The following is a 57,671-nucleotide window of genomic DNA, read 5'->3' on the forward strand; positions in this document are numbered from 1 at the left end:
AAAAACTGTAAATAAATGTCAAAACAATGAGTAAAGCGCTTAACTTAACAATCTATTTTATAATTTTTTCAGCCATAACATATCACTGGCTCTCATCACCTTTGGATACTAGGCAATCTATGTTTTATGCCATTGTTACTGTCTTTCCCCTTTTAGCATTTAACATTATTTTTAAAATTTACAGAAAAATTAAATAGATTAGTATTTATATCAATCCATATTAAGGAAGTAACTAAGCACTAAAACCAAAAAAGCCACGATGAACGTGGCTTTGTTGGATAAAGCTTAAACTTTTACTGATCTATCATAAGAACCTAATCTTATAAGAACTGACCTAGCGCTTTAACTTGGTCTAACATGCGGTTTGAGAAACCCCATTCGTTATCGTACCAAGCCATAACTTTAACAAGCTTACCATCTACTTTAGTTTGTGTAGAATCAAAGATTGAAGACGCTGGGTTGTGGTTAAAGTCGATAGAAACAAGCGGTAGCTCGTTATACTCAAGAATACCTTGCATTGCACCTTCTGATGCTGCTTTAACTACTTCGTTGATTTCTGCTGCAGTTGTTTCACGCTTAGCAATGAACGTTAAGTCTACTAAAGAAACGTTGATTGTTGGCACACGTACTGCCATGCCGTCAAGTTTACCCGCAAGTTCAGGAAGCACTAGGCCAACTGCTTTAGCAGCACCTGTTTTCGTTGGGATCATTGACTGAGTTGCGCTACGTGCACGGTATAAGTCTGGGTGATAAACGTCAGATAAGTTTTGATCGTTTGTGTAAGCATGAATTGTCGTCATGCTACCTTGCTCAATACCTACTGTGTCGTTGATTGCTTTTGCAATCGGCGCTAAACAGTTTGTTGTACACGATGCGTTCGAAATGATGTTGCTGTCAGCGTTTAATACGTCGCTGTTAACACCATGAACAACGGTTGCATCCATGTCAGTACCAGGCGCAGAAACGATTACTTTTTTAGCACCTGCTTCAATGTGTTTAGCCGCTGCGTCACGTGAAGTGAATAAACCTGTACATTCTAAAACGATATCTACGTTTAATGCTTTCCAAGGCAGGTTTGCAGGATCACGCTCTTGCGTAAGGGTAATTTCATCATTACCAATTAGCATGGTGTTTTCAGCAAGTGTTACTTTTTGAGAAAATTGACCGTGTACTGAGTCAAATTGAGTTAAATGCGCGTTAACATTTGCTGGTGCTAAATCGTTGATTGCAACGATTTTGATTTCGTTGTTTTGAGCTGACTCGTAAAGAGCACGTAATACGTTACGACCGATACGTCCATAGCCATTAATTGCAACATTAATCATTCTAATATCTCCCGTTAATTATTTTACTTCACTTGCTTGGCGAGCAAGCGCTTCAATGGCTTGCCAGTCTTTGTTTTCAATAAGTTGTTTATCTAACATCCAAGTACCACCTACGCAGATAACGTTTTTAAGTGCGAGGTAGTTAGGCGCTGTTTCAAGGCTAATGCCACCCGTAGGGCAAAAAGTTACTTGTGGTAAAGGACCACCAATTGATTTAAGCATTGCAGTGCCACCCGCCGCTTCTGCAGGGAAGAACTTTAAGAACTTAAAGCCATGGCTTGCTAATTTCATTACTTCACTTGGTGTTGCTGCACCTGGTAAAAATGGAATATCAGTCTCTTTAGCCAGTGCTAATAATTCGTCGTTTACACCTGGGCTAACCATGAAATCAGCACCGGCTTCAACAGATGCATTAAATGTCGCTTTATCAACCACGGTACCTGTGCCAACGTATGCTTCTGGTACGGCTTCTTTCATTAGCTTTACAGCTTCTGCCGCAATCGGCGTACGTAAAGTAATTTCTAGTGCTTTTAAGCCACCGTTATAAAGCGCACGTGCAAGGGGTGCTGCATCTTCAAGTTTTTCGATAACAACAACCGGTACCACAGGTGCCGATGATAAAATTTTCTCAATGCTCATTGTATGTTCCTCATAGCCCAGTAACGGCGTATTATTATTCTAAACCAAAGGCACTTGCGCCAAGGTCTGCACTACTTACTATATTTCTGAAACCTGCAAATAACTCTCGGCCTGTACCGTATGTTTGGCATGGCTGGCTAAGTTGTAATTCACGTTTTGCTAATTCTTCATCGCTTACATGTACTTTCAATACACCCGCTGGTGCATCAAGGGTCACTAAATCACCTTCATGAATTTTTGCGATTACCCCACCTTCAACCGCTTCTGGTGCTAAGTGGATAGCAGCAGGCACTTTACCTGATGCACCCGACATACGACCGTCTGTGACAATCGCCACTTTGTAGCCTTGGTCTTGCAGTGTTGCCATTACTGGCGTTAATTTGTGAAGCTCAGGCATACCTTTCGCTTTTGGACCTTGCTCTTTAATTACAGCAATAAAGTCTGTGTTTAATTCACCGCGGCTATACGCTTCTTGTAACTCACCTTGTGAGCTAAATACTTTAGCCGGTGCAGATACAATTTGATGTGACTCAGCCACCGCAGAAACCTTAATAACGGCTTTGCCAAGGTTACCTGTTAGAAGCTGTAAACCACCCTGCTTGCTAAACGGGTTATCAATCGGACGTAACACTTCTTCGTCATGTGATTTTTCAGGGCACGCCACCCATTTAACTTTGCTTGGGCCTGTGCTGTTTGTCATGATCACTGATGAGTCTTTATCTAACATTGGCTCTGTGGTGTATGCTTCTAGGCCATCACCCACAATGGTTTTCACATCGTTATGTAAATAACCTTTGCTAAGCAGTTGCTTCATTAAGAAGCCCATACCGCCGGCAGCTTGGAAATGGTTCACATCTGCTGAGCCATTCGGGTAGATACGCGTAAGAAGTGGCACAACTTCTGATAAGTCAGCCATGTCTTTCCAAGTAAGAATTACACCCGCTGCTTTCGCAATTGCTACTAAGTGGATTGCGTGGTTCGTTGAGCCGCCTGTTGATAACAAGCCAACTAAACCATTAATAATCGTTTTTTCACTCACTACATCAGCAAGACAGTTAGCGTCTTTTGTATCGATTAACTGCTTTAACATGGTTTCGACAGCATGACCTGTTAAACCATCACGTAGTTCTGTGTAAGGGTTAATGAATGAGCTACCTGGTAAATGTAGACCCATGATTTCCATTAACATTTGATTCGAGTTTGCAGTGCCGTAGAAAGTACATGTACCAGCACTGTGGTAAGACGCGCTTTCAGCTTCTAATAACTCTTCACGACTTACTAAGCCTTGTGCAAATTTTTGACGAACACGGGCTTTTTCTTTATTTGGAATACCCGATTGCATTGGACCTGCAGGTAAGAAATACGTTGGTAAATGACCAAATGATAAGGCACCAATTAACAGTCCTGGGACAATCTTGTCGCATACGCCTAAACAGAAAACACCGTCGAACACGTCGTGTGATAAAGAAACCGCAGTAGACATTGCAATCACATCACGTGAGAACAATGAAAGCTCCATACCGTCACGGCCTTGAGTAACACCGTCACACATTGCAGGCACGCCACCAGCAACTTGTGCTGTTGCATCGTACTTGGTAGCAATAGTTTTTATTAAATCAGGATATTCTTTGTAAGGCACATGCGCAGAAAGCATATCGTTGTAAGCATTAATAATCGCTAAATTTGGTTGCTCATCTGCTTTTAAACGAGCTTTGTCATCGCTGCTACAAGCAGCCATAACGTGTGCAATATTACCGCAACCTAAGCCGGCACGTACTCTTGTTTGTTTTTTTGCGTGCGCGATACGATCTAAATAAGCTTGGCGGGTCTCTTTACTACGTTCAATAACGCGTTCGGTGACTTCTTGGATACGAGGATGCAACATATAAATTCGACTCATCTCTATAGTTAGAGGATAAAGGCTCAGTGACAATTACAGACTCCACGAAAATAATTGCACTGAGCATCTTTGATTTACCCGTTCAAAGGTACGCTGACAGGCTGTCTCTCACAACCAACCTGACACCGGTGTCACTGTATTAACTCATGACTGTGACACCGGTGTCAACCTTATCTGTTAAATTTAGTTTAATTTTTTTAAATGACCAAATAATGAACAACGCTATTTTAGCTAACTATGAGTAAAATTCATGCTCAAGTTATGTTTAAAGTTCCACTTTAACTTTGAGAAACAGCAATATAGCTCTTTAAATTCAGCTGGTTATATAAAAACAACCAAGGAGGGAATTTACATAAAAAAAGCCCGAGAAAGCGTCACTCAATCTCGGGCTACTGTGAAAAAAACAAATTGAATTTTATTTAATTGCAGCTGTTGACTCGCGAGTAATTAGTTTTGCTTCAAGCGTTACCTGATAAGGTGTTTCTTGTGGCTCACTAATATGACTAATTAGTTGTGTAACCGCTTGGTGGGTCATTTCTTCAACTGGTTGCGCAATAGTTGTTAGTCCAGGCCAAATATGACGTGCAATGGGTGCGTTATCAAAACCGGCAATTGAGATATCATCAGGCACTTTTAATTGCATTTGTGTTGCTAGTTTAAGTACTGCAGCCGCCATATAATCGTTTGATGCAAAGACTGCCGTTGGGCGCGGCTCTAAATCAAGAATTGTACGAGCACTATCAACACCAGAGTGATAACTAAAGTTACCCTCTTCTACTAAACGTTCATTAAATTCAATACCATTAGAAGCAAGCGCACGGCGATAACCTTTGAAGCGCTGCTCTGTCGCACTGTGATCTGGGTGACCTTTAATGAAAGCGATTTCTTTATGACCTAATTTAATTAAATGCTCTGTTATTTCAAACGCACCTTGCTCATCATTGCTGCGCACAGAAATAGAATCATCTTCAAGAACTGCAGATGCAACGCGCGCATAAGGGATTTTTTTCGATTTTAAAAAAGTGACAAGCTCTGGAAAATCAGAAAATGGCGGTGTTAATACAATACCATCTAAACGCGATGTTTGAAGAAGTTGTTCAATATTGTTAATTAGGTCTTGCCCACGAAGTTCACATGGGTGGATCAATAAATTGTAATTATGGTCATGGCATGCTGCCAGCGCACCAGTTTGTACGCGAGTGATATAGCTTTTACTTGGGTTATCATACAAGCAACCAATAATAAAACTGCGGTTTTGCGCTAAGCCACGGGCGATTGGGTTTGGTGTGTAATCTAGCTCTTTAAATACTTTTAGTACTTTTTCTCGGGTAGCATCACTCACGTTAGGCTCATTGTTAAGCACGCGAGACACTGTTTTTTTAGATACACCGGCGTAGCTTGCGACGCTATTAATGGTTACTTTTTTCATACGATAATCATCCAGTCCGCTCCAATTAAGCTCGACTACTAACGTGTAAACACGCAGCAGCACCAACTAGCGGAATATTATCTTGTGTTACCAAGGTTACAGGTATCTGTGAAGTATATTGCGACATAATGCCTTTGTCTGCAAAGCGCTCAACAAATCGGCTAGATAGTAAACGTTGTTGCATACGAGGTAAAATACCACCGCCAATAAATACACCACCTAGAGCACCAAATGTAAGGGATAAATCACCTGCAACACTGCCAATCCAATCACAAAATTGATTAAGGGTTGCATCGCAGATATCGCATTGTCCTGTTGTTGCAAGCTCACTGATCTGTGCTGCATCAAGGTTTTTTACTGCAACGCCTTTAACGGCTGCCATCGCTTTATATAAATGCGCTATACCAGGGCCCGAAAAAACAGTTTCTACAGACACATGATTTAATTGCTTTTTAAGCTCGGTGATTAACTGGCGATCTAACTCTGTAACCGCTGCAAGGGTAATATGCCCCGCTTCACAACTAAGTACTGCGCTGCCTTGCGAAGTACGCACCAAGCATGCAGCACCAAAGCCTGTGCCAGGCCCCATCACAGCAATATTGGCATTGTTGTCTGCTTGCCCTGCTTTAACAGCTACGTTTTGTGAATCATCCAAATAAGGCGCTGCATAGGCAAATGCAGCAAAATCATTGATAACTTCTAGCTGAGTGAATGCAAATTTAGTTTTTAGGTTTTCAACGCTAAAATGCCAACCTAAATTAGTTAAATGGACTTGGCCCGCTTTAATTGGGCCTGCAACAGCTAAACACGCTCGGTTTGGCTTTGCATATGATATTTGACTGAAATAGTGCTCAATGGCACTTTCTAGGGAACCAAAATCTGCACTTGGAAATTTAAGGTTATGCTCAATGACAAATTGATTTGTATGTTCATTAAAATCAGTGATTAAAGCAAAGCGCGCATTTGTGCCGCCAATATCGGCAACAAGGATAGGATCAAAATCGGTGTTAGACTGTGTGTTCATTATGTTTTCTCTATGTGTCTAAGCTGTTTGCCGCTTATTTTTATAGTTTTCAATGGCAAAGCCACTGTTCAAGATAACCTTTGAGTTATTAACTCAAAGCAACTATCTTTAGTATTAAAAAAATGCTGCCCAAATGAATGGGCAGCCAAATACGTTTTGACAACAAAATGATAAAACATCGACATTATGACACCGGTGTCAGCATTGAATCAATAAAAATTTTAAATATTTGCCTTTGCATACGTATTTTACAATGAAGTACTTGCTTATTGAGCCCGTTTAACGTTGTGATGCTACGTCAAAAAATGACTCTGTAACTTGATCATTTACAGATAAAAACGACTTATCACAAATAGCTTGAAAAAAATATTAAATAGCCGAAAATGGCCGTTACAAATCATCACTATTGCTTTGGAATTAATACCCTATGAAAGGTAAAGCGACATCTTTTGACATCGCACATTATGCAGGTGTTTCTCAGTCAACTGTGTCACGAGCACTTCGAAATAGCCCTTTGGTTAATGAAGAAACGCGCCGACGTGTTCATGAAGTCGCCAAACAACTTAATTACAAAGTAGATAAAAACGCTAGTAACCTCAGAACACAGCAAAGTAGTACCCTCGCGCTTTTGTTATTTGAAGACCCTACATCAGACGAATCACAAATAAACCCATTCTTTTTAGCTATGCTTGGTAGTATCACTCGAGCCTGTGCAAAAGAAGGCTATGATCTGCTTGTGTCTTTTCAATCAAGTAGCTCAGATTGGCAAGCTGACTACGAAGATAGCCACCGTGCAGATGGTCTGATCTTATTAGGCTATGGTGACTACTTAGATTACCAGCCTAAGTTCAGAACCCTTATTGAACAAAATACTAAGTTCGTATGTTGGGGGGCCAGTGTTGATAACCGCCCAGACTTAACTGTGAGCTGTGATAATTATGGTGGCGGTAAACTTGCCGCAGAGCATCTGCTTGCAACAGGCAGAACCGATTGTGCGTTTATCGGTGATGCCTCTGATCACAGCCCTGAATTTTTTGCTCGCTACCAAGGTTTCAAAGATGCTTTTATGAATAAAGGTATCAAGCTAAACGAACGAAAAATGGCTAATGCTATTTCTACAGAAGAGTCAGGCTATCATGCTACCCGCTCACTTATAGCAAATAATATTCGCTTTAACTCACTATTTGCTGCCAGTGACCTGATTGCCATTGGTGCTATTCGCGCTTTAAAAGAAGCAAAAATTAAAGTGCCTGATGATGTTCACGTGGTTGGTTTTGACAACATTTCAATCGCTAATTTCGTCAATCCTCCGTTGACCACAATTCAGCAAGATACAACCTTAGCAGGGCAAATGCTAGTTGATAACTTGCTTAAATTAATTCGCGGAGAACAAGTGGAGAGCACCCTACTCCCACCAAGATTGATCATTCGTGGCTCGAGTGTATAAGTTATTATGTAGCGATAACTCCTGTGTATTTACCCTAAATTGCAGCTTTTAAAAGCAATAAACTAATAAAATTGCTTTTTTTTCGATTTACCCAAGACTATTACTTCGAAAAAGCAGATAATTGCACCTATTATGATGAAAACGCAGTGCAAAGCCGTTTACGGCTTTTGCATGCAACGCGCACAAAGGTGGAATTTTTTAATGGAAATTAAAGTTAATTTTCTCGACAACCTCAGACTTGAAGCCAAGTTTGATGACTTCTCTGTCATTGCAGACCAACCTATTCGCTACAAAGGCGATGGCTCAGCGCCTAGCCCATTTGATTACTTCTTAGCGTCTTCTGCGTTGTGCGCGGCTTACTTTATTAAAGTGTATTGTAATTCACGTGATATCCCGACTGATGGTATTCGCGTTGCGCAAAATAACATTGTTGACCCTGAAGACCGTTATAACCAAATTTTTCAAATTCAGGTTGAATTACCAGAAAGCCTATCGGAGAAAGATCGCACGGGTATTTTACGCTCTGTTGAACGTTGTACAGTAAAACGCGTTATTCAAACAGGCCCTGAGTTTAAGATCGATACCGTTGAAAGCATTGAAGCTGACGCGCAAGCGATGCTAATGGCAAAACCTGATGATGAAAACAATACCTTTATTTTAGGTAAAGATTTACCGCTTGAAGAAACCATCGCTAATATGACGGCTATCCTTGAAGAGTTAGGGATGAAAATCGAGATCTCTTCTTGGCGTAATATTGTGCCAAATGTATGGTCACTCCATATTCGTGATGCAGCGTCACCAATGTGTTTTACCAATGGTAAAGGTGCAACGAAAGAAAGCGCGCTATGTTCGGCTTTAGGCGAGTTTATTGAGCGCTTAAACTGTAACTTCTTCTATAACGACCAGTTCTTAGGCGAAGACATTGCTAATAGCGAGTTTGTTCATTACCCAAATGAAAAATGGTTTGCACTCACCGACGATGACTCACTCCCTGAGGGCATTTTAGATGACTATACCCGTGAAATTTATAATCCAGATGGTGAGCTTTGTGGCTCACACTTAATCGATACCAACTCTGGTAATAAAGAGCGTGGTATTTGTTCGATTCCTTATGTACGCCAGTCAGACGGTGAAACGGTTTATTTCCCTTCAAACCTTATCGAAAACTTATTCTTAAGTAATGGTATGAGCGCAGGTAACAACTTTGCCGAGGCAAAAGTACAATGTTTATCTGAAATTTTCGAGCGTGCCGTTAAGCGCCAAATTATCGAGCAAGAAATTGTTTTACCTGACGTACCTGAAGCGGTATTAAACAAGTACCCAAGCATCGTAGCCGGTATCAAAGGGCTTGAAGAACAAGGCTTCCCTGTTGTTGTAAAAGATGCCTCGCTAGGTGGTCAGTTCCCTGTGATGTGCGTAACACTCATGAACCCTAAAACAGGCGGTGTGTTTGCCTCTTTTGGTGCGCACCCAAGTTTTGAAGTTGCATTAGAGCGCAGCCTAACTGAACTGTTGCAAGGCAGAAGCTTTGAAGGTTTAAACGATGTACCTAAGCCAACGTTCAATAGCATGGCGGTCTCTGAGCCTGAAAACTTTGTAGAGCACTTTATTGATTCAACAGGTGTTATCTCATGGCGCTTTTTCAGCGCTAAACACGATTATGATTTTGTTGAATGGGATTTCTCTGGCAGCAATGAAGAAGAAACAGCTAGCTTATTCGGTATCTTAGAAAGCTTAGGCAAAGAAGCTTACATTGCTGAGTTCTCAGATCTTGGTACAGCGTGTCGCATTTTAGTGCCTGATTACTCAGAAGTGTACCCTGTAGAAGACTTAATCTGGGACAATACCAATAAAGCGCTAAACTTCCGCGAAGATATCTTAAATCTGCATCGCTTATCAGAAGATCAACTTGCTGATTTAGTTGAGCGTCTAGAACAAAGTGAGCTTGATAACTACATAGATATCATCACTTTAATCGGCATTGAGTTTGATGAAAACACAGTCTGGGGCCAATTAACAATCCTTGAGCTAAAACTACTTATATACCTAGCACTTGGTGATTTAGAAGCAGCGATGGAACTAGTTGAAGCCTTCTTACAATACAACGACAACACCATTGTTGAACGTGGTTTATTCTATCAAGCAATGCACGCCACATTAGAAGTAGCACTAAGTGATGATCTAGAGATTGAAGATTACATTCACAGCTTCACCCGTATGTTTGGTCAAGACACCATGGATGCTGTCGTTGGCTCAATCAACGGCGATGTAATGTTTTATGGTTTAACAGAAACCAGCATGAAGCTTGAGGGCTTAGATAGGCATCAGCGTTTAATTGATAGTTATAAAAAGCTACACGCTGCCCGCGCTAAAAAAGCGGGGCTGTAAGTAAATATCAAAGCCGCACGTTTTCACAACGTGCGGCTTTTTGCTTTTTTGCTTTTTTGCTTTACTTAAACCGTTACTTAACGAAAATGCACACCTGTAATGTCGTATTCAGCGATAAAGCGACCACCATAAGTATCCACAAACATAAACTCCATCTCTATTTTTTCTCGTCGGCCTTTATGTTCAAGCAATTCAATAATAAAGTATTTATTCGAATTAAGATCAAAAGAGCGGCCCTGGGTTTCTCGTATAATGTTAAACTTTGTAGGGTTACCAATACTATCAAAGTACTCAAATAGCACGTTTAAACCGCGCGCATAAATTCCCGAGTCTCGCTGTGAAGAATTAGGTCTTTGTTGAGCCAACAACCAGGTTTTGTCCTTTTGATTTACAGCTTTAATAAACTCAGTCATTAATTGTTGATGTTCAACCAAAGGCGGCATTTTTACTTCTTTGAGTGCTTGTGTGAGTTTATCTCCCGCTATACCTGTTCTTGCTATGTAATTATCAAAACCTGCCTCTATCGACATATAATTGAGATAGTCAGCAAGGCCACCTTTGTACACCTGTTCAAATGTGCCATATTCTTGCGAAAGAATACGTTCAAGACGATTATAAAAAGAAAAAGCATGCGCTGAGTCTAATTTTTTTAGTTTCGACGTTTCTATCAATTGACCAAAAAGTAGTGCATTTAAGTCAATTACATTCGTTTTATCATCAAACGTAACGATTTCCTTAGCCCACTCTCTATCGGCTTTGGCAAGTTGCAAATAGTAACGTTGAAAAGGCGCACCATGCTCATCAGCGACGGTTATTTTATTTGTCGAAAAGTCATAAATTTTAGCGTTTTTTGTAGGGCCAGTTCTGATACTTACCTTAAAGCCTTTTGACAGTTCAGTAAATTTATCAGACTTCTCAATCACAACTCCCTGTGAAGCAAAAACAGTCGTCGTAAAAAGCACTAAAAAGCTGGCAATGAATATACTAACAGTTTTCATATAAATCCCTTTGAAGTTAAAATTAGGCTTACCTATTACAGGCTCAAACAGTTACCTTAAATGTATATTAAAATGGTAAGTAATTGAAGCCCAATGTAAATATTAGGGTTTAAGATTTATAACGGTTAAGGTTTATAACGATAATGGCCTGTTATTTTATAACTAAATAACATATCTTCGAGTACAGGCCCTGCCCCTATGTTATGCACAATGAGTGGCCTTTTTTTATCTCTTGATAGCTCGTCAGTCACTATTCCAATATGAGGTAAGTTGCCAGGCAGCATCCAAGTGACAATATCTCCCCCCCTATAATTGCTCGCGTCTTCACTTATATTTAGACTATGCCCATGTCGTTTAAAGAAATGCTGTAAGTTAGGAACACGCCGGTGATCAATATTTGAATCAGGCTTTGTTAAACCCCATATTCTGTTTGATGGATATAAAGTAAAGTTATCACGCATATCCTCATGAACGAGTACTTGTAAATCGGTTCCGAGTGCCCTATAACTGCGAATTATGACATCAGTACACACACCAATAGTCGCAGGTACATCACCATTTGGATAAGCAATTCTTTTATAGCTTCCGTCATAAATAACGGAGTGATTTGTTCGCTCCTTAGCGGCTTGAACAAGTTGACTATAAAAGTCATCTGCTTTGACGTTAAACACAAGTAATGTAGATAATAATGCCGTTCTAATCATTTATTTAATCCCTTAAATGTTCGAGCATAGTTAATTTTAGGAGTTAATGCGCTAAGTTGGTTATAAGTAGAATACCCATAAGTTAAGCTAGCACATAAACATCTAAATTTAGTTGTTTTATAATAAAATTAAACACTCTAAATTTAATCTTTTTCTAAATAAAAATAAAAGATGAATGCACTAGACATAAATGCAGCAAATAAGGCCATGAATATGGCATAGTAAACTATAAACCAGACTTTTAAGTGTTTAGGGACTAAATTTCTTTTATCTAACATTTTATAACGTTTAGCATGCCAGTCAGAAAAAAATATCGTTGCATAATGCAATGCTCCCCAACCTGTCATAAAGATATTTAATGAATAAAATCGAACCCCATCTTCTAATATAGCCTCGACTTCTGAAATTCGTTTACCTTTCAGAAAAAATAACATAGGGAATATCATAATGAAAATCCCACCAACCCAAAACAGTGTGAGGATTACAAATGTGAGTTCTAATAATTCCATTTATTTATAGTAGCTCCATATATTTTTTGAGTTAGGTGCTTCTCCAAACGAGCCTCAACCCAAAACCTTATTTATCTCCAAAGCCAAAATGCATCACAAAACAAAGTAGCACAAACGCAATAAAAACAATCATAAAAAAAATGTAATAAGCGACAAACCAGCACCGTACTTTCTTAGGCACCTTTTCTCTTTTCTCATAGAGGCCATAACGCTTTGCATGCCAGCCCCAAAAGAAGATGGTTGCATAATGTAATATTCCTACGCCAGCAGTAAAACTATTCATTAGATAAAAAGTTTTACCGTCATCGAGAATTTCCTCTACCATAGGCAACTTTTTAGATTTAATAAAAAAAAGCATTGGCAGGATGATTAAGAACATTCCCACAACGAAAATAAAGCTTAAAGAAAAAGCGAGTAAATCTAGTCCAGTCATTACCCTTGTAACCTCACGAAACCAAAAATATTTATTTTTACCTAGCTTTAGCGCCAAGTAGAATATTTCAGCCATAACATACAACAATAAAATGCTTTATGCTTCCTCTTAGAGATTAACAATGTTAAAAAACAAAAGCCACGGCGAGTGCCGTGGCTTTTGTGTTACTGCGTTAGCAAAATTACTTTAACGCATCTTCAATAACTGGGTAGTGATCCCATACTTGTTTGTCGCTCACTGAGCGAAGTAACTTGATGTATTCAGCATGAGTCCAAGCAAGCGGTGTGGCTGAGTTTGTCCCCTCACCTAGCTGATAGCCTGCTTTATTGTTACCTACGCCATCCCAAACTTGTTCAGGTAACATCATCCCTTCATTAGCAAATGCTTCCATGCCTTTTACATAGGTGTCTTTAATAGCTTGTTGCTTTATCGCATCAAGGCTATTGGTTGCGTTTGCAGCGGCGATTTCATAGTGACCACGCTCACCTGTGAAAAACGGCCATACACGACCACGTTGACCAGGGGTGTTGTTACCACCTTCAGCATAGTTGTTACCTGTCACTTCATCTTCACCGTAACCATCGTTACCATAGCGGCGGTAGCCAGGGAATGAACCTGACCCATCAGCAAAATTAAAGGTGTAACGCACTTGCAGGTTATCAACTAAGGTTTCGTCATCGTACTCTGGTAATGTTTTTACAATACTTGGCGCAAGTGCATCACGAACACCATAACGTACAAGCTCTAAGAAACCACCATCAAGGATTTGCTTTTTATCAAATCCTTCACGACCATTATTAGCGTTAAGTGTAGTTGATGAGTTTGGATCTTTGTCTTGACCAATACGAATGAAATATTCACCATCGCTATTTTCAGACTTAAGGTTACCTTGAGTCGTAAACATGGTGCTTTCAATTTCACTGTTGTAGGTTTTAGCCGTTGCTAGGTAACGCTCTGCATTTTTGGTGTCGCCTGCTTTTTTAGCAATATCAGCAGCTGTCACAAGGCCTGCAACAACTGCAGCTGTTGTTGAAGGTGAGAAGCCATTTTGTTCTTCCCAGCGCTCTTGTTGTGTTGCGGGTGGTGTAATTTGTGTGTCGTTCCAAAGAATTTTCGCAAGACCACCGTCAACCAAGAAATCAGCAGCTGGCTTTAACATTTTGCCATACCAATCTGTCAGTTCTTGATCGCTAAGTACGCCTGCTTGATGTAGTTTCCACGCTAACATAATTGGCATTGCTGTTTGGTCAAGCTGCACACCTACCCACTCAAGCTCACCATCAACATGCGTCTTTTGTAAGAACCAACCCGTGTCACCACCATTACCTGGTGTGTTATCTGTTACTTGTACTTTTTCTAGATATTCAAACGCCGTTTTAGCGGTACGTGTATCACCCATGGCCATAAATGCCATTGCTACTTGATAGAAATCACGTACCCAAACCGCTTTATAACCGGTAGAACCTGTTTTAGCTGATACTGTTTCACCCCAAGGGTTAGAAAGTGACGCAATTAAAGCACCGGCATGAGTTTTATCTTCTTGCGCTTTTAACACCATGGCGCTGGTGTAGAGCAACTTACCATTATCAGCGGTGCTATTAGATAGTGTGCTCAAAGGCTCAAGGCTTGCTAAGTAATCTTGCCAACCAATTGCAGCGCCCTCACCATTATATGCCGCAAGTACTTTTTGGTAGCCTAGGTTTAAACTTGCTTGACCTTCTTTTAAGCTTGCAGCTTCAGAGTTACCATAGCTTAAAGCTAAATCAAAGGTGGTGTTTTTTGATACTTCGCCAAGCTCTGCAAGTAAGCTTACATTACCTGACTGATTACCGGTATTTTGGTAAGTCGCTGATAATGATTGTGATGCTTTTAACTCTTTTAAGCCATCACTTACACCCGTAAAGCCAACGCTTGCTTGCTTAAATGGTTGAGCGGCTTGTAAAGATAAAAAGTTTTCATCTTGCCAAGCAACTAGACCCTTGTCGGTCACTTTTGCAAAATCATCTAAGCCATTGTTATCAATATAAGGATTTACATTAACGTAGGCTTTCACACCGTCAAGATCAGTATTAAATACGCTGCGAACAAACAATGTTTGACCGTTAGGATCTGTAAAGATATGTTTTTCTAAAGTGAAACGACCTTGTTTATCTTTACTTACTACTTTGTAAGCAAGCGATAATGGGCGACCCGCGTCGTCTTTGTATAAATAATCAATGCTCACATCCAGATCATCGCTTTCTGTTACGGTAAAGTCTTTACCGACTACAACAAACTGCATATCTTTGATTTGTGCTTGGTGAATTAAACCAAACATGGTTTCTGTGATCATGCCTTTCGCGATTGAAAACCAGACTTTTGATACTTTGCCTGTAGCAGCTGCATCGCTATAGTGGCCGTCTTGGTATTGCTCATATGATGTACCAATACCTGTTTTACCTGAGTATGCCCAAAAAGGCTCAACACCCGGCGCACCTGGCGCAGAAACCTGCTCAACTGATGTATTAACTGATTGCTCTGAACTACAAGCAGTTAAACCTAACGCTAACAAGCTTGCTGTAATGAGATTAATTTTTTTCATGGTGTGTCCTTATTATTGTTGCTTAACGCGCAGTACAGCAATTGCTGCGAGTACGAATGACACTGCACCTAGCACTAACGCATAAATCGGTTGATTATCAAAAAAGTGGCGTAAAATTAGGCCTAATACGCTTGCCGCTAAAAGCTGCGGAATAACAATAAAAAAGTTAAAGATACCCATGTACACACCCATTTTCTTACTCGGTACTGAGGTACTTAACATTGCGTACGGTAAAGATAGAATTGATGCCCAAGCGAAACCGACACCAATCATCGGCCAGATAAGTAAACTTGGATCTTTGATAATAATAAAGCTGAGCAGCCCTAATGCACCTAGCACAAGATTGATAGCATGGGCCATTTTAAGCCCCACTTTTTTTACGATGATCGGGATACAAATTGCAGCAATGGCAGCAAAACCATTGTAAGCGGCAAATAATACGCCAACCCAGTCCGCACCGTTATTGTAAGCAAGTGAGCTTGTGTCACTACTGCCATAGTGGAAACTGGTTACCGCTGAGGTGGTATAAATCCACATTGCAAACAATGAGAACCAGCTAAAAAATTGTACCCAAGCCAATTGCTTCATTGCCTCAGGCATTGTGAATACATCATTCACAACTTGATAAAAGCCACCACTGGTTGCATTTTTAGCTTTTAAAGCACCAGCAATAAATTGAATAACACCAAAGCTAATCAAACCACCAGCAAGCAAATAAAGCTCTTTTTCAAGAGAAAGACCCGTAACAATACCAAGCACTAAAAAACCAAGAACCGTAAAGATTACAGCGCCCTTATTAAAATTCACATTTTGTTGAACATCATTTAAGTCATCGCTCTGCTCTTGTTCATGAAAGCTTTCAAGCTCTTGGGGTGAATATTCTTTGGTGGTAAATACCGTCCAAAAAACAGCAACGAGTAACACAACGGCACCAAAGTAAAACGAAAATTTCACAGAATCAGGAATTTGCCCAGCAGGTGCCGTATTGGCAATATCGAACCAGTTAGTCATCATCCAGGGCAAAGCAGACGCGACAACCGCGCCAACACCAATGAAGAAGCTTTGCATTGCATAACCAGTTGCACGTTGCTTTTTTGGCAGGTTATCGCTCACAAGGGCACGGAAAGGCTCCATAGTCACGTTAATTGACGCATCCATAATCCATAACATACCCGCTGCAATCCAAAGGCTTGGTGAGTTAGGCATAATGAATAACGATAACGTCGTTAAAATAGCCCCATAGAAAAAGAACGGACGACGACGACCCAACTTATTCCATGTTTTATCGCTCCAATAACCGATTATCGGTTGCACGATAAGACCTGTCAGCGGTGCTGCAACCCAGAGGATTGGAATGTCGTCGACATTCGCACCTAGAGTTTGAAAAATACGGCTTACATTACCGTTTTGTAATGCAAAGCCAAATTGGATTCCAAGGAATCCAAAACACATATTCCATATTTGCCAAAAGCTTAGCGTTGGTTTGTTATTGTTCATTGTCAGCCTTTAAGGTAAATACTGCACTGCTCAAGCCATTCAGTTGTAATTGAATTGGCGCATTCGTTGTTGCCTCAGAAATCACAATGTCGGCATGATTTTCGAGGTTATCAGTTAACGTTAAATCACTGTGGTTAAGCTTAGGTAACAACGCTTGATTAAGAGTAAGCTCAACATTTTGTGGGTTTTCTGAAAAATTACTTACCACAAGCACCAGCTGTTGACCTAGCTTGCGCGTAAAGGCAATGACTTGCTCTGAGCCTGTCAATTCAACCGCTTGCATGTCACCACCAACAATGGCAGGAAGTGTGTTTAACGACATTAACTTCGTGTAGTAAGCGCGAAGATCAGTTTGCTCTTTTGAAAGCGCACCGCCATCGAATTTACCATTATTCATCCACGCTTGATGCGCAGGTACACCCATATAATCGAAAATGCTGGTACGTGTTGGGTCGCCAAAACCACCATCTTCAGAACCATCTTCACCAACTGCCTGACCAAAATAGAGTAAGGTTGGCGAGCGCGACATTAAGGTAGACACCACCATAGCTGGCTTGCCTTTTTCACTGCTATCCGCGAAATCTGGGCTTGCAATGCGTTGCTCATCATGGTTTTCTAAAAAGTGCAGCATGTGCTCTTCAATATCAGCCACTTGGCTTTGAATATCGAAAATAGTATCCGCTGGTTGCTTACCTTGCATCACAGCTTTAACCGTGTCGTAAAAACCGACTTTGTCGTACAGATAATCCATCTTACCTTGCTGGATATAAGGACGGTAAAGCGTTGGGTTATAAACCTCGGCTAGAATAAAGGCATCGCTTTTTTGCATCTTGATTGATGAGTTTAAAAAGCTCCAAAACTCAACAGGCACCATTTCAGCCATATCATAACGAAAACCATCAACACCTTTATCTAACCAATATAGTGCGATGTCGCGAAACTTATACCAGCTATTTGGCAGGTCTTTATCTTGCCAAAATGCGTAGTGCGCACGGTAATCTTTATTAGCGTAATCAGCAGGTAGCGTCGGGAAATCATAACTACCATCTGGTTTCACACCGTAATTGATTTTAACTGTTTCGTACCAATCATTGATGTCAGGTTTAGCAGCACGTGCCCCATTGCCCGTCCATTTTGCTGGTGTTTCAGCAAACTGATTATCAGCAAGTGGATGCGGATTACCACCTAAGACTTGATAGCTATCACTGGTGGGAACTTGAAATGACTGCCCTGTTACGTAATAAAAATTATTATCGCGCGCATAGGTTTTTGTCGTGTCATCATCAGCGCCAAAATCTTTAACACCTTCAGGCTTTGCGAGCGACTCGTAGTTACGCGCTACGTGGTTTGGCACAATATCAATAACAACTTTCATACCGTGCTCATGAGTGCGGTTAATCAGCTCAACAAACTCTTCTAAGCGACGCTCAGGGTTAATTGCTAAATCAGGATTAACATCGTAATAATCTTTCACCGCATACGGCGAGCCTGCACGCCCTTTTACAACATCAGGGTCATCTTGCGACAAACCGTATTCTGTATAGTCAGTTACTAATGCATGACGCGGCACACCTGTATACCAAACATGCGTTGTACCTAGCTCTTTAATGCCTTGTAATGCTGCATCATTAAAATCAGCGAATTTGCCTACCCCATTTTCTTCTAATGTGCCCCAGGGTTTATTTGTGGTGTTTGTATTACCAAATAATCGAGTGAATACTTGGTATACCACAGGCTTAGAGATAGCGGCTTGGCTAGATTCAGATTGCGTTTTTTGTGTGTTCTGCTCTGCTGGTGCATCGTTACCACAGGCAGTTAAACCTAGTACCGATGCCACGACTAACGCGGTTATTTTATATGTTGTCATCATTACTTCATTTTTCTGTAAATATCAGTTCATACTAATGTTAAGGGCTGCATACGGACAGTAAATGCATACGTATTCAGCCTATTAGTTGCAATTATTCAAGCTCGATTAAGCGTGCTTGCATAGCTTTTAAGCGGATTGGCGTAGCAAGATCAACACGCTTTTCGCTGATTAAATCGCGCCCTTTATTATTGCCTTTCAGCACTTCTTGCATGTAGCTTAAATCCCAATCAATGGCTTGTTGGTTTTTGTTCAGAACAACCAATACAGTTTGGCCATTATGCTCTCTCACATAGCTGTAAACGCCTTGCTTTGGCGAAAAATGCATTAAACGGCCTTCGCTTAGCGCTGGCTTTTCTTGGCGCAGCTTAAGCAGTTTTTTCATGCTAGCTAACATCTCTTGCTGATCAGCTGAAAGCCCCTTACCTATGAAAGCATTTGCTTTTTGACCTTTAAAGCCACCAGGGAAGTCAATACGAATATCACCGTGATCATTACTTGGCGTGTTATCAAGCAAAAGCTCTGTGCCGTAATAGATTTGTGGAATACCGCGAGTTGTTAACAGTAGCGTCATGGCCAGTTTCGTTTTTGCTAAGTCTTGCCCAAGCTCAGTGTAAACACGACTCATATCATGGTTATCAGCAAACACTAAAATATTATCGGTATCTGCATATAAAAAGTCATTCGCAAGCGATTGATATACTTTTATCCAACCTGTATTCCAGCTTTCTTCTTCGTTAAGTGCTTGGATCAACGCTTCTTGTAATGAAAAGTCCATCACACTTGGCAAATCAGAGGTATAACCATCTTGATTGACTTTGCCGCGCTGCCAATAAGAAGCAATTGCGGGGTTGGTTGTCCACTCTTCGCCAACAATATTAAAGTTCGGATACTCGGTCATAATCGCTTTAGTCCAATCGGCTAGAAACGCTTTATCTGAGTATGAGTAGGTATCAACACGAATGCCGCTTAAATTGGCGTATTCAATCCACCAGATGGCATTTTGAATCAAATAAGTAGAGAGTAGCGGCTGGCGCTGATTTAGATCAGGCATCGACTCAACAAACCAACCATCATTAAATTGACGTTTGTCGTATTGGCTCGCGTGAGGGTCTTGAATTGTTTGTCTGGCATGAGTTGTGGCATTTTTACCGTTTTCAAACTTGCCATCAAAGTTAACCCAATCAGCTGTTGGCATATCAGTCATCCACTGATGCGATGAACCAAAGTGGTTAAGTACCATGTCCATCACTAAACCAATACCATGCTCTTTCGCTTCTGCCGATAAGGTTTTATAAAGCGCATTACTGCCCATACGCGGGTCAACTTTGTAAAAGTCAGTAATAGCGTAGCCATGATATGAATAACTTGGCATGTCATTTTCAAGCACCGGCGTTAACCAAAGTTGCGTTACACCTAAGTCCTCAAGATAATCTAGGCTGTTAATAATTCCTTGAATATCACCGCCATGACGGCCACCTTTAAAGCTTGGATTTGCAGCTTCCTGCATACCAGCAACGGTGTCGTTACTCGGATCACCATTTACAAAGCGATCAGGGTTGATTAAATAAAGCGTGTCTTTATTTGTAAAACCTTGTCGATTAGCACTTTGCTTATCACGGGCATTTAACGGGTAAGTAAACCTTGTGCCATCTTCAGCTTTAAAAGTCAGCGTTCCCGCCTTTGCATTATCGCTAATGGTTAAATCTAAAAACGCGTAGTTAGGGTTATTCGTTGTTGTGACCCCTTTAAACTCAATGCCTTTGTAAGGCACCATTTGCCACGTTTTGTTAGCAATATTGTTATCGTAAAGCATGACTTGCAACGAGTTATTTTGCATCCCTACCCACCAATTCTCTGGTGATGCAGTAATAGCAAAACTTGCTGTCGAGTTAAAAAGCGTTAATGCGGTGGTTAATGCTAAAAATCTTTGTGTTGTTTTCATAATTAATTTTGTACTTTTTCTAAAAATTGACTGTGGCTCGGCAGTTGCTCAACTGCACTATTAATCAAGGTTTTTAAACTACTAAATAGCTCATTTAATTGCTCACCGGATAATGCATCAGCCAATGGATGGTGATCCTCTGCTATGAGTCCTTGCCCTATCATTACTTGCTGCCATGCAACTTCGGCAAATAATTCATCGTCTTCTCTTATGAGTTTGCCGCTGGTTTTAAATAGCTCAATTTTCTTTTTAAGACTGCTTGGAATATCCATGCCTTTACAAAAACGCCAAAACGCACTGTCATCACGCTCAGTAAGCTTGTAATGAAGAATAATAAAGTCACGAATTCGCTCAAATTCTGTTTTACTTTGTTGATTAAATTCATCCACAAGGCTTGGCTTAATACCTTGATGAGGAAAAAACTTAATTAAACGAATGGCTGCACTTTGAATTAAGTGAATACTGGTCGATTCTAATGGCTCTAAAAAACCACTCGATAAGCCAACCGATACCACATTTTTATGCCACTGTTTTAAACGGCGGCCTGTTTTAAATTTAATAACACACGGCTCTGTTAGTGGTTTAGCCGGTAAGTTATTCAAAAGCTGTTGTTTTGCCGTTTCGTCTGATAAGAAACGAGAAGAGTACACAAGTCCGTTGCCTACACGATGCTGTAATGGAATTTGCCACTGCCAGCCTGACTCTCTTGCAATTGAACGCGTATAAGGAATTGCATCAGCAGCTGAATCACTTTGCACGGCAATCGCACTATCACATGGTAACCAGTGTGACCAATCTTCAAAGCCAGTATTAAGGGTTTGTTCTATTAATAAAGCACGTAAACCGGTGCAATCAATAAATAAGTCGCCATCTATTTGCTCGCCATTTTTAAGTAGCAAAGAGCGAATATACCCGCTTTGGTGACATTGATTAACCGATTCAATTTTGCCTTCAATACGTTTAACGCCCCGTGATTGCGCTAATTCTTTTAAGAATTCGCCATATCGAGTGGCATCAAAATGGTAAGCATAATGTAAGCCCGCTAACTGGGTGTTAGGAATGTGTTTAAGGTGGGCAAATTTATGTGCTTTGGCAGCTTGATAGTTAAGTGAAAAATCCCAAAAGTCAGGTGCATTATTAGCGTGATGTGCTTTTAACCAAAAATGATAAAACTCACAAAACGGAAAGTCTTTACCTATCTCACCAAAGGCGTGCATGTAGCTGTGACCTTGGCTGCGCCAATTTTCAAACTCGATGCCTAGCTTAATCGTTGCGCCAGTAGCCTTAATAAATTCTTTTTCAGAAATGCCTAGGGCACCATTTAGATGCAAGATGGGTGGAATGCTTGCTTCACCTACACCAACAGTACCAATTTCTGCTGACTCTACTAGCGTGATATCAAGCACTTTGCCTAACACTTTATTAAGTAATGCGGCGGTTATCCAGCCTGCTGTGCCACCACCGGCGATCACGACCTTGGTTATTTTTTTTGATTCCATAGTACACCTAACACCAATTTCAATTCATTGAGTGTAGCTCACTGATATAAAAAAGCCCTTGTAAAACAAATCACAAGGGCAATTTCTATCACTGTATTAGCTTATTACAGCTTGTAGCTGAAGCCTAACAGGAATGTACGACCGTAGTCTTGGTAATCACGCACTTGTAGTGAGTTATCACCTTGTAGTGATGTGAACGGCTCTTCAGTGATGTTCTGAACTTGGAAAGTGACAGATAAACCGTCAAGACTCTCTACGCCACCTTCACTAAAGTCGTAACCAATTTGTGCATCCCAAATTGTTTCGCCTTTAATATCGACTTGTGTAGTTGCAAAGCCTAAACCGTATACGTCACCTTTAAAGTCGCTACGCTTACGCATGCTAGTACGCGCTTGGAAACCGTTACGCTCAAAATAAACTGTTAAGCTATCGATTTGGTCAGATAGGCCTGGTAGCTCATATTCATTACCGTTTTGGTCTGTAATATCTTGCTCAACACCTGTATGACTTGCGATTAAACCAAAGCCATCAAGTGAATCACTAAACATAGTAAACGGTAGTGTTAACGAAAGCTCATAACCCCAAAGGTCACCAGAACCACCATTTACTTTACCAGAGCCGGTACCCGTTGAAGTTGGTGGAATCTCACCTGTTGATGGATCAGCAACACCGCTCATATCAATTTCATAAGTACCATCAAAGATCCACTGCGTGATATCTTTATAGAAAAATGCAGCGGCAAAATAACCTTCTTCATGGAAGTAGTTTTCATAGCTTAAGTCAAAGCCTGTTGCTTCTTTAGGCTCAAGCTCTGGGTTACCACCTGAGACACTCCAGAAGTTTCCATTTTCATCCGGTTGCTGGTTATATGATGCACTTATAGATGCATTCATTTCGTCTAGGCGGGCACGAGAAATCGTTTTCGCAGCGCCGAAACGTACAGTTTGCTCATCATCAATGGCAAATGATAAGTTCAAGCTTGGTAAGAAATGACTGTAGTCATGGCTAATATCTGTTGGTGTAACGACAACTAAGCCATCTACAGTATTAGCTGCAAAACCTTGAGAAGACTGCTCAGTTTTAACATAACGCACACCAACGTTACCTGTTACAGGGATTGAGCCAAGCTCAGCGTTAATATCCGCTTGAGCAAAGAATGCTGTTACTTCTTCTTGTACAGTCCACGATTGTGTCTTGTGCTTTGAGTCAGTTAAACTTTCTTGAAGTAAGCTGTAGTAGCCATCATTCACTAAAGCATTGGTATCATAAGCAACCATATTGCCCATACCAATGAAGTCAAGGCTCGCCGTACCTAAGCGGTATTGCTCTGGGATTGATAACATACCAGGGTTTGAAAGTGAGAAGTCTTTTAACGTCATGAAGTAACCTTCAGACAGTTTGCTCTTCTCACGGTCACGATATGACACACCGAATGACACGCGGCTGATATATGCGTTATCAAGGACTTTACTTGCAGCAAGCTTCAATGTGCTTAGTTCATCATTGATTTCTGGCGCATTGATAAAGCCATCTTGTGCGGTATTCTCGTATGCTGTACCGGTTAAACCATATTTATCATTCAGTGCAGCACTTGCACCCCATGATAATGGACCACCTAGTTGAATTAAATCGTAATCGCTGTAATCAAGGTTATGGCTGAATTGTGCCCCTGTGTTACCGCCGTCGAATACATAACCAATATCATCTGCAATGCCATTTGCATCGCCACGACCTGTACCTGAATAGCTTTCGATACTCCAAATTTGACGTTCAACTTCAGAGCGACTAGCGTCAAACTCGACTGACCAGTCATCACTGATATCGTACTTAGTGTTAAAACCAAATTGAGTTAGCTCAGCGTTACGCTCTTCGTAGTCATTACGCACTACAACGCGTTGACCTTGTGTAACAGCACTGGTGATAAAGCCTGAGTCTGCGTCAACAACAGCTGAACTAGGGTCGATTGAACCTTGACCCCATGCAAATGGAACTTCGATACCACGTAGGATTTTTTCATCCGAAAAATCAACATACAATGCATCGAATGTCATATTTAGACGATCATTCGGTGCTGCTTCTAACACGAACATGGCTGTATCACGTTCAAGTGTAGATGAGCGAACAAACGGCTTAGCACCACCTAAGATAGAGTAGGTATTACCATCTTCGCCAGTAAATTCTGGGTAGCCCCATGAGTTCCAACGCTTCTCTTGGTTTGGAGAGCTCATCGTATTGTAAGCAAATGCAACACCGATGGTGTCATCTGCGAACTGATCAATATAAGAAACTGTGCCACGGAACCCTTTATCGTCGCCGTCTGGGTTTAATTTATCAAAGCCTGTTTGCTCATATTGACCGTTGAACATGATAACTTGTTCACCTTTACTTAAAGGTTTTACAGTTTGCATGTCAATTACGCCAGCAATACCCTCTGCTTCAATACCTGCACTCGGTGTTTTATATACAGTTACACCGCTCATGATTTCTGATGGGTAAAGGTCAAATTCAACGCCACGGTTGTCACCAATTGACACCTGTTCGCGACCGTTAAAGGTTGTAGCACTTTCGTTTTCGCTAAAACCACGCACACTTACACGGCTTGCACGTCCGTCTAGACGCTGTGCTGTTAAACCCGGAAGACGCGCGATTGATTCTGCGATTGATGAATCAGGTAACTTACCGATATCTTCTGCTGAGATTGACTCAACGACTTCAGGTGTGAAGCGTTTCGTATTAATAGATTCTACAACACTGCCACGAAAACCTTTTACTTCGATAACCTCAACGTTATCATTTTTTGATTTTTGGTCTTCTTCTGCGGCATACGCTACAAAACTATTTAAACCTGCGGCTGTAAGAGCCAGAGTTAATATACTTGGTTTGAACATAGACATAATGTTTTCCCATTACCCAAATTGTAATGCCAACGTGATGCAGTTATCTGTTTCAGAAAAGCTGTTATTCGCTGGCTGATTTTGTTGTCGAGATGAATATTAACGCTCAGCTTATTTTCTTAACAAATTTATGCATACGTATTCAGACTAGTTCATGCAATTTAAATTTAACAAATAATTTACAGCAAAAATAGTTAAGCTACTGATTAATATTTATTTATTATCAAAGCTGGGTAAGAAAATGTGAATGAAACAAAATTGTCTTACTTTTAGCCCCCAAACTGGGGCCTGACTGTAAAAGCTAATACTTACTTGTGATCAAGATAGGTAGAAAAACGATTACTCTTGATTCAACACAGGGAATGTTAATTGGTCATACCAAAAAATTTGTTGCACCAACTTGTGACAAGCCAGCTATTTTATGCACCACAGTGGATTTTTAGTTGTATTTTTTAGGACAGTAAAAAATTGGTAAAGAATTTCGCATTAAAAATTAATTCAACACACTCGAATAGCATTAATAAGTTATGCTGAGTTAAAACGTTAATTTAACGTGCATACGTATGCAGAGTTTTTACAGCCTAACCCCCTTCACGTATGCTTTTGACATTCTGGTAATCCTTGTGAGGTTACCTCTCAGTTTACAGACACTGAATGTCACGATGGAGAAAAACATGACTCAAAAGCAGTGGTATAAAGGTGCGGTTATATACCAAGTTTACCCGCGCAGCTTCCAAGACACTAATGGCGATGGCATTGGCGATATCAAAGGTATCATTGATCGTATCGATTACATCAAGAGCCTTGGCGTGGATGCAATTTGGGTCTCACCTTTTTTTAAATCACCAATGAAAGATTTTGGTTACGACATCAGTGACTACCGTGACATAGACCCTATCTTTGGTAACCTCGATGACTTTGATGAGTTAATTTCACAAGCACACCAACGTGATATTAAGATTATTATTGATCAAGTATTAAGCCATACATCTGATCAACATCAATGGTTTCTTGATAGCCGTGAAGATAAGACTAACGACAAATCTGATTGGTATGTTTGGGCAGATGCAAAGCCTGATGGTACGCAACCAAATAACTGGTTATCAATCTTTGGCGGTCCTGCATGGCAGTGGGAGCCTCGCCGTGGCCAATATTACTTGCATAACTTTTTTGCTGAGCAGCCAGATTTAAACTTCCATAATCCTGAAGTACGCAAAGCGGTATTAGACAATGTTGAGTTTTGGTTGAAAAAAGGCGTTGATGGCTTCCGCTTAGATGCTATTAACTTCTGCTATCACGACGCGCAATTACGTGATAACCCTGCTAAGCCCCCTGAAAAACGTCAAGGTCGTGGCTTTAGCGAAGACAACCCGTATGCGTTCCAGTATCACTATTACAACAACACGCAACCCGAAAACCTGAGCTTTATGCAAGACATTCGTGCCCTTTTGAATAAATACCCAGGTACTGTTGCATTAGGTGAGATCTCATCAGAAGACTCATTAGCGACGATGGCTGAATACACATCAGGCGGTGACAAGCTACATATGGGTTATAGCTTTGAGCTACTAACCAATGACTACAGCGCAGAGTATATTCGCACAACCGTCAACACATTAGAGCAACGCATGACAGAAGGCTGGCCTTGTTGGGCATTTAGCAACCACGACGTTGAGCGTGTCGCTAGTCGCTGGAGTCAAGGTGAAAAAATTGAGTCTCAGCAATGTAAGATGCTAACAGCCCTACTTGCTTCGTTACGTGGTAGCGTGTGTATGTATCAAGGTGAAGAGCTAGGTTTGGGTGAAGCCGAAGTCGCATTTGAAGATTTACAAGACCCATATGGCATTACATTCTGGCCAAACTTTAAAGGCCGTGACGGCTGTCGTACTCCTATGCCATGGGATGCAAGTGATGCAGATCAAGCAGGCTTTTCTACAGTCAAACCTTGGTTACCAGTGGATGATGCTCACAAGATTGCTGCGGTAAATACGCAAGATCAAGATAAAGATTCAATTTTAAATGCCTATCGTGAGTTTATGGCATGGCGTAAAGATAAAAACGTACTGTTAGAAGGCGATATTGAATTTATAGATACGCAAGAGCCAGTGCTTGCTTTTTACAGAACGCTTAACGAGACTAAAATGCTTTGTGTATTCAACTTAGGTGCACAAAGTAGCGAACTGACAATCTCTGATACTGTATCTTTACAGCATACTGAGATCTCACATCACACAGCTGAATTAAACAATAATACAGTCACTCTGCCCGGGTTCGGTTGCTTTTATGCAACCCTGAATTAAAAATCAGTTGTTAAAGCCAAGCCCTGCAATTGCAGGGCTTTTTTATGATTGTAGCGCTATCAATGATTCATCGTTTTACTGTTAATGTAATCCGTTAAAGCAAATAACACCCCAGAGACCACAAATGTGACATGAATTATTACTTTCCAAAGTAGTTCATCTGTGGAGTGATTATTCGAGCTAATAAACACCTTTAAGAGCTCAACAGCGGAGATGGCCACAATTGCACTAATCAATTTCATTTTCAGGCCTGAGAAACCTACTTTGCCCATCCACACTGGCCTGTCTTCATGGTTTTCTATATTCAACTTTGAGACAAAGTTTTCATAACCACTGAAGATGATAATAAGTAGCAATCCTGCTAATAAGGCAGTGTCTACTAAGGTTAAAATACCAACTAGCAACTCTTGATTTGATGCGGTAAACGTATTTAAGGCCATGCTGTACAAATATTTAAAGAACTTTAGTAGTAACAAAACAACAGCGACTAATAAGCCAATAAAGAACGGCGCTAATAACCAACGCGACCGAAAAATAAAACTCTCAACAACTTGCTCTACCTTGGTCGGCACTTTCTTTACTTTTGAATTTGTCACTTGCTCAGACATAACTAGATTCACTTTCCTTTTAAAATTAACGAGATAATACGTGCAACTACCGGCATATTTCCAGCATTGTAGATAAAAATATTGGTCATTTTTTGCTTATCTTTACGATAAAAAAATTTCGTTATCTTTTTTAGAGATTTAGTTTATAAATTCACTCAAGCAAAGTGAGTTACACATTGCGCACCATTACTGTGTGATAAGCCAGTAATAATTAATTATGTTGATTAGGAATAATTAGATGAAAAAAGCATTGCTAGCACTGATTTTGGCGCCGGTATTAACTATGTCTGCATCAAATGCAATCGCTAACGAAGCACCTGAAGCATCAGCTGAAATGATCAAAGAATACACTGAAATGTGTTTAAACTGGGCTAAAGATGATGACATCAGCAATGACGAGCTTAAACCTTACGTTTTAAAGTGCGTGAATGATGAGCTTGAGGCAGAAGGCTACAAAAAAGTAAACGACGTACAAATCTAATTAGACGTTTGAAAGAATAAGAAAAAACCGGAATGACACAATGATGTGCGCTCCGGTTTTTTTTTATTTTAATGGCTATTAAAATCCGCCACAGCACTTAATAAAAATAATAACGAACCTATCATGAATAACACCACACCGACTGTGGCGTACTCTATAAATGAGGGTAAAAATAAAGTACTGCCGAAGAAAAACGCACATGCTGATGTGATATTGACTAACGCGTTGACCTTAGGGGCAAGTGTAAACTTCATATTCCTTTCCTTATTCTGTTAATTCAGGGATAAAGTGAAACGCTTTAACTATACGATTCCAGCTATTAATCTCTAACACAACCGTCGTTAGGGCCACGATATCTTTTTCGCTAAAGATAGCTGACACTTGATTGTACACATCATTTCCAACATGCTTATCAACGATATTTGTTAATGACTCAGCCCAGGCGAGTGCTGCTACTTCTTCTTGTGAGAATACTGGTACTTCTCGCCACGCTGCCAGTACATCTAGTCGCTGTTGACGTTCACCATGGCTTCTGAGTTCTGCTGAGTGCATATGCTGACAAAAACCACAGCCATTAATTTGCGATACTCTGAGTCTGACTAAATCAGCGAGCTTCACGGTTATATTTGTACCTTCTGGCAGTGCGCTCAGTCCTGTTAAGTGTTTAACGAGGCCTGGGTTAAGTGAATATACTTGCTGTTGTGATAAACGTGTTCGCATTTTAAATCTCCTGTCTTGATGTTGATGACACAATAACAACAGCCTAAAAGCAAAGATTGGTAAAAAACGACATTCGCAGGAGATAAAAACAAAAAAGGGATTGCAACTGCAATCCCTTTCGATATGAAGGTAAATTTACTTCTTAGCCGGGGCTTTTTTCTTAGCGGGAGCTTTCTTTTTACTCTCTTCTACCCATTTGCCATTTTGGTAGTGGGCTGTCCAGCCTGTTGCTTTACCGTCGACTTCACTCATAACATACTGTTCTTTGTTTTTACGACTGTAACGTACTACAGCAAGGTTACCATCAGGGTCTTGCGTCGGTGCTTCAGCTAAATAATAAAACTTCTCTGAAATACGATCTTTAAAACGCTTAAGCTCTTCAACTTTTGGCGCTCGCGTTTCACGTGATTTAGGAAAAGTATTTGCAGCTAAGAAAATACCGGATGCGCCGTCCCTTAGGACAAAATAAGCTTCTGACTTTTCACACTCGAGCTCAGGTAAATGAACCGGATCTTCTTTCGGTGGCGCGGCTTCGCCATTTTTTAGTAACTTACGCGTATTCTTACACTCTTCATTACTACAGCCGAAGTATTTACCAAAACGACCTGACTTTAACTGCATGTCTGAACCACATTTATCACATTCGATAATTGGGCCGTCGTAACCTTTAATTTTAAAGGTGCCTTGCTCAACAATATAACCCTTACACGCAGGGTTGTTACCACACACATGCAACTTGCGTGTTTCATCAATTAAGTATGAATCCATCGCCGTTTCACAAATAGGACAACGCTTCATTTGCATTAATGATTCTGTTTCAACATCTTCTACATCAGCAGCAATCGCTTCATCGCCAGGCACCAAATTCATGGTTGTTGTACAACGTTCTTTCGGTGGTAGGTTGTAACCTGTACAGCCTAAGAACACACCCGTTGATGCAGTACGAATACCCATCTTACGGCCACATGTTGGACAATCAATATCTGTTTCAACCATCTGGTTTTGGCGCATTCCGCCTTGCTCTTCATCTCCAGAGGCTATTTCTAACTGCTTAGAAAAGTCTGCGTAGAATTTATCAAGCACCTGTGTCCAAACACGTTCACCTTCAGCAATATCATCTAATCGACCTTCCATTTTAGCGGTGAAGTCGAAATTCATGAGATCTTCAAAGTTCTCTACTAAGCGGTCAGTAACAATCTCTCCCATTTTCTCAGCAAAGAAACGACGATTCTCAACACGTACATAACCACGGTCTTGAATCGTTGAGATAATGGATGCGTATGTCGATGGGCGGCCAATACCGCGCTTTTCAAGTTCTTTAACTAAACTAGCTTCGCTAAAGCGAGCTGGTGGTTTAGTGAAATGCTGTTTAGGATCAAGCTCAACAAGAGTGAGAACTTCACCCTCTTTCACCGCAGGTAATGATTGATCTTCTTCATTTTTCTTGCGCACAGCAGGCTGAACTTTTGTCCAACCGTCAAAGCGAAGTACACGACCTTTCGCTTTCAATTGATAATCACCAGCAGCCACTGTCAGAGTTGTTAAATCGTACTCTGCAGGCACCATTTGGCATGCCACAAATTGACGCCAGATTAACTCGTACAGCTTTTTAGCGTCTGCTTCAACACCATCTAAATGTCCAGACAGCACCGTTACACTTGAAGGACGAATTGCTTCGTGCGCTTCTTGTGCATTGCCCTTTGAGCTATAGCTGATAGGTGCCTTTGGTAAGTATTTATCACCAAATTGCTCTGAAACGTAATCACGACACATTTCAACCGCATCTTTTGACAAGTTAGTTGAATCGGTACGCATATAGGTAATATGACCCGCTTCATACAGACGCTGTGCCAACATCATGGTTTTCTTAACACCATAACCTAAGCGGGTACTTGCAGCTTGTTGCATCGTTGAGGTAATAAACGGTGCGCTTGGTCTACTCTTACTTGGCTTTTCTTCAACACTGATAACTTTGTATTCAGCATTTTCAAGCTCATTAACCGCAGACATTGCCTGTGTTTCATTAACGGGCTTAAATGCTTTATCAGCGTGTTTGGTAACTTCTAATCGTAATGCTGATTCGGTATTTTTAACATCAGCATGAATATCCCAAAACTCTTCAGGTATGAAGGCTTTGATCTCACGCTCACGTTCAACCAGTAATCGAACTGCAACAGACTGTACGCGGCCGGCTGATAACCCTCGGGCTACTTTCGCCCAAAGTAGTGGCGAAACCATGAAACCAACAACACGGTCTAAGAAACGGCGAGCTTGTTGTGCATACACCATGTCAGTGTTCAGTTCACCCGGTGTTTCGAAAGCTTGTTGAATTGCATTCTTGGTAATTTCGTTAAAAACAACACGCTTATATTTTTCTGGCTCACCACCAATAATTTGCTCGAGGTGCCATGCAATAGCTTCCCCCTCTCTATCCAAATCGGTTGCGAGATAAACTTGATCAGCGTTCTCTGCCAGTTTTTTTAATTCTTGAACGACCTTTTCTTTACCTGGTAGCACTTCGTAGTGTGGTTCCCACCCTTTTTCAGGGTCGATTCCCATACGGGCAACCAAGTTTTTATAATCGCGTTGCTTTTTATAGGCAGCTTTGTCTTCGGGTGACATTTTGCGAACTTCAGCAGGTGTTTTTGTTGCTGCCGTTTTTGCTTTGCCTGAACCTGAAGTCGGTAGATCACGTACATGCCCAACACTGGACTTAACGATAAAATCATTACCTAAGTATTTATTAATTGTTTTAGCCTTTGCTGGAGACTCTACAATTACAAGTGATTTTCCCATAGCTGCCTATTTCTGACCAAGAATTTTAAAGTTTTTTGCTCCTATAAATGTATATCCATCACATCATCTAAATAAGTATGATTTATTAACATTAGAGCACGAATATTTATAGGTATATCTACAAACACCAATTGTTACAAGCTTTTAATCGAAACTTTTCGATATTGACTGAATAATTAAACAATTTTTGTTGCTATTTTAGACAAATTAGCATTTTGCGGTATTTTTATGGGGAATATATAGAACAGCAACAAAAATGCCAACCTTATGGCTGGCATTTTTTAAAAATTATCTTAAAACGAAAGATTATCTGTCATCAAAAATTGCAATTGATTTACTGACAGTTTTGCTTCCACCAAGCTGGTTTTCAAACTCAAACGTTATCGTTAGTACGCCATCTTGATCTTGGTTACCATCCGTTTCTCGCGCAATTCTGACATCCGAATACATAGTTGTATCGCGATTTGTGCTAGGAATCGACTCTTGGTGCTGAATAATAGAAAAGTCACCATTATTAGCAGAAATCGACACGCGTGTACCTGCAGGTAACGGATTGCCAAATTCATCACTGTAATAAATACGAATATTAATACCAGCTAAACCAACATCGAGTGTTTCAGGGTCAGTTTCATCTGGGTCGTTCGCATCAAAGTCTGGATTTGGACGCGCAGCAACAGATAAATCAAGTTCTGCAACATCACACCACTGTGGTGCATCAGAGACCTCAAACTGACCAGCCAAAGAATTTGAACAATCAGCAGGGACTAAAACTTCAAAAGGCGGTGACACGACATCATCTGATTTTAAAACAGCAAAACGTACGTACGGTTCATCACCTGACATGACAAGTTCGATTTGTCGGCGAACCTCTATTAACTCGCGCGTACATTGCCCTGCGTTAAATGCAGCTTCGCTACATAGCAAGCCATTGTATTTACCGTCAGCATCGTCATAAACACCATTGTTGTTAAGATCGCGCCATGTTTCGTTATGACCACCGCGCGAGTTTTTCTCTGAACATGGGTCTGAATCAGCGTCATAGTCTTCACGATTAGCATCGCTACAATTGGCCTTATCGAAGCTGTTGTTTTCGTTATGGTCGTTGAAAGCTTCTGGTAAATCATATAAAGCGTAATATTCACCAATATCAAACAAACCATTACGACGAGTTACATCAGCTGTCGTTTCTTCATCCTCAAAGTTTTCTTGTCCTTTTGCAACAGCAAGAATACTTGTTCGGCCTCCGCGCACAACCCCTTCAGGATCATTTTTAGCACGCAATAAAGTACCTATACATGGTGCTGCATTACCAAAGTAAGGGTCACAGTTAATTTCGTTTGTTTTCGGGTTAAAACCCTCTCTCGTTGCAGAGTTGCCGTCGATTTCACCAATGCGATTGCCCCATTTATAATCATAAAAAGGTCTTTCACCTTGCGAGCGCCATGTTATTTCACACAAAGCATTATTAGTGCGACAAACAGCTTCACGATTTTGCGGACCGATAACACCTGATTCTGTTAGTACCGTTGCTTCAACTCCGTCACTATTAAACTGATTAAATTGATCACCAAAATACACGGTTAATGGAATTGTTATACCATTATAGTTAAGTGCGTTAGGGTTAAATTCAGTCGGGCTAAGGTCAAAGCTATTTTGGTCAGTCACCCCTGAGTACAGTGCTAGTTGTGATGAAACAGCATTAATTTGCTCAGCCAGTGGAACTAAATGAAGCGTTCCATCTGGGCAAATTTCGTTGTTGGGCTCTGCGCTACAAAGTTCTACTTCATCAGTCCAACAAGATAAATCATCACCTTCTGGTAAAGCGGCAACATCCTCTTTTGATACAAAACATGCTTTAACAACAAGCGGCCCTGGCACAATACCCGATGTAACCGTAGTTTGTACTACACCATTATTATCTGTGTTAGCACTGCGCTGTGTAAGCTTAGCCAAGCCAACTGAATCAGTTAATTTAAAATCAATACGCTGTTGCGGTGAAACAATGCCATCAGCATCAAGTAGACGAAAACGTACGACTGATTGAGTTGGTAAACCGCCTTCACCTGGAGGGAGTGCAATAACTGGTTCTGATACATCAATAAATTGAATAGATTGAACAGCAGACACTTCAACAGGAATCGTCGTTGAGGCCGTAAAGTTTTTACCGCCAGTTTCAACAGTAATATTTACCACATCATCAATTGAACAACCATTTGCCCTATAAGTAGAACTGGCAATACCCCCAGATGATTTGACAGATGCGTCAATCGTTGAGTCGTTGCTCGCAACACATGTAGAACTAAATTCCACATCTGTTGGTGTAGTGTATAAGTTTCCTTCTTCATCACGAAGAGTTACTTCTATAACAGTACTCCCCCCTGCTTTTAACGGTATTACGTTACCATTGCCATCAAAATTTAAGCCGTTATCTACATCTAAAGTAAGATCAGCAATACCAACAGCAAAGTTGATATTTGCTGATTCGTCCAAAGACGAAACTGAAATAGTTCCAGCGCCGCCGGTATTACCCGGTTGCAATTTAAGCAGTGCAATACCAAAGTTATCTGTTAATGCTCTGCCAGATGAAGGAAGAACGGAACCTAGATCAGTCGTAACATCAACAAGTGCATTCGCAACGCCATCACCACTTTGCTCGTCTGTGACTGCAACGAATAAATCACCTAGCTCTGCAGAAGAAATAGAATTAGAGACAGTACAACCAGATGCTTGTGAAGTTGGGTCTAACCTAACATTGTTTCTATTTTCATCCCATGAAGAGTTACAGCCAGTTAGCAATGAAACCGAGACTGAATACTGAGCCAATTCAGTTGATGCATCATCACCATTTGATATAAAACCAGCAACTTGCGTGATTGTTTCACCATTGTCATTCATATAGCTGGCAAGCACTTGTCCAGCCCCTTTTGAATCACCACTGCTCAATGTAACAGAGGCTTCACCACTACTGTTTGTTAGAGCCGTACCGAGAACAGGCGTTATTCTGCCTGTAAAATTCGTTGTAAATGAAATTAGCTGACCATTTAGAGGCGTCCCTGCGTCAAGCAAGGTTGCCGTTACAGTCCCTTTGTTATCTTTACTAACAGGGTTGTCGACTGTGAACTGCGAGCCATTGACATCACGGATTGATAAGCTCAAGGTTACGTTTTCTACAACCTCAGGGTCTACCGTTTCTGAACCATCTAAAGACCCACCGTCTTTTTCTAATGAACCACCACCGCCACAAGCGGCTAATAATGAGCTAAAAGCTATAATACTCAGCCATCGCAATAAAGGCATCGACTTCTCCCTAGTTAGCTATTTCTATGCTTAATTTGTTGTTTACCTAATATTAACCTAAAACCTGAACGAATATCATAATTTTTTCATTCAATTCAGGACGAAATAATTTCAATATTTAGCGATTTTTTCTGTATAAAAATTTACATGCTGGTAGGCTATGGCAAAATTTATAAAAATATAGATTAGGTGTATGTCAAAAGTCCGTTCATTGAGTCTCACATCTCGCATCATGATTGGTATGGTGTTGGGTGTAGTAGTAGGTTTTATTTTTCAGGCAATTTTAGCGGGTGAAGACGATTTCCTTATCCCATTAGGGTTATTCTCTTTGCCTATTAAAGCATTTTTTGTCGATGGTATTTTTCACGTTGGTGGGCAAATATTCATTGCTAGTTTAAAGATGCTCGTTGTGCCTTTAGTATTTGTCTCACTTGTATGTGGTACATGTAGCTTAAGTGACCCTAAAAAGCTTGGCCGCTTAGGCGGAAAATCAATCTTACTGTATTTATTTACCACCGCTATCGCTATTACCGTCGCAATTACACTCGCATTGATATTTAACCCAGGTGAAGGTATTAACTTACCATCTGATGCTAATTACAGTGCAAAAGAAGCGCCGACACTGGCTCAAGTGATCATCGGCATGTTCCCGACTAACCCTATTGATGCGATGGCCAGTGGCAATATGCTTCAAGTTATTGTATTTGCATTGTTATTTGGCATTGCAATGGCACTTAGTGGGAAAGCTGGAAAACGTGTCGCTAGCGTATTTGAAGACTTAAATACCGTTATCTTAAAACTAGTGACTTTATTAATGAATATTGCACCGTACGGTGTTTTCTTCTTAATGGCGAAACTATTTACCACTATTGATTTGAAACTAATTAAAAGCCTCGCTCTTTACTTTAGTATTGTTGTGTTGGCCTTATTTATCCATGGCTTAGTTAACTACAGTATTCTTCTCAAAGTATTAACGGGCCTAAGCCCAGTAACCTTCTTGAAGAAAATGAAAAATGCATGTTTATTTGCCTTCAGTACCTCAAGTTCAAGTGCGACAATGCCTATCACTTTAGAGACGGCGAACAAAAAACTAGGTGCACATAACTCAGTTGCTTCTTTCACGGTTCCATTAGGTGCAACCATCAACATGGATGGTACCGCTATCATGCAAGGTGTTGCGACTGTGTTCATCTCTCAAGTTTTTGCAGTCGACTTATCTATTTCTGATTACTTAATGGTTATTCTAACGGCAACACTTGCGTCAGTGGGCACAGCAGGCGTACCGGGTGTTGGTTTAATTATGTTAGCCATGGTTTTAAACCAAGTTGGTCTTCCTGTTGAAGGAATTGCGATCATTATTGGTGTGGACCGTTTACTTGATATGACACGCACCGCGGTTAACGTGACAGGTGACTGTATGGTGACATGTGTTGTTGCAAAGTCTGAAGGGCAATTAGACGAAGATGTCTTTAACGACCCTGATGCGGCAAAAGACTTAGAAGATTATCATAAGTCTATAAACTAGATTCACCATTGAAAAACCCGCATATTAATGCGGGTTTTTTATCGTTTTTCGTTAAGGGTTCATTCCTTTAAAGCGGGAGACTAAATTAATTCCAGCCTTACTGATACTTGTACTCAAACCGATTGCCAGTTTATCGCTTAAGTTCTTTTTGATTTTGTATTTCACTTTGTAAATCTGACGATCACTCGCCTGACTTAAGAGGATATCATCACTGGTATCTATTCTATCAACAAGCCCTTTATCAAAGGCTTGAGTAGCAAACCAATGTTCGCCTGTTGCAACTGAATCTATATCAAGTGAAGGTCGTTGCTCGCTAACAAAAGCTTTGAATAAACCATGAGTTTGCTCTATTTCCTCTTTAAACTTTTCGCGCCCTTTATCTGTGTTTTCGCCAAATAATGTTAGTGTGCGCTTGTATTCACCCGCAGTAATTTGTTCGTATTCAACATCATTCTTTTTCAGTATTTTGTTAAAGTTAGGAATTTGAGCTATCACTCCAATAGAGCCAACAATAGCGAAAGGAGCTGCAACTATTTCATTCGCCACACATGCCATCATATAACCACCACTGGCAGCAACTTTATCAATGGCAATCGTTAGGTGAATTCCTGCATTACGAAGGCGTTGTAATTGTGAAGCAGCCAAACCATAACCATGAACAACCCCACCACCGCTTTCTAAGCGAACGAGTACTTTATCTTTTTCTTTATCAGCAATAGTAAGAATTGCTGTAATTTCTTCACGTAAACTGTCTACTTCATGGGCATCTACGCTACCATTGAAGTCGATGACATACAGACGAGCTTTTTTCTCATCACTTGAGGCTTTTTTGCTCTTAGCCTTTTGCTGTTTTAAATGCGCTTTGAGCTCTTTTTTTGAAAGGGTGTTCTCAATAAAACTTTGTTTTAGATCCTCCAGCTGCTCACTTAAGTCATCTATTTGTATTTCGCCCTTTTTCGATTTTGGCTTTGCTGCTGCACCAACCGCAATTGCGACAATGATTGCTATGGCAATAACAAAGGTGATGGTTTTGGCGAAAAACAGCCCATATTCGTATAAAAATTCCAAACAAATTCTCCACTTAATGTTAGTTCGCCACAATTTAACATGCTTTTTCATAAAAAAAAGCCACATGATGTGGCTTTTTACTTAATTGGTTAATTTAGTTTTTAGTCAGTGACTACATCAGTATTAGTGACTTGCAAGTACTGACCACGGCTCGCTAAGAAAGTGGCTATTTGCAATTGCATTTCAGACGTTGCAGCTGCACTTTCCTGTGCAGTAGCGCCTGAATCAGGCGTAGCAACAGGCGTTAATACCGAACTGTGATGACCCTTAGTAAATTTCACAACATAGCTCATAGGCTCCGCTGTTGGCCCCTGAGATTGAGCCACTGTTGCTAAGCCCATCAAGCTAGCGAGCGGTAAACTGCCTGCGATAGGGTTAGAAGCTACCATAGGTGGAATAACCTGGTCAGGCTTATTGTTAGCGCCATCACCAACAACGACACTCATATATGTTGGCGTGCCAAGTGCCGCAACTGATGCTGCGTAATTAGTAGGATCACCACTATCAAGGGCTGTCTGTGCCGCAAAAGCAAATTGTGTTACTACCCCTTGAATATTTGCTAGTTTTGCTGTTTCACCCGCCATTGTTAATGAACCAATGTACTCTTTGTAACCACAGCTAACATAAGCGGTTTGATCTGCTGCTAGCGTGCCACAGTTAGACACAGCTTCGTTTTGTAGGTATGAGCTAAATTCTGCAGACTCACTAATGCCAGCAGCAAGTAACACCGAGCCTTGAACGAATGGACCAAACGTTGCCGAATCAATTAGGAAGCTTGCAATACCGCCACCGCCACTGGCAAGTGCAACACTCTTAACATTGAAAAGTGGATCAACCTGAGGATCAAGCGGATTATTCGTCACTGCAACAAAAGCAGGCGCAACAACTGAACCTAGTGAATGTCCCACGAATGACACATCTTGAGTATTTAAATCAGTCGCACCAGAAAAGTTTAAACCTAAGCGTAAACCCAATAAATCAGCAACTGATTGACGTAAACTGTCTCGTGCTACAAGTAGAGACTGTAAATTCATGTAACTGAGCACTGAGCCCGTTGATGCGTTGAAGTCATCGACACCATCTCCATTTACATCAACACCACGCTCACCATGCATTGGGTGGTCGATAGCAGCCGTTGCAAAACCTTGGATAGAAAGTTGAGCAGTTATTGCTAACATATCTTCTTTCTTAGACGTAATACCGTGCTGAAGAATCACTACCGGCCAGCCACCTTCAGGCATTGCTAAAGCATCTAGACCGATTTGGCTTCGAACAAAGTTGATCACGGGTAAAATAGGCTTAGTAATTTGAACCGGTACATTCGCAATGCTTTGCGTTTTAGGGATTGTATTGTATTTGGTTAAGTGCTTAGTTTGGTCAAGGCCTAAGTCGCGTAACTTGCCACCACTAAGTGCCATACATAAAGCATCATTCTCACTAATTGGATCTGTTGGGAACGATGCACCTGCTGAAGAGGCGTAACCAAGTACCGCTACACCGCTGTCACACATACCTTGCCAGTATGTCGCAGCTAAATCACTTACCTCAGTGCCTGTTGGTGTTGCAAGGTACATAGGTAGCATTACACTGCCTTTTTGATACTGAACCCCAGCAAAAGCAGGTGACAAACCTGTTACCCCTTGTGACGCAAATACTTGTTCGACAGTAATTACCGGTTGCTCAGGAATTTGTACCGTCGGTCTTGGTAAAGCCGCTTGCGTTAAACTTGCTGCTAGTAATTGTTTGACTGTGCCAAGTACTTGACCTGCCGACTGCATGGTCATAGCCGCACTAAAAATGATTTCATCTTTAGAAATTGCACCACCTGATGTTACAGCGTTTTCATAACTATTGATGACCGCTTGTAACGATTTTTGTGCGTCTGTAATAAGGGTTGTTTCTTCACTAACCAACGCATAAGTAGATGACGGCTCGATTGAGCGACCTTCTGAGTCCATTAGTGAGGTTGTTAAAACATTGATATAACTACTACCTGCTTTAAATGGTTTCAATGGTATAACAGCAACAGCATCACCAGAGCCTTGTGTAATAAAATCGACACCAAATGTGAGCTCTGACACTAATTTACAGGCAATACCTGCAGGCACTTGTGAGCATGCTTCATCCGTTTGGCTGGCTCCCATGACGACTTCAAAAATACGCACTGCGCCTGGTGAGGCAGCAGATGTAGCATCTAAGCTAACACCCGCAGGAAAAGTAAGATCGATTTTAAACGGAGTTTGTGTAGACCAACCATCTAGTGCACCTAATGCTAACTGTGGATCAGCATAGGCAGCACGCTCTACGCTCACATTATTTTCATCAAGTTCACCAGGAATATTAAGCGTGCCATCAAGTGTGCCACTCATGAGTAAATCGTTGGGTACAGAGATAACACCATTAGCAGGGTCAAACTTAACTGTCGCGGTTGGCACTATGGGGGGATTGTCATTTTTTACATCTTCTAATGTTTCTCCTCCACCGCAACCTGTAATGGCTGTTGCAACGGCCAGTGAAAGTAGCATTTTTTTCATAATATCGCTCCGCGAAAATCTTATTGTTATTGTGTGTTCATATTTAAAAGTAGCTAAAAAGATACCTTTAGTTAAGTTAATTTAATGTAATTAGGTTATTAATAAGACATTAGACCAGTTAAAGTTAACGTAAAGTTTTAATTTTCGCCACCTTAATTTGCAATAAATTCGATAACTTGGCTTTTTGCTATGGTAAAATACGAAAAAATTTAACCTATGGTACTTTTATGCACAATTACAAAGCCGCAGAAAACGCGCTAAAAGACAAAGTTATTTTAATTACTGGTGCTGGTGATGGCATTGGTCGCGTAGCAGCCTTAACCTATGCAAAACATGGTGCTACGATCATTTTACTTGGTAAAACAACCAGCAAACTAGAAGCTGTTTACGATGAAATCGTTAATGCGGGCGGCCCTCAGCCAGCGATTGTTCCTATGGATCTTAAAGGTGCAACGAAACAAAACTATCGTGACCTTGCTGCGACAATCGAACAGCAATTCGGCAAACTTGATGGCTTAGTAAACAATGCAGGTATTTTAGGTTCGCTTGGCCCGCTTGAGCACTTCTGTGTGTCAACATTTGAAAACATCATGAAGGTTAATGTTACTGCACAGGCACTTATCACTAAGTACATGTTCCCTATTTTACGAAAATCGCCTAGCGCATCGGTTATTTTTACCTCTTCAGGTGTAGGTCGCCAAGGTCGCGAGTTTTGGGGTGCGTATGCTATTTCAAAGTTTGCAGTAGAAGGCATGATGCAGACATGGGCTTGTGAAGTAGAAAAAACAAACATTCGCATTAACTGCATCAACCCAGGTGCAACACGTACATCTATGCGTGCATCAGCCTATCCAGGAGAGGATAAAGACAAGTTAGCAACCCCTGAGGATCTTATGCCTACCTACCTTTACCTAATGAGTGATGATTCAAAAGATATCAATGGTCAATCTTTAGATGCGCAACAAAAATAAGTTCAGTGCTGTTGATGTATGATTTACCAATAAAAAACCTTACTCGCGAGTAAGGTTTTTTATTCGCGAGTATTTAACGACGCTTAGGCTGCTTAACGCGTTGATTATGCTTTTTAACCGCTTTACGTATTTGGTTTATTTTGGCTCGTTTTTCTTTACGCTTTTCAGGTATAACTGATAACTTTGTTTGCGTTTCACGACCCAATTGAACAGTTTTACGTAAATAGTTAACTGTATCCAGATCAAGCTCTGCCCAACCACCTTGAGGCAAGCGTTTATCAAGCTCTAACTTACCGTAACGAATACGAATAAGACGAGATACTTCCACATCTTGTGATTGCCACAAACGGCGAACTTCGCGGTTACGTCCCTCGGTTAAGGTCACATTGAACCAACGATTTATTCCTTCACCACCTAATGGTTTAATATTTAAAAATTTTGCAGGTCCATCATCCAGTTCAACGCCTTTGGTTAAGTTACGTAAAGTCTCATTCGTTACTTCACCAAATACCCGTGCAGAATATTCTCGCTCAACTTCATAGCTTGGATGCATAAGGCGATTAGCAAGCTCACCATCATTGGTAAACAGCATTAATCCAGCGGTATTAATATCCAGTCGACCTACTGCAATCCAACGCTCACCATCCACTTTAGGAAGACGATCGAACACAGTACGACGACCTTCAGGATCTTTACGAGTACATAACTCGCCTTCAGGCTTGTTATACATAAGCACACGACAAATCCGATCAGCTTTATCTTCAACTTTTACTACATGTCCATCAACACGAATGACATCAGTTGCTTCAACACGATCGCCCAAACGGGCCACTTTGCCATTGACACTTACTCGATTTGCATCGATGTATTTTTCCATTTCACGACGTGAGCCCACGCCAGCACGGGCCAATACTTTTTGTAACTTTTCAGTTTCTACATTACTCATTCAGATAGTTCTCTCACAGAAGGATCACTCAAAAGCTGGTTAATTTTACTTTCCTGTAGTTCAGGTAAGGGTGGTAATTCATCTAAACCAGCTAATGAAAAATAGTCTAAGAAAGCGGATGTTGTAGCATACAAAGCCGGACGTCCTGGCACTTCTTTGTGGCCTGCAACCCTTATCCACTCTCTTTCTAATAAGGTTTTAATAATCCCTGAGCCAACAGTAACACCTCGTACTTGTTCAATTTCACCACGCGTAATGGGCTGTCTGTAGGCAATAAGGGATAATGTTTCTAATAGTGCTCTTGAGTATTTAGGTGCGCGCTCTTGCCAAAGATTTGCAAGCCACGGAGCTAAGCTTGCGCAGGCTTGAAATCGATAACCACTGCCAACTTCAACTAATTTTATGCCGCGTGTTTGATAATGGATTTGAATATCTTCAATTGCATTATTAATGCGCGACATAGAAACGCTTAAATCAGCTAATACTGTCTCTTTTAAATGACGTTTAGATAAAGGTTTACCTGCTACAAAAATCGCGGCTTCTATGATTTCGACTAACTGTTCATCACTAATACGTTTTGTGGCCATCGTTACTATAGGTCATTTAGATCACTAACGCTCTATTATGACAGAAGTCTTGCTAGGTTGGAAAAATTATTACAAAAAAAGCCAGTGTAATACACTGGCTACAAACAATGTTTATATTTGAGCTAAGTTACGAGCTCTTTTTAACCATGTCTAATGCGTCATCCTCAGCAACGTCACTACCATGCTCAGTGATATAGTTGATAAATTCATTACGGCTTACGCGCTTATCTTTATCACTGTCCATATAACCAAAGTGGTTGGCAATATCGTCATCGTCGGCTTCTTCAATCGAAATATAACCATTTTTATCGTTATCTAACGATTTAAAATCATTTTCGATCGGGTCAAATTTAGCGATTTCAGCTTTAAACGCCGACTCAGAAACCTCACTATCCTCAGCAACCTTACCGGTATTAAGCTGCATATAAGCATTAAACTCAATTGGACTGATTTGTTCATCCATGTTGGTATCGATATTTGAAAAATGCGCCCAAATTGCATCATCATCGGCCTCTGTTTTAGAGATGTAACCATCGTTATCATTATCTAAACTGCCAAAATCGCTGTCTATTTTTGCTAAAGAGTTGCTTGCAGAGCATGCTGATAGACTTAGAGCTGCTAAAATTGTTGATGCTAAAGTTAACTTGTTCATAAGACATTTCCTTGTAGTCGATTAGATTCACTTTGACTAATACAAGTTGGATGCCAAAACATCTTGCCAGCTAAAATCAAGCACTTAGAGAGCAGTTAAGTTAAGGTTAAGCCTATGATTCAGCAAGCTTTTCATGGGGTACTGTAATTTTTTCATAAAAAAAGCGCTCCAAGAGCGCTTTTTACAACTTATTTAATATAGCTATTAGATAGCCGCGTTTTGGTAACGCTTAACGAACTCTGTTACTGCTTCGCCATTACATTTTAAGGTATTTAAGTTACCAATCTTTTCGCGTACAGGTGTTAAACCTTGTTTAAGTGCTGTAATACAAAGCTGAGTTTCTTTTTGCTGATTCTTAGCAAACACTTCAACTGACACTTTAGAAGCCGCCTTTTGTGATTGTGCTTTTTTAGCAATGTCACGAATGTCGACACCATTACACTCAATACTTTTAGAAAAGCGCGACATCGCAATACCATGCTTTGTCGCTTCTTTACGTGCAGCGGTAAACCCTTCGTTCGCACTCAGACTGCATAACTTCGATTCAATACGATTATCAGCTGAGAAATACTGTGGATTGCTTGCCAATGAGCCAAATGAGATACATGCAAGAGAAAGCATCACTAATTGTTTTTTCATGGTTTACCTTTTAAGTGTACATAATTTGAACGGTTTAAGTTGCGCGCATTATATAAACAAAAAAGAACAAATCAATTAAATATTTTATTTAATATTTTAATTAATATCGAGTTAACAATGCGTTTAACTAAACCTTCAATTGATCAACATTTAAACAATGCATTTTTCTTTCTTTGCTCATGAATAGCACCACATTTGATGGTAGAATTACGTTACTTCCTTTAAAGAAAAATAAACTAAGGTGCATGATGAAGGTTATCTCGTTCAACATTAATGGACTTCGCGCTCGCTTACATCAACTACAAGCGGTGATAGATAAACATCAACCAGATATCATTGGCTTACAAGAAATCAAAGTTCATGATGAAGCTTTCCCACTCGAAGATGTGCAAAAAATGGGTTATCACGTTTATTTTCACGGTCAAAAAGCCCATTACGGCGTGGCAATGTTATGTAAACAAGAACCTAAATCGGTAGTGAAAGGCTTTGCAACCGATACTGACGAGTCACAACGTCGTATGATCAGCGTGACTGTAACCCAACAGAATGGCCGTGACTTAACTGTTATGAACGGTTACTTCCCACAGGGCGATAATATTGCTCACGAAATTAAATTCCCTTATAAACGTCAGTTCTATAAAGATTTAATGACCCACTTAGAAGTCAATCACACCCCTGAAGAAGATGTTATTGTGATGGGCGATATTAATATTTCACCAACTGATCTCGACATTGGTATTGGTGAGCCAAACCGTAAACGCTGGTTAAAAACAGGTAAGTGCTCTTTCCAACCAGAAGAGCGTGAATGGTTAAGTACATTATTAAACTGGGGCTTTAAAGATACCTTCCGTGAACTTTACCCTGAAAAAATTGAACAATACTCGTGGTTTGATTACCGCTCAAAAGGTTTTGATGACAACCGAGGCCTACGTATCGATGTAATTTTAGCAACTCCAGCCCTTGCTGAGCGTTGTGTTGAGTCAGGTATCGATTACGAATTACGTGGTATCGAAAAACCTTCTGATCATGCGCCAATATGGTCAACATTTAACGCATGATAGACACACTGCAATGGCAGCTCCCTTTATGGAGCTGTGTGGCTTTAATACTTTGGCTAAGTTTTGATAAACCAAGCGCATCACAATTATTGGCAACGCCAATAAGACAAGTTGGTGTGCTCGCCTGTGCTTTGGTACTTGCAGTACTGTGGCGCATTAAAGCGGGGATATTACCAGGCCTTGAATTGCATATTTTAGGGGTTACTGCTGTGACCCTGATTTTAGGTTGGCGATTGGCCATTTTTGCAAGTGCCCTTGCAAGTTTACTGTTGGTATTAGTTGCTCAGTTGCCTATGGCTTTATTGCCGGTGCATTTATTGTTTACTGCTTTTTTACCAATTACGTTGAGCTATTTGTGTTTTGTGCTTTGTTATACCTACTTACCAAGACATTTTTTTATCTATATCTTTTTATGCGCGTTTTTAACCGCCGCTGTTATCGCCTGTATTAAAATACTTACCAGCGGTGTGTTTTATTACTTGCTTGGTGATTACAGTTTTATTGAGATTTCAGAAAACTACCTGATTCTATGCGCGATAATTTGGTTTCCTGAAGCAATGCTCAATGGTATGGCTATTACCTTAATGATCACCTATCGCCCTCACTGGGTTAAAACCTTTTATGATAAGGACTATTTAGACTCATGAGTCTTCACTATCACTGCCCGCTTTGCAAACTTGAGCTTACACTCATGGATAAAACATACCGTTGTGACAATAACCACAGCTTTGATATCGCCAAAGAGGGTTATGTCAATTTACTTCCCGTGCAAAATAAAAAGTCGAAACAACCGGGCGATAACCTTGAAATGGTGCAAGCGCGACGCGAGTTTTTAAATGCGGGGCATTATGGTTTTTTACAGCAAGCTTTAGCTAAACTCGTGGCATCACTGACACCAAATTCAGTGCTTGATTTAGGCTGTGGTGAAGGCTTCTATACCCAAGCCATTGCAGCGCAATCGAGTGCCGAAGTGCATGGTGTTGATATTTCGAAACCTGCTGTAAAATACGCCGCTAAGCGGTATGAAAATGCGCATTTTAGTGTCGCGTCAATTAGCCAAGCCCCTTTTGCAGATGCGCAGGCTGATGTGCTTGTTAGTGTGTTTGCCCCTTTATTTGCACAAGAACTTGCCCGCCTTGCAAAACCTCATGCGAGCTTAATTGTTGCAAGCCCTGGCCCTTGGCACCTTAAAGAGTTAAAAGCGTTTATTTATGCTGATGTAAAACCACACACAGAAATAGAGCCACCAGCTGGCTTCAGCAAAGAATCGACAACATTATTAGAGCAACAGGTGCTGTTGTCTGTCGAAGAGATTAAACATCTAATTATGATGACACCATTTGCCTGGAAATTTCGCCCAGAGCATTGGCAGCAAATAGAGCAACAAGGCCCACAAAAAGTAACGTTATCGTTTTATGTGAGCCAGTTTATTCGCGATTAGAAGTGTTCTTTTGTGAAAGCTTTATCCATTTTTTCGAACATATCTTTTAAGAGTTGAGCTAAATCTGAATAGCGTGGTTTTTCAGTCGTTAATTGTGACTGATAACCATGTGCTTTCATTTTACTGTGCAGCTCGGTGTACCAACTTAGCATCGCTGGCTCTAATCGGGTTTCTGCACGGCGGCCTAGCCACAATAAACCTTGAAATGGTAGTGACAAAAAGAATAGCGCGATAGTAATTGCTTGCGGGAAATAATCACTACCTAAATAGTTAACTTGCATAAAAACAGTCAGCATAGCCAAAATTGGCATCACTGTAATTGCCAGATCTGTGGCTTTGATCACTCTAAATTCAGCAAACATGGGGGCGAGCTCTTGTCGCATTGGCCATTTTTTAGCGTATTGACGACCTGTTTGCACTTGTGACATGACACTTTTTTGCATCATCACTCCTAGGGTTTTCATCTTGTTTCACAACCGAGTGTAACACACTCCCGGATACAATCCCTGCAAAACCTGTCCTAGTTTTAATACCAAATTAATGTTAATCGGACTAACGTTTAAAGTCTAAATGAGATAAAATGTTATCGGCTTAAGTCAACCAGACTTTAGTATAATTACAGCCTAGCTTTGTTAAGTGTAGCAACAAAATACTTATTTACTATACTGGCAAAGAATTCTAATTATCAAGCCTTAATATACACTGACTGATATCGTACTTTTAGGACCTAGCTATGCCCAAGCCCCTTTGCTCACCACAACATGTTTTAGTACTGAACTGTGGTAGTTCAAGTTTAAAATTTGCCATTTTAGATGCCGCTACTTCTGACGAAGTTATTTCAGGTTTAGCTGAGCGCCTTGGCTCAGACACACCTTCAATTAAATATAAATATAATGGCGAAAAAAAGCTGATTGAACTTGCAAAAGGTCAAGCCCATGATGCAGCAATTGCAGAACTCGTGAAGCTTGTGAATGACTTGGGCCTTGCAGATAATTTAATTGCTGTCGGTCACCGAGTTGTGCACGGTGGTGAGCATTTCACTGAATCTGTTCTTATTGACGATGATGTACTTACAGCTATCGAAAAAACAGCTGCACTTGCACCACTTCATAACCCAGCCAACTTATTGGGCATTCGCACTGCGCAGCAAGCGTTCTCAACGCTGCCGCAAATTGCTGTATTTGATACGGCGTTTCACCAAAGCATGCCAAATATTGCGTACTTATACGCCCTACCTTACTCGCTTTATAAAGAGCATGGCGTAAGACGTTATGGTTTCCATGGTACAAGCCATTATTATGTTGCTGGTGAAGCAGCGAAATTATTGGGTAAAGAGCGCGAGCAAACCAATGTGATCAGTGCGCATTTAGGTAATGGTTGTTCGGTATGTGCGATTAAAGATGGTAAGAGCGTTGATACCAGTATGGGCCTTACACCGCTTGAAGGCTTAGTGATGGGTACCCGCAGTGGTAGCATCGACCCGGGTTTATTTACCTTCTTAACTCAGCAACTTAATTATTCAGTGCAAGAAATTGATGACTTACTTAATAAGCAAAGTGGCCTGTTAGGTATTAGTGAATTATCAAATGACTGTCGCACTATCGAAGAAGCCGCTGTTGAAGGTCACCCGCAAGCAAACCTTGCTCTCGATATTTTCTGCTACCGCTTAGCAAAACAAATTGCTGCATTTTTGGTGCCTCTACAACGCCTTGATGCGCTTATTTTTACCGGTGGCATCGGTGAAAACTCAGATATCATTCGTAACAAAGTAATCACCCAATTAGGCTTTTTAGGCCTTGAGTGTGATGAAGCTGCAAACTTAGCGGCACGTTTTGGTAAAGAAGGCCTCATTTCAAAAGGCCAAGCCCATGCTAAAGCGTTTGTGATCCCGACTAACGAAGAATGGGTTATTGCTAACGATGCAGCCCGTATTGCAAAGGAGGGTTAAGTAAATGGCACGTAGAATTATGTTGATCCCTATTTCAACTGGGGTTGGTTTAACATCTGTTTCTGTTGGTTTAGTGCGTGCGCTTGAGCAAAAAGCGCTTAAAGTTAACTTTTTCAAACCTATTGCGCAGCCGCGCTCTGGCGATACAGGCCCCGAGAAATCAACGCAAATTGTTACCCATGGCTCGCCAATTAATCCACCTACGCCATTCGATCTTGGCTATGCTGAACAAATGATTGGTGACGGTAAAGGCGACGACTTACTTGAAGAAATCGTAGAGCGCTTTGAAAACACCATCAAAGAAGACGAAATTGCTATTATCGAAGGTATGGTGCCAACACGTCGTCAGCCTTATGCAGGCCGTGTGAACCGTGAGATCGCGCAAACACTCGGTGCTGATATTGTTTTTGTTTTAACACCAAGTAACGATAGCAATGACCAAATTGAAGACCGTTTAGAAATTGCTGCTGGTAACTATGGCGGTGTTAATCACCCTCGCGTGTTAGGCTGTATTTTCAATAAAGTTAATGCACCTCTAGATGACGAAGGTCGTGCCCGTGCTGATCTTGTTGAGGCCCATGAGCCTGAACAACTTGAAAACGAATTAAACCGTTTAGCATCTCTGCCTATTTTCAGAAAGCACCCATTTAAGTTATTAGGGTCAATCCCGTGGGATTTCGACCTCGTTGCGCCGCGTGTGCGTGATTTATGTGAATACTTAAAGGCCGAAGTTATTAACGAAGGCGACATGGCTCACCGTCGTTTGCGCCGCGTGACTTTCTGTGCCCGTACCGTGTCGAATATTTTAAGCCACTTTACTCCTGGTGCATTACTGGTAACTCCGGGCGATCGCTCTGATGTATTAGTTGCCGCTTGTTTATCTGCTATGAATGGTACAAAAATTGGGGCTATTTTATTAACCGGTGGGTTTAAGCCTGAAGATCGCATCATGAAATTATGTGAACAAGCTATGGATACGGGCCTGCCAATTCTTGCAACAAAAGAAGATACGTGGCGCACGTCATTATTACTGCATAATTTCAATATGGAAGTACCCTGTGATGATGATCAACGTATCGATAAAGTAAAAGATCACAACGCTAGTCACATTGATTCAGACTGGTTAGACAGCCTTGCGCAAAGTGTTGGTCGTACTCGTAAAATGTCTCCGCCAGCGTTCCGTTATTTATTAACCGATAAAGCCCGTCAAGCAAATAAAACAGTTGTTTTACCAGAAGGTAATGAGCCGCGCACGATTAAAGCTGCGGCAATTTGCGGTCAACGTGGTATTGCAAAAACAATTCTACTTGGTGACAAAGAAGAAATTTTACGTATTGCTGAGCAGCAAGGTGTTGAGCTTAACGATAACGTAACTATTGTTGAGCCAGCTGATGTCATCAACGATTACGTTGCGCCTATGGTCGAAATCCGTAAAAACAAAGGCTTAACTGAAGTCGTTGCCCAAGAACAACTGCTTGATAACGTTGTACTCGGCACCATGATGCTAGAACAAGGTAAAGTCGATGGCTTGGTGTCAGGTGCTGTTAATACCACAGCGAATACGATTCGCCCACCGCTACAGTTAATTAAAACAGCACCGGGCTCGTCGTTAGTATCATCAGTGTTCTTTATGTTGTTACCTGACCAGGTTTTAGTTTACGGTGACTGTGCTATCAACCCTGATCCAACGGCAGAGCAACTGGCCGATATCGCGATCCAGTCAGCTGATTCAGCGGCTGCGTTTGGTATTGAACCTCGTGTTGCAATGATCAGCTACAGTACGGGTACTTCGGGTTCAGGTGCGGATGTAGAAAAAGTGCGCGAAGCTACTAAACTTGCCCAGCAAAAACGCCCTGACTTAGTGATTGACGGCCCACTTCAATACGACGCCGCTATTATGGAAAACGTAGCAATCAAAAAAGCACCTGACAGCCCAGTTGCAGGTAAAGCAACAGTGTTTGTATTCCCTGATTTAAATACCGGTAATACAACCTATAAAGCCGTTCAACGTAGTGCCGATTTAATTAGTATTGGCCCAATGCTGCAAGGTATGCGTAAGCCGGTAAATGACTTGAGCCGTGGTGCATTAGTAGACGATATCGTTTACACCATTGCCCTTACAGCGATTCAAGCTAAGCAAGTTGAAAGCATAGAAAACTAACCCATCAAAAATTAGGCTAATTTATAAAATCGTTATAAATTAGCCTATTACCTTCTTTATACTGACCTATTCCCATATTTATCCACAGATTCTGTGGACAAGATTAATGAAAAACTAAATGGCGTGATCCCATGGTTTCTAATTGTATTTAATCTCTTGTTGATAGCTCGTATTTTTAAGTGATTTGGGTATACTATTAATTATCGGCTTCATAGATAGGATCACAGATGTCAAAGCAAACGCTGCAACTTCATAGTACAGAGCTCACAATTCATAGCCTTGATGTCGATGCCACTATCCCTCCTGCATTGCTCAAAGAAAGCATATTTTTTATTGCAAAGACCGCTGATGAATTATCTATCGTCTGCCCTAGCAGCTTTACTATTGATAGCCTAGATGCTGAAACCGACTGGCAAGCACTGGAAGTCATTGGCCCGCTGGGCTTTTCTCTAACAGGTATAATGGCTAATATTTCTGGTGTACTTGCTAAAGCATCTATCTCTATTTTCGCTCTTTCAACTTATGATACAGATTATGTTTTAGTTAAAAAGCACAGCATTGAAAAAGCAATTTCGGCACTGAAAAAAGATGGTTATCATGTGTTAGGAAATACTAAATAGTCTTATGAATAAAGAAGTAACCTATCAAAGTCAACGCTCCTTGCGTAAAAACCAAGTGATGGCTATAAAAAGCCCATTCACAGGCCGAGTTAAACCTATAAGCGAACACCCTGAGGCTTTTTTTAGATTTTCGACTCTTGGGCCAAGTATCAGCGTTGAATTAACCAGCCATAATATAGTTGCTCCTTTTGATGGTACCCTACTGCAAGTAAAAAATGCCGGAAAAGAATATATATTACAGGCAAAAAATGGGCTGAAAATATTAATCAATTTACATTTTTCATCCTTGAGCGAACATATCAACCACACAAGAATTGCTAAGCTTAATGACAGCAAGATAAGCCAAGGCGAACGGCTCGCTTATTTCGATTTACGTGAACTTTCATCACCTATGATTGCCACCTTATGCGTCCTTAATAGCCAGCAGCTTGGTCCTTTATATTACTCTCTATCTCAGGTTAGTGCTGGGATAGATACATTACTCACTGTGACAAAAAAGTAGATTTTATGACTATCATGTACGGTATCAGCAATTGCGATACAATTAAAAAAGCGAAAAAATTTTTATCTGATAACAATCAAGCGTTCACTTTCCATGACTACCGTAAAGACGGTATCACTGCTGAGCTTATTAATGAATTTGCACAGCACATTGATTGGCAAGATTTAGTAAATAAACGCGGCACAACATACCGTCAGTTATCTGATGAACAAAAACAAAATTTAGATAAAGAATCTGCATTAGCATTACTTGTGGAACAACCTGCGATGATCAAGCGGCCTGTACTGGTTCATAACGGCAAGTATCATTTAGGTTTTAAAGCAGCTCAATACGATGAGATTTTTGCCTAATGACTCACCCTGTTATTGAACTTGCTCAAGCGCTTATCCAGCGTGAATCAGTGACGCCTGAAGATGCCGGTTGCCAAGCGTTAATGAACGAGCGCCTTGAAAAGCTGGGCTTTAATATTGAGTCGCTGTTTTTCACCGACACATTAAATACTTGGGCACGTAAAGGTAAAGAGTCACCACACTTTTGTTTTGCAGGTCACACAGATGTTGTACCCACAGGCCCTGAAAAAAATTGGCAGCACCCGCCTTTTTCGGCACTGGTAAAAGACGGCATGCTACATGGTCGTGGTGCCGCCGATATGAAAGGCTCTTTAGCCGCTATGGTTATTGCCACTGAACGATTTGTGGCTAAGCACCCAGACCACAAAGGCTCGATTTCGTTTTTAATTACGTCTGATGAAGAAGGCCCATTTATCAACGGCACGACGCGTGTAATCGACACTCTTGAAGCACGTGGAGAAAAAATTGATATGTGCCTTGTTGGCGAGCCATCGTCACGAGATGAGCTGGGTGATGTGGTTAAAAATGGTCGTCGAGGTTCATTAACTGGCTTTTTAACCATTAAAGGTGTGCAAGGCCATGTTGCTTACCCGCATCTAGCGCAAAACCCAATTCACCTAGCCGCCCCTGCTTTAACTGAGCTGAGCCAAACCGAGTGGGATCAGGGGAATGAGTTTTTTCCTGCAACGAGCTTTCAGGTTTCAAATATTAATGGCGGAACAGGTGCTGGTAATGTGATCCCTGGTGAGCTTGAAATTCAATTTAACTTCCGCTTTAGCACTGAAGTTACTCATCAGCAACTTCAGCAACGAGTGATTGATATTGTTGAAAAGCATAACCTTAATTACGAACTCAATTGGATAGTGAATGGACTCCCGTTTTTAACCGATCACGGTCCACTGGTTGATGCAACAGTAAGCGCTATTAAACAGGTAACTGGGCGCGACACAGCGCTTGAAACCACAGGTGGAACATCTGACGGCCGCTTTATTGCGCAAACGGGCGCCAAAGTCATTGAGCTTGGCCCGCGTAACGAAACAATTCATAAAGTAGATGAATGTGTCAGTACAGATGATTTAATTCAACTTGCAGATATCTACGAAGCGATTTTAGAGCAACTACTAACATGAACCAGGCTGAATTAGCACTTTGTGCAACAGGATCAAGTAGCTCACATTTAGTTGAGCTACAAAAACATCATTTGCATGTTGATATTGTTGATGATTTTTTAGCGCTACAACAGGCAGCTAAAAAGGTAGGTATTGAACTTACGCTTGCCTCAAGCTTTCGCGATTTTCAGCGTCAAAGTGCTATATGGAATGCGAAATTTCAGGGTTTGCGTCCTGTTTATACTCTTGATCAAAAAGCCTTGGACTTACAGAGTCTTAGTGATACACAAAAGTGTCATGCAATCATGCTTTATTCAGCTCTACCTGGAGCAAGCAGACACCATTTTGGCACTGATCTCGATATTTACGACGCAAATGCGATTAATGATGACTATCAACTTCAGCTTACACCTGATGAATACGCGTGTGATGGCCCATTTGCTCAGCTTAACGACTGGCTTGATGAGAATCTCGAGCGCTATGGTTTTTATCGCCCTTATCAAGAATATAAAGGAGGTGTTGCACCAGAACCTTGGCATATTAGTCACATTACACAATCCCAAGTGATGATGCAGTACTTATCCTTAAACACATTAAAAGACAGAATTACAAATAGCGAAATTGCAGGTAAACATGCGGTGCTAGAAAACCTCAGCAGCCTGTATGAGCGCTTCGTAACAAATATTAACCAACCTAAACGTGTTTCTTAGTAAGTAAGAACACCAATACAGCGCCTAGAATAAGGGCGCTTGCTACCATTAATTGCAATGTAATTTGTTCGTTTAAAAAAATCATTCCTGCAACAATGGCAAGTACAGGCACAGTCAATTGCACAACAGCAGCTTGACTACTTTTTAGCTTTGGTAGGGCCAAATACCAAATACTATAACCCACACCAGATGCAAGGGCTCCAGACGCAACTGCAAGCGCTATCCCGCTGAAAGAGATAGAGGGCCATTGAAAAAAAGCGGCAAAAATAAGCGCGGGTACAAAAATAAGGCTTCTTAAGAAGTTAAACGTTGTGGCTTGTAAAGGAGCGCGACATTGTTTACCGCGAATACTGTATACTCCCCATGCAACACCACTTAATGCCATAAGGATAGCAGGTAATAAAGAAGGAACCGCTGCTGAGGGTAACATTAAGTAAATGAATCCAGCGAATGCAACAATTAAAGCAAACCACTGCAATAATGATAAGCGCTCTTTATTGAAAATACTGTAGCCTATCATCGTCAGCTGTACTGCCGAAAACAAAATAAGCGCCCCTGTTCCTGTATTAAGTTCAACATAAGCAACTGAAAAGCAAACGGCATAGATAAATAAGCTCATTGCACTTAAGTTATTTCCTTTATCGACAGGCTCGTCGCTTGTCACTCTTTTTACTTGCCAACTAAAAAGTAAGAGTAGCATGATGGCACCACTAAATAGCCTAATTGCTGTAAAGCTCCAAGGGTCAATGTCCCCGCTGTGCAATGCCATTCGACACAATAATGAGTTTGCAGCAAAGGCACTAAGTGCTAAAAATGTATATAAGATAGTGGCAAACAAAATTCAGTTATCCTTATTATTTTTATCCGTATAACAGACCTGCTTTATCGTCTATAACTTACGATTTTTTACATAATTTATCATAAAAGGTTAAGGCGCATATGCTAATCTGATTACAGTGTTTAAAAGGAGTGCTCAGTGCGTCGATGTTTGTTTATAGGAGCTGTAAGCTTTTTATCAGGTTGCAGCACCATAGGTATTACTGATCTATTCCAAGATTATGCAACGCAGCTCAAGCCTGTACGACAAGCTGTGAGGCAAAATAATATTAGTAATGCTAAGCAATTATTACCTAGTACGAGTTCATCGCACAGCAATTACTTACTGAATCAGTTAGAAAGTGCGCGACTGGATTTTTTAGCCCAACAAAATGAAACATCGAATGAAACATTCGAGACAATTTACAAACGCGTAGAAGATAAGCGTCAAGCAGCTAAATTACAGATTAGCGCAGGGTTAGAGCAAAGTAACTCACTTTTGACAAATGATACCGTTATAAACTATCAGCCCGCAGCCTATGAGATGACTATGCTGCACAGCTATAAAGCGCTCAGCTATGTGTTTAATTCGCAACTGGAATCGGCACTTGTAGAAGTAAGACGAGCAAATAAAGTACAAGAGGACGCACTAAAGGAAAACCAAGCCATTGTTGATGAACAAGCAAAAAAAGCTGCGCAGGGTTATCCGAGTATGGATGCATTAATTGGTAATGTAAAAAATGGCTTTCAAAATGCCTTTACTTTCTACTTATCAGCAGTGCTTTATGAGGCAAATAAGCAATTTGATGATGCTTATATTGATTACAAAAAGGCATTAGAAATAAATCCCGATAATCAGTATCTTCAACAAGATGTTTTGCGACTGGCTAAACAACAAGGGTTTGCTCAAGAGTATGAGCGTTTCAGCCAACAATATGGTGAGCTAAGTGTTACAGATAAGAACCACGGACAGGTCGTTATTATTGCAGAGCAAGGCCTCATTGCCCAAAAACATGCTTTCAATTTAAGGCTGCCTATTTACACCTCACGAGGTGATGCGCGATTTTATAGTTTAGCACTGCCTATTTATGCAGATATGCCCTTCTCGGTAACTGAAAACACAGTGCAGCTAGAAAACAAAAGCTTGGAGCTGAAACCGATAGTTCGTCTTGAAGCGTTAGCAGCTAAAACACTTGAAGATCAAAGCGCTGGTCGTATATCGCGTCAAGTATTACGACTAATTGCGAAAGAAAAAATGCGCGCTGAACTTGCAAGAAGTGGCGGAGATGTCGGCAATATTTTAGCAAATATTTACAACCTTGCCTCCGAGCAAGCTGATACCCGCAGTTGGTCAACTCTTCCAAGTCAACTAAGTATCGCTCGAACACGTTTAGCTTCAGGTTCACATACTTTGAAAATCAAAGGGCATAACGACCTTGATTTTACTGTTAGTAAGCAAGGGTTAACCTTCGTCTTTCTAACGTCTATTAATAACTATTTAGACTCTCATGTAGTCCAACTCTAGGAGCAATGATGAAACACTTACTGCCACTTTTAATGATTTTGCTTGTTGCGGCATGCTCCTCACGCCCAACCACATCTGGTATCGGTGTTGAGCAAACAGGCCAACAGTATAATCAGCAATTAATCGTCGATAACCCTGAATTAGGAAAGAAACTTGCTATAACAGACGTTAAAACCAGACAAACAAATGGCCTAACTGATGTTGTGGTAACACTGGCTAGTCAGTACAAAAAGTCACAATATCTACAATACCAATTTACTTGGTACGACGCTGATGGGTTTATAATTAAAGGTAACCACTCGCCATGGCAAGCCATAAAACTATTTGGTTTTGCTAAAACACAATTACCGGGCTTAGCCCCGACAGCAAATGCTGTCACCTTCTCGCTTGCCGTGCGTGAAGTGTCAACAGAAGCACAAGAATTTGAAGATTAAGGATACTACTATGAAATTAATTTCAGTTAAGTCGGCTGCAGCCGTTGCAATAACAAGCGCTTTGTTGCTTTCTGGTTGCGCTAATAAAGCGGTCGTTAGCTATGGCGACGCACAAGCGGTTGAAACAGTTGATGTCAATTTTGGTTCAACAGACTTACAAAAAGTGGCGAGCCAAATGACTGATTCATTGCTTGCCTCGCCTGTGGTTGGCACGCTTACAGCAAATAGCCGCCCTATCGTCTTTGTTGAACGTATTAAAAACAAAACCAGTGAACATATTGATACAGAATCCATTACCGATTCCATCTCTACACAATTACTACGCAGTGGTAAGTTTCGTTTTGTTGATATGACCCGCGTTGAAGCTGTTCGTGAACAACTCAACTTCCAGAACGTTGACCCATTAGTCAACCCAAATACTGCAATCGCGTTTGGCCAGCAAGTGGGCGCACAATACATGCTATATGGCAACCTATCGAGCATCGTAAAGTCAAATGCAGATAAGTCTGATGTTTATTACAAATTCACAATGCGCTTAATGGATTTAAAAAGCGGTTTAATTGAATGGGCAGATGAAACTGAAATTCGTAAAACCCGAGAGAAATCGACTTTTGGCTGGTAGCCAGGAGGATATATGAAATACCTTATTAGTTTACTAACTGCGTGCTTATTACTAAGCGCGCCAAGTTACGCCGACTATCAACGCAACAAAGCGGTTCCTGTGCAGCAAGTGTTATTTGGTTCTGTTCAGTCAGTGCGTAATATCACCGAGCAAGAGCTAGTGAATGATAAAA

The 57,671-nt window shown here is 40.8% G+C and carries 49 protein-coding genes (2 of these 49 cut by a window edge); 21 read left to right on the top strand and 28 right to left on the bottom strand.

All coding sequences use genetic code 11. The features are described 5' to 3' along the window. Positions 1 to 34, top strand: partial view of a hypothetical protein gene (locus L3V38_RS05660; protein WP_237118663.1) — the end only. 479 nt of this gene lie to the left of the window's left edge; the window shows 34 of its 513 coding nt (coding positions 480-513); its start codon lies beyond the left edge, outside the window; its stop codon occupies positions 32 to 34. A gap of 286 nt (positions 35 to 320) precedes the next feature. Here L3V38_RS05660 and gap read toward each other — a convergent pair whose 3' ends face one another. The 5 genes from gap to glk form a co-directional block, all read right to left on the bottom strand. Then, complete coding sequence (gene gap, locus L3V38_RS05665) at positions 321 to 1,325, bottom strand: type I glyceraldehyde-3-phosphate dehydrogenase (RefSeq protein ID WP_237118664.1); 1,005 nt, start codon at positions 1,323 to 1,325, stop codon at positions 321 to 323. An 18-nt stretch (positions 1,326 to 1,343) separates the two neighbouring features. Further along, complete coding sequence (locus tag L3V38_RS05670; RefSeq protein WP_237118665.1) at positions 1,344 to 1,964, bottom strand: bifunctional 4-hydroxy-2-oxoglutarate aldolase/2-dehydro-3-deoxy-phosphogluconate aldolase; 621 nt, start codon at positions 1,962 to 1,964, stop codon at positions 1,344 to 1,346. 34 nt (positions 1,965 to 1,998) lie between these two features. Then, entirely contained in the window at positions 1,999 to 3,849 is a 1,851-nt protein-coding gene (gene edd / locus L3V38_RS05675) for a phosphogluconate dehydratase (RefSeq protein ID WP_237118770.1), read from the bottom strand. 430 nt (positions 3,850 to 4,279) lie between these two features. After that, positions 4,280 to 5,293, bottom strand: coding sequence for a LacI family DNA-binding transcriptional regulator (locus L3V38_RS05680; RefSeq protein ID WP_062568932.1), 1,014 nt, complete (start codon positions 5,291 to 5,293; stop codon positions 4,280 to 4,282). Between the two features lie 25 nt (positions 5,294 to 5,318). After that, entirely contained in the window at positions 5,319 to 6,317 is a 999-nt protein-coding gene (gene glk / locus L3V38_RS05685) for a glucokinase (RefSeq protein WP_237118666.1), read from the bottom strand. Between the two features lie 427 nt (positions 6,318 to 6,744). On the opposite strand from glk, the gene L3V38_RS05690 reads away from it, so the two are divergent. After that, positions 6,745 to 7,764 carry a LacI family DNA-binding transcriptional regulator gene (locus tag L3V38_RS05690; RefSeq protein WP_237118667.1) on the top strand — a complete coding sequence of 340 codons (1,020 nt, stop codon included), beginning with the start codon at positions 6,745 to 6,747 and terminating at the stop codon, positions 7,762 to 7,764. A 201-nt stretch (positions 7,765 to 7,965) separates the two neighbouring features. Continuing rightward, positions 7,966 to 10,152 (top strand): OsmC domain/YcaO domain-containing protein, encoded by a 2,187-nt coding sequence (locus tag L3V38_RS05695; protein WP_237118668.1) that lies wholly within the window; start codon positions 7,966 to 7,968, stop codon positions 10,150 to 10,152. Positions 10,153 to 10,229: 77 nt separating this feature from the next. Here the strand turns inward: L3V38_RS05695 and L3V38_RS05700 are convergent, their stop codons facing one another. The 10 genes from L3V38_RS05700 to L3V38_RS05745 form a co-directional block, all read right to left on the bottom strand. Then, on the bottom strand, positions 10,230 to 11,150 hold the full coding sequence (locus L3V38_RS05700) for a hypothetical protein (RefSeq protein WP_237118669.1): 921 nt from the start codon (positions 11,148 to 11,150) through the stop codon (positions 10,230 to 10,232). Between the two features lie 125 nt (positions 11,151 to 11,275). Beyond that, positions 11,276 to 11,854: a DUF1287 domain-containing protein gene (locus L3V38_RS05705; protein WP_237118670.1), complete on the bottom strand. Its 579-nt coding sequence runs from the start codon at positions 11,852 to 11,854 to the stop codon at positions 11,276 to 11,278. Between the two features lie 143 nt (positions 11,855 to 11,997). Continuing rightward, positions 11,998 to 12,363: a hypothetical protein gene (locus L3V38_RS05710; RefSeq protein ID WP_237118671.1), complete on the bottom strand. Its 366-nt coding sequence runs from the start codon at positions 12,361 to 12,363 to the stop codon at positions 11,998 to 12,000. A 67-nt stretch (positions 12,364 to 12,430) separates the two neighbouring features. Further along, on the bottom strand, positions 12,431 to 12,871 hold the full coding sequence (locus L3V38_RS05715; protein WP_237118672.1) for a hypothetical protein: 441 nt from the start codon (positions 12,869 to 12,871) through the stop codon (positions 12,431 to 12,433). A 106-nt stretch (positions 12,872 to 12,977) separates the two neighbouring features. After that, positions 12,978 to 15,377, bottom strand: a complete 2,400-nt coding sequence (locus L3V38_RS05720) for a glucan 1,4-alpha-glucosidase (protein ID WP_237118673.1) — start codon at positions 15,375 to 15,377, stop codon at positions 12,978 to 12,980. 12 nt (positions 15,378 to 15,389) lie between these two features. After that, positions 15,390 to 16,874 (bottom strand): MFS transporter, encoded by a 1,485-nt coding sequence (locus L3V38_RS05725; RefSeq protein ID WP_237118674.1) that lies wholly within the window; start codon positions 16,872 to 16,874, stop codon positions 15,390 to 15,392. Next, on the bottom strand, positions 16,864 to 18,744 hold the full coding sequence (locus L3V38_RS05730; RefSeq protein WP_237118675.1) for an alpha-amylase family glycosyl hydrolase: 1,881 nt from the start codon (positions 18,742 to 18,744) through the stop codon (positions 16,864 to 16,866). Before L3V38_RS05730 ends, L3V38_RS05725 begins: the two co-directional genes overlap by 11 nt. A gap of 91 nt (positions 18,745 to 18,835) precedes the next feature. Then, positions 18,836 to 20,686, bottom strand: a complete 1,851-nt coding sequence (locus L3V38_RS05735; RefSeq protein WP_237118676.1) for a glycoside hydrolase family 13 protein — start codon at positions 20,684 to 20,686, stop codon at positions 18,836 to 18,838. 2 nt (positions 20,687 to 20,688) lie between these two features. Beyond that, complete coding sequence (locus L3V38_RS05740) at positions 20,689 to 22,185, bottom strand: tryptophan halogenase family protein (RefSeq protein WP_237118677.1); 1,497 nt, start codon at positions 22,183 to 22,185, stop codon at positions 20,689 to 20,691. A 104-nt stretch (positions 22,186 to 22,289) separates the two neighbouring features. Then, entirely contained in the window at positions 22,290 to 25,079 is a 2,790-nt protein-coding gene (locus L3V38_RS05745) for a TonB-dependent receptor (protein WP_237118678.1), read from the bottom strand. 674 nt (positions 25,080 to 25,753) lie between these two features. Here L3V38_RS05745 and L3V38_RS05750 point away from each other — a divergent pair. Beyond that, the gene (locus tag L3V38_RS05750; RefSeq protein WP_237118679.1) at positions 25,754 to 27,379 is read left to right on the top strand and encodes an alpha-glucosidase family protein; all 1,626 of its coding nucleotides are present in this window, start codon (positions 25,754 to 25,756) and stop codon (positions 27,377 to 27,379) included. A gap of 59 nt (positions 27,380 to 27,438) precedes the next feature. Here L3V38_RS05750 and L3V38_RS05755 read toward each other — a convergent pair whose 3' ends face one another. Then, positions 27,439 to 27,987 carry a TIGR00645 family protein gene (locus L3V38_RS05755; protein ID WP_130149732.1) on the bottom strand — a complete coding sequence of 183 codons (549 nt, stop codon included), beginning with the start codon at positions 27,985 to 27,987 and terminating at the stop codon, positions 27,439 to 27,441. 238 nt (positions 27,988 to 28,225) lie between these two features. Between L3V38_RS05755 and L3V38_RS05760 the strand changes: the two genes are divergently transcribed. Continuing rightward, entirely contained in the window at positions 28,226 to 28,468 is a 243-nt protein-coding gene (locus L3V38_RS05760; RefSeq protein ID WP_062568918.1) for a hypothetical protein, read from the top strand. A gap of 68 nt (positions 28,469 to 28,536) precedes the next feature. Here L3V38_RS05760 and L3V38_RS05765 read toward each other — a convergent pair whose 3' ends face one another. From L3V38_RS05765 to L3V38_RS05780, 4 genes are all read right to left on the bottom strand, one after another. Then, positions 28,537 to 28,722, bottom strand: a complete 186-nt coding sequence (locus tag L3V38_RS05765) for a YrhK family protein (protein ID WP_119851938.1) — start codon at positions 28,720 to 28,722, stop codon at positions 28,537 to 28,539. Positions 28,723 to 28,732: 10 nt separating this feature from the next. Further along, positions 28,733 to 29,188, bottom strand: coding sequence for a carboxymuconolactone decarboxylase family protein (locus L3V38_RS05770; protein ID WP_237118680.1), 456 nt, complete (start codon positions 29,186 to 29,188; stop codon positions 28,733 to 28,735). Positions 29,189 to 29,323: 135 nt separating this feature from the next. Next, complete coding sequence (gene topA / locus L3V38_RS05775; protein ID WP_237118681.1) at positions 29,324 to 31,984, bottom strand: type I DNA topoisomerase; 2,661 nt, start codon at positions 31,982 to 31,984, stop codon at positions 29,324 to 29,326. A gap of 306 nt (positions 31,985 to 32,290) precedes the next feature. Then, positions 32,291 to 35,281 carry a hypothetical protein gene (locus L3V38_RS05780; RefSeq protein WP_237118682.1) on the bottom strand — a complete coding sequence of 997 codons (2,991 nt, stop codon included), beginning with the start codon at positions 35,279 to 35,281 and terminating at the stop codon, positions 32,291 to 32,293. Positions 35,282 to 35,474: 193 nt separating this feature from the next. Here L3V38_RS05780 and L3V38_RS05785 point away from each other — a divergent pair, with 193 nt between their 5' ends. Continuing rightward, a complete protein-coding gene (locus tag L3V38_RS05785) occupies positions 35,475 to 36,806 on the top strand; it encodes a dicarboxylate/amino acid:cation symporter (protein WP_130149728.1) in 1,332 nt (443 codons plus the stop codon). A 51-nt stretch (positions 36,807 to 36,857) separates the two neighbouring features. Here the strand turns inward: L3V38_RS05785 and sohB are convergent, their stop codons facing one another. Both sohB and L3V38_RS05795 read right to left on the bottom strand, forming a co-directional pair. Beyond that, positions 36,858 to 37,874, bottom strand: coding sequence for a protease SohB (gene sohB / locus L3V38_RS05790; RefSeq protein ID WP_237118683.1), 1,017 nt, complete (start codon positions 37,872 to 37,874; stop codon positions 36,858 to 36,860). Positions 37,875 to 37,975: 101 nt separating this feature from the next. Continuing rightward, positions 37,976 to 40,408, bottom strand: coding sequence for a VolA/Pla-1 family phospholipase (locus tag L3V38_RS05795; protein WP_237118684.1), 2,433 nt, complete (start codon positions 40,406 to 40,408; stop codon positions 37,976 to 37,978). A gap of 227 nt (positions 40,409 to 40,635) precedes the next feature. On the opposite strand from L3V38_RS05795, the gene L3V38_RS05800 reads away from it, so the two are divergent. After that, positions 40,636 to 41,379: a YciK family oxidoreductase gene (locus L3V38_RS05800; RefSeq protein ID WP_062568913.1), complete on the top strand. Its 744-nt coding sequence runs from the start codon at positions 40,636 to 40,638 to the stop codon at positions 41,377 to 41,379. Positions 41,380 to 41,452: 73 nt separating this feature from the next. On the opposite strand, the gene rluB is transcribed toward L3V38_RS05800, so the two are convergent. From rluB to L3V38_RS05820, 4 genes are all read right to left on the bottom strand, one after another. After that, positions 41,453 to 42,325, bottom strand: a complete 873-nt coding sequence (gene rluB, locus L3V38_RS05805) for a 23S rRNA pseudouridine(2605) synthase RluB (RefSeq protein WP_062568912.1) — start codon at positions 42,323 to 42,325, stop codon at positions 41,453 to 41,455. Continuing rightward, positions 42,322 to 42,912 (bottom strand): SMC-Scp complex subunit ScpB, encoded by a 591-nt coding sequence (gene scpB, locus L3V38_RS05810; protein WP_237118685.1) that lies wholly within the window; start codon positions 42,910 to 42,912, stop codon positions 42,322 to 42,324. Before scpB ends, rluB begins: the two co-directional genes overlap by 4 nt. A gap of 127 nt (positions 42,913 to 43,039) precedes the next feature. Continuing rightward, positions 43,040 to 43,564: an EF-hand domain-containing protein gene (locus L3V38_RS05815; RefSeq protein WP_237118686.1), complete on the bottom strand. Its 525-nt coding sequence runs from the start codon at positions 43,562 to 43,564 to the stop codon at positions 43,040 to 43,042. 204 nt (positions 43,565 to 43,768) lie between these two features. Then, a complete protein-coding gene (locus tag L3V38_RS05820) occupies positions 43,769 to 44,203 on the bottom strand; it encodes an exonuclease III (protein ID WP_237118687.1) in 435 nt (144 codons plus the stop codon). A 248-nt stretch (positions 44,204 to 44,451) separates the two neighbouring features. Here L3V38_RS05820 and xthA point away from each other — a divergent pair, with 248 nt between their 5' ends. Genes xthA through L3V38_RS05835 form a run of 3 tightly spaced genes read left to right on the top strand, consistent with a single transcriptional unit; the run spans position 44,452 to position 46,702 of the window. Further along, positions 44,452 to 45,261, top strand: a complete 810-nt coding sequence (gene xthA / locus L3V38_RS05825) for an exodeoxyribonuclease III (RefSeq protein WP_237118771.1) — start codon at positions 44,452 to 44,454, stop codon at positions 45,259 to 45,261. Further along, on the top strand, positions 45,258 to 45,908 hold the full coding sequence (locus tag L3V38_RS05830) for an energy-coupling factor ABC transporter permease (RefSeq protein WP_237118688.1): 651 nt from the start codon (positions 45,258 to 45,260) through the stop codon (positions 45,906 to 45,908). Before xthA ends, L3V38_RS05830 begins: the two co-directional genes overlap by 4 nt. Then, entirely contained in the window at positions 45,905 to 46,702 is a 798-nt protein-coding gene (locus tag L3V38_RS05835) for a putative RNA methyltransferase (protein WP_237118689.1), read from the top strand. Before L3V38_RS05830 ends, L3V38_RS05835 begins: the two co-directional genes overlap by 4 nt. On the opposite strand, the gene yfbV is transcribed toward L3V38_RS05835, so the two are convergent. Next, positions 46,699 to 47,145, bottom strand: a complete 447-nt coding sequence (gene yfbV / locus L3V38_RS05840) for a terminus macrodomain insulation protein YfbV (RefSeq protein WP_062568905.1) — start codon at positions 47,143 to 47,145, stop codon at positions 46,699 to 46,701. The genes L3V38_RS05835 and yfbV overlap by 4 nt on opposite strands. A 290-nt stretch (positions 47,146 to 47,435) precedes the next feature. Between yfbV and L3V38_RS05845 the strand changes: the two genes are divergently transcribed. The 7 genes from L3V38_RS05845 (at position 47,436) to L3V38_RS05875 (ending at position 54,102) form a co-directional block, all read left to right on the top strand. Further along, positions 47,436 to 48,650, top strand: coding sequence for an acetate kinase (locus L3V38_RS05845; protein ID WP_237118690.1), 1,215 nt, complete (start codon positions 47,436 to 47,438; stop codon positions 48,648 to 48,650). Positions 48,651 to 48,654: 4 nt separating this feature from the next. Next, complete coding sequence (pta, locus tag L3V38_RS05850; RefSeq protein WP_130149711.1) at positions 48,655 to 50,811, top strand: phosphate acetyltransferase; 2,157 nt, start codon at positions 48,655 to 48,657, stop codon at positions 50,809 to 50,811. A 227-nt stretch (positions 50,812 to 51,038) separates the two neighbouring features. Further along, complete coding sequence (locus tag L3V38_RS05855; RefSeq protein ID WP_062568902.1) at positions 51,039 to 51,431, top strand: ACT domain-containing protein; 393 nt, start codon at positions 51,039 to 51,041, stop codon at positions 51,429 to 51,431. Positions 51,432 to 51,435: 4 nt separating this feature from the next. Further along, the gene (locus L3V38_RS05860) at positions 51,436 to 51,933 is read left to right on the top strand and encodes a PTS glucose transporter subunit IIA (protein WP_237118691.1); all 498 of its coding nucleotides are present in this window, start codon (positions 51,436 to 51,438) and stop codon (positions 51,931 to 51,933) included. A gap of 5 nt (positions 51,934 to 51,938) precedes the next feature. After that, entirely contained in the window at positions 51,939 to 52,283 is a 345-nt protein-coding gene (locus tag L3V38_RS05865; RefSeq protein ID WP_237118692.1) for an ArsC family reductase, read from the top strand. Beyond that, on the top strand, positions 52,283 to 53,413 hold the full coding sequence (gene dapE / locus L3V38_RS05870) for a succinyl-diaminopimelate desuccinylase (RefSeq protein WP_237118693.1): 1,131 nt from the start codon (positions 52,283 to 52,285) through the stop codon (positions 53,411 to 53,413). The genes L3V38_RS05865 and dapE overlap by 1 nt, the downstream gene beginning before the upstream one ends. Next, positions 53,410 to 54,102 carry a M15 family metallopeptidase gene (locus L3V38_RS05875; RefSeq protein WP_237118694.1) on the top strand — a complete coding sequence of 231 codons (693 nt, stop codon included), beginning with the start codon at positions 53,410 to 53,412 and terminating at the stop codon, positions 54,100 to 54,102. Before dapE ends, L3V38_RS05875 begins: the two co-directional genes overlap by 4 nt. Here the strand turns inward: L3V38_RS05875 and L3V38_RS05880 are convergent. Next, positions 54,086 to 54,940 (bottom strand): DMT family transporter, encoded by an 855-nt coding sequence (locus tag L3V38_RS05880; protein ID WP_237118695.1) that lies wholly within the window; start codon positions 54,938 to 54,940, stop codon positions 54,086 to 54,088. The two genes, L3V38_RS05875 and L3V38_RS05880, sit on opposite strands and share 17 nt — an antisense overlap. A gap of 138 nt (positions 54,941 to 55,078) precedes the next feature. On the opposite strand from L3V38_RS05880, the gene L3V38_RS05885 reads away from it, so the two are divergent. The 4 genes in view from L3V38_RS05885 to L3V38_RS05900 are tightly spaced (at most 12 nt apart) and all read left to right on the top strand, a layout consistent with a single transcriptional unit that may run on beyond the window. Further along, positions 55,079 to 56,443: an adenine DNA methylase gene (locus L3V38_RS05885; protein ID WP_237118696.1), complete on the top strand. Its 1,365-nt coding sequence runs from the start codon at positions 55,079 to 55,081 to the stop codon at positions 56,441 to 56,443. A gap of 8 nt (positions 56,444 to 56,451) precedes the next feature. Next, positions 56,452 to 56,877, top strand: coding sequence for a YcfL family protein (locus L3V38_RS05890; protein ID WP_130149704.1), 426 nt, complete (start codon positions 56,452 to 56,454; stop codon positions 56,875 to 56,877). Between the two features lie 10 nt (positions 56,878 to 56,887). Next, positions 56,888 to 57,499, top strand: a complete 612-nt coding sequence (lpoB, locus tag L3V38_RS05895) for a penicillin-binding protein activator LpoB (protein WP_237118697.1) — start codon at positions 56,888 to 56,890, stop codon at positions 57,497 to 57,499. Positions 57,500 to 57,511: 12 nt separating this feature from the next. Continuing rightward, positions 57,512 to 57,671: the 5' end (the start) of a glycine zipper 2TM domain-containing protein gene (locus L3V38_RS05900; RefSeq protein ID WP_237118698.1), read on the top strand. 308 nt of this gene lie beyond the right edge of the window; the window shows 160 of its 468 coding nt (coding positions 1-160); it begins with the start codon at positions 57,512 to 57,514; the stop codon falls past the right edge of the window.

Source organism: Pseudoalteromonas sp. L1 (assembly GCF_021728095.1).
Taxonomy (GTDB): Bacteria; Pseudomonadota; Gammaproteobacteria; order Enterobacterales; family Alteromonadaceae; genus Pseudoalteromonas.

What these genes read in the sequence shown, in the direction of transcription:
- gap (WP_237118664.1), bottom strand. Translation starts at nt 1,325, where the DNA reads ATGATTAATGTTGCAATTAATGGCTATGGACGTATCGGTCGTAACGTA.
- L3V38_RS05670 (WP_237118665.1), bottom strand. Translation starts at nt 1,964, where the DNA reads ATGAGCATTGAGAAAATTTTATCATCGGCACCTGTGGTACCGGTTGTT.
- edd (WP_237118770.1), bottom strand. Translation starts at nt 3,849, where the DNA reads ATGTTGCATCCTCGTATCCAAGAAGTCACCGAACGCGTTATTGAACGT.
- L3V38_RS05680 (WP_062568932.1), bottom strand. Translation starts at nt 5,293, where the DNA reads ATGAAAAAAGTAACCATTAATAGCGTCGCAAGCTACGCCGGTGTATCT.
- glk (WP_237118666.1), bottom strand. Translation starts at nt 6,317, where the DNA reads ATGAACACACAGTCTAACACCGATTTTGATCCTATCCTTGTTGCCGAT.
- L3V38_RS05690 (WP_237118667.1), top strand. Translation starts at nt 6,745, where the DNA reads ATGAAAGGTAAAGCGACATCTTTTGACATCGCACATTATGCAGGTGTT.
- L3V38_RS05695 (WP_237118668.1), top strand. Translation starts at nt 7,966, where the DNA reads ATGGAAATTAAAGTTAATTTTCTCGACAACCTCAGACTTGAAGCCAAG.
- L3V38_RS05700 (WP_237118669.1), bottom strand. Translation starts at nt 11,150, where the DNA reads ATGAAAACTGTTAGTATATTCATTGCCAGCTTTTTAGTGCTTTTTACG.
- L3V38_RS05705 (WP_237118670.1), bottom strand. Translation starts at nt 11,854, where the DNA reads ATGATTAGAACGGCATTATTATCTACATTACTTGTGTTTAACGTCAAA.
- L3V38_RS05710 (WP_237118671.1), bottom strand. Translation starts at nt 12,363, where the DNA reads ATGGAATTATTAGAACTCACATTTGTAATCCTCACACTGTTTTGGGTT.
- L3V38_RS05715 (WP_237118672.1), bottom strand. Translation starts at nt 12,871, where the DNA reads ATGGCTGAAATATTCTACTTGGCGCTAAAGCTAGGTAAAAATAAATAT.
- L3V38_RS05720 (WP_237118673.1), bottom strand. Translation starts at nt 15,377, where the DNA reads ATGAAAAAAATTAATCTCATTACAGCAAGCTTGTTAGCGTTAGGTTTA.
- L3V38_RS05725 (WP_237118674.1), bottom strand. Translation starts at nt 16,874, where the DNA reads ATGAACAATAACAAACCAACGCTAAGCTTTTGGCAAATATGGAATATG.
- L3V38_RS05730 (WP_237118675.1), bottom strand. Translation starts at nt 18,744, where the DNA reads ATGATGACAACATATAAAATAACCGCGTTAGTCGTGGCATCGGTACTA.
- L3V38_RS05735 (WP_237118676.1), bottom strand. Translation starts at nt 20,686, where the DNA reads ATGAAAACAACACAAAGATTTTTAGCATTAACCACCGCATTAACGCTT.
- L3V38_RS05740 (WP_237118677.1), bottom strand. Translation starts at nt 22,185, where the DNA reads ATGGAATCAAAAAAAATAACCAAGGTCGTGATCGCCGGTGGTGGCACA.
- L3V38_RS05745 (WP_237118678.1), bottom strand. Translation starts at nt 25,079, where the DNA reads ATGTCTATGTTCAAACCAAGTATATTAACTCTGGCTCTTACAGCCGCA.
- L3V38_RS05750 (WP_237118679.1), top strand. Translation starts at nt 25,754, where the DNA reads ATGACTCAAAAGCAGTGGTATAAAGGTGCGGTTATATACCAAGTTTAC.
- L3V38_RS05755 (WP_130149732.1), bottom strand. Translation starts at nt 27,987, where the DNA reads ATGTCTGAGCAAGTGACAAATTCAAAAGTAAAGAAAGTGCCGACCAAG.
- L3V38_RS05760 (WP_062568918.1), top strand. Translation starts at nt 28,226, where the DNA reads ATGAAAAAAGCATTGCTAGCACTGATTTTGGCGCCGGTATTAACTATG.
- L3V38_RS05765 (WP_119851938.1), bottom strand. Translation starts at nt 28,722, where the DNA reads ATGAAGTTTACACTTGCCCCTAAGGTCAACGCGTTAGTCAATATCACA.
- L3V38_RS05770 (WP_237118680.1), bottom strand. Translation starts at nt 29,188, where the DNA reads ATGCGAACACGTTTATCACAACAGCAAGTATATTCACTTAACCCAGGC.
- topA (WP_237118681.1), bottom strand. Translation starts at nt 31,984, where the DNA reads ATGGGAAAATCACTTGTAATTGTAGAGTCTCCAGCAAAGGCTAAAACA.
- L3V38_RS05780 (WP_237118682.1), bottom strand. Translation starts at nt 35,281, where the DNA reads ATGCCTTTATTGCGATGGCTGAGTATTATAGCTTTTAGCTCATTATTA.
- L3V38_RS05785 (WP_130149728.1), top strand. Translation starts at nt 35,475, where the DNA reads ATGTCAAAAGTCCGTTCATTGAGTCTCACATCTCGCATCATGATTGGT.
- L3V38_RS05795 (WP_237118684.1), bottom strand. Translation starts at nt 40,408, where the DNA reads ATGAAAAAAATGCTACTTTCACTGGCCGTTGCAACAGCCATTACAGGT.
- L3V38_RS05800 (WP_062568913.1), top strand. Translation starts at nt 40,636, where the DNA reads ATGCACAATTACAAAGCCGCAGAAAACGCGCTAAAAGACAAAGTTATT.
- rluB (WP_062568912.1), bottom strand. Translation starts at nt 42,325, where the DNA reads ATGAGTAATGTAGAAACTGAAAAGTTACAAAAAGTATTGGCCCGTGCT.
- scpB (WP_237118685.1), bottom strand. Translation starts at nt 42,912, where the DNA reads ATGGCCACAAAACGTATTAGTGATGAACAGTTAGTCGAAATCATAGAA.
- L3V38_RS05815 (WP_237118686.1), bottom strand. Translation starts at nt 43,564, where the DNA reads ATGAACAAGTTAACTTTAGCATCAACAATTTTAGCAGCTCTAAGTCTA.
- L3V38_RS05820 (WP_237118687.1), bottom strand. Translation starts at nt 44,203, where the DNA reads ATGAAAAAACAATTAGTGATGCTTTCTCTTGCATGTATCTCATTTGGC.
- xthA (WP_237118771.1), top strand. Translation starts at nt 44,452, where the DNA reads ATGAAGGTTATCTCGTTCAACATTAATGGACTTCGCGCTCGCTTACAT.
- L3V38_RS05830 (WP_237118688.1), top strand. Translation starts at nt 45,258, where the DNA reads ATGATAGACACACTGCAATGGCAGCTCCCTTTATGGAGCTGTGTGGCT.
- L3V38_RS05835 (WP_237118689.1), top strand. Translation starts at nt 45,905, where the DNA reads ATGAGTCTTCACTATCACTGCCCGCTTTGCAAACTTGAGCTTACACTC.
- yfbV (WP_062568905.1), bottom strand. Translation starts at nt 47,145, where the DNA reads ATGCAAAAAAGTGTCATGTCACAAGTGCAAACAGGTCGTCAATACGCT.
- L3V38_RS05845 (WP_237118690.1), top strand. Translation starts at nt 47,436, where the DNA reads ATGCCCAAGCCCCTTTGCTCACCACAACATGTTTTAGTACTGAACTGT.
- pta (WP_130149711.1), top strand. Translation starts at nt 48,655, where the DNA reads ATGGCACGTAGAATTATGTTGATCCCTATTTCAACTGGGGTTGGTTTA.
- L3V38_RS05855 (WP_062568902.1), top strand. Translation starts at nt 51,039, where the DNA reads ATGTCAAAGCAAACGCTGCAACTTCATAGTACAGAGCTCACAATTCAT.
- L3V38_RS05860 (WP_237118691.1), top strand. Translation starts at nt 51,436, where the DNA reads ATGAATAAAGAAGTAACCTATCAAAGTCAACGCTCCTTGCGTAAAAAC.
- L3V38_RS05865 (WP_237118692.1), top strand. Translation starts at nt 51,939, where the DNA reads ATGACTATCATGTACGGTATCAGCAATTGCGATACAATTAAAAAAGCG.
- dapE (WP_237118693.1), top strand. Translation starts at nt 52,283, where the DNA reads ATGACTCACCCTGTTATTGAACTTGCTCAAGCGCTTATCCAGCGTGAA.
- L3V38_RS05875 (WP_237118694.1), top strand. Translation starts at nt 53,410, where the DNA reads ATGAACCAGGCTGAATTAGCACTTTGTGCAACAGGATCAAGTAGCTCA.
- L3V38_RS05890 (WP_130149704.1), top strand. Translation starts at nt 56,452, where the DNA reads ATGAAACACTTACTGCCACTTTTAATGATTTTGCTTGTTGCGGCATGC.
- lpoB (WP_237118697.1), top strand. Translation starts at nt 56,888, where the DNA reads ATGAAATTAATTTCAGTTAAGTCGGCTGCAGCCGTTGCAATAACAAGC.